At 36.6% G+C, this 57671-nt stretch carries 52 protein-coding genes and 7 pseudogenes (1 of these 59 cut by a window edge); 33 read left to right on the top strand and 26 right to left on the bottom strand.

Annotated elements, in window-relative coordinates; genetic code table 11:
• Positions 1 to 75: 75 nt before the first annotated feature.
• Positions 76 to 897, bottom strand: coding sequence for an ATP-dependent sacrificial sulfur transferase LarE (larE, locus tag K2F26_RS20160; protein ID WP_220609216.1), 822 nt, complete (start codon positions 895 to 897; stop codon positions 76 to 78).
• Between the two features lie 204 nt (positions 898 to 1101).
• Between larE and K2F26_RS20155 the strand changes: the two genes are divergently transcribed.
• The 5 genes from K2F26_RS20155 to K2F26_RS20135 all read left to right on the top strand — a co-directional run bounded on the left by K2F26_RS20155 (position 1102) and on the right by K2F26_RS20135 (position 6266).
• Positions 1102 to 2220 (top strand): serine/threonine-protein kinase, encoded by a 1119-nt coding sequence (locus tag K2F26_RS20155; RefSeq protein ID WP_220609215.1) that lies wholly within the window; start codon positions 1102 to 1104, stop codon positions 2218 to 2220.
• Between the two features lie 162 nt (positions 2221 to 2382).
• Positions 2383 to 2622, top strand: coding sequence for a hypothetical protein (locus tag K2F26_RS20150; RefSeq protein WP_246605632.1), 240 nt, complete (start codon positions 2383 to 2385; stop codon positions 2620 to 2622).
• Positions 2623 to 3242: 620 nt separating this feature from the next.
• Complete coding sequence (gene recJ / locus K2F26_RS20145; RefSeq protein ID WP_220609214.1) at positions 3243 to 5315, top strand: single-stranded-DNA-specific exonuclease RecJ; 2073 nt, start codon at positions 3243 to 3245, stop codon at positions 5313 to 5315.
• A 23-nt stretch (positions 5316 to 5338) separates the two neighbouring features.
• Positions 5339 to 5734 (top strand): papain fold toxin domain-containing protein, encoded by a 396-nt coding sequence (locus tag K2F26_RS20140; RefSeq protein WP_220609213.1) that lies wholly within the window; start codon positions 5339 to 5341, stop codon positions 5732 to 5734.
• A gap of 160 nt (positions 5735 to 5894) precedes the next feature.
• Positions 5895 to 6266 carry a hypothetical protein gene (locus K2F26_RS20135; protein WP_246605425.1) on the top strand — a complete coding sequence of 124 codons (372 nt, stop codon included), beginning with the start codon at positions 5895 to 5897 and terminating at the stop codon, positions 6264 to 6266.
• Positions 6267 to 6330: 64 nt separating this feature from the next.
• On the opposite strand, the gene psb30 is transcribed toward K2F26_RS20135, so the two are convergent.
• The gene (psb30, locus tag K2F26_RS20130; protein WP_009342523.1) at positions 6331 to 6450 is read right to left on the bottom strand and encodes a photosystem II reaction center protein Ycf12/Psb30; all 120 of its coding nucleotides are present in this window, start codon (positions 6448 to 6450) and stop codon (positions 6331 to 6333) included.
• 254 nt (positions 6451 to 6704) lie between these two features.
• Here psb30 and K2F26_RS20125 point away from each other — a divergent pair, with 254 nt between their 5' ends.
• The 3 genes from K2F26_RS20125 to K2F26_RS20115 all read left to right on the top strand — a co-directional run bounded on the left by K2F26_RS20125 (position 6705) and on the right by K2F26_RS20115 (position 7851).
• Positions 6705 to 7061: a YkgJ family cysteine cluster protein gene (locus K2F26_RS20125; RefSeq protein ID WP_220609212.1), complete on the top strand. Its 357-nt coding sequence runs from the start codon at positions 6705 to 6707 to the stop codon at positions 7059 to 7061.
• 113 nt (positions 7062 to 7174) lie between these two features.
• Positions 7175 to 7522 carry a TMEM165/GDT1 family protein gene (locus K2F26_RS20120; protein ID WP_437441061.1) on the top strand — a complete coding sequence of 116 codons (348 nt, stop codon included), beginning with the start codon at positions 7175 to 7177 and terminating at the stop codon, positions 7520 to 7522.
• Positions 7523 to 7563: 41 nt separating this feature from the next.
• Positions 7564 to 7851 carry a TMEM165/GDT1 family protein gene (locus K2F26_RS20115; RefSeq protein WP_096572675.1) on the top strand — a complete coding sequence of 96 codons (288 nt, stop codon included), beginning with the start codon at positions 7564 to 7566 and terminating at the stop codon, positions 7849 to 7851.
• Between the two features lie 873 nt (positions 7852 to 8724).
• Here K2F26_RS20115 and K2F26_RS20110 read toward each other — a convergent pair.
• Positions 8725 to 9213: a hypothetical protein gene (locus K2F26_RS20110; RefSeq protein WP_220609210.1), complete on the bottom strand. Its 489-nt coding sequence runs from the start codon at positions 9211 to 9213 to the stop codon at positions 8725 to 8727.
• A gap of 345 nt (positions 9214 to 9558) precedes the next feature.
• Positions 9559 to 9978, bottom strand: a pseudogene (locus tag K2F26_RS20105) (adenylate/guanylate cyclase domain-containing protein); the annotation flags it as partial.
• A gap of 255 nt (positions 9979 to 10233) precedes the next feature.
• Here K2F26_RS20105 and K2F26_RS20100 point away from each other — a divergent pair.
• Complete coding sequence (locus tag K2F26_RS20100) at positions 10234 to 11130, top strand: hypothetical protein (protein WP_220609209.1); 897 nt, start codon at positions 10234 to 10236, stop codon at positions 11128 to 11130.
• Between the two features lie 563 nt (positions 11131 to 11693).
• Here K2F26_RS20100 and K2F26_RS20095 read toward each other — a convergent pair.
• The gene (locus K2F26_RS20095) at positions 11694 to 12092 is read right to left on the bottom strand and encodes a DUF6335 family protein (RefSeq protein ID WP_220609208.1); all 399 of its coding nucleotides are present in this window, start codon (positions 12090 to 12092) and stop codon (positions 11694 to 11696) included.
• A gap of 387 nt (positions 12093 to 12479) precedes the next feature.
• On the opposite strand from K2F26_RS20095, the gene K2F26_RS20090 reads away from it, so the two are divergent.
• The 8 genes from K2F26_RS20090 (at position 12480) to K2F26_RS20055 (ending at position 18276) form a co-directional block, all read left to right on the top strand.
• Positions 12480 to 12881: a DUF2267 domain-containing protein gene (locus tag K2F26_RS20090; RefSeq protein ID WP_096572398.1), complete on the top strand. Its 402-nt coding sequence runs from the start codon at positions 12480 to 12482 to the stop codon at positions 12879 to 12881.
• A 234-nt stretch (positions 12882 to 13115) separates the two neighbouring features.
• Positions 13116 to 14210, top strand: coding sequence for a type 1 glutamine amidotransferase domain-containing protein (locus tag K2F26_RS20085; protein ID WP_220609207.1), 1095 nt, complete (start codon positions 13116 to 13118; stop codon positions 14208 to 14210).
• A gap of 41 nt (positions 14211 to 14251) precedes the next feature.
• On the top strand, positions 14252 to 14662 hold the full coding sequence (locus tag K2F26_RS20080) for a hypothetical protein (protein WP_220609206.1): 411 nt from the start codon (positions 14252 to 14254) through the stop codon (positions 14660 to 14662).
• A gap of 91 nt (positions 14663 to 14753) precedes the next feature.
• On the top strand, positions 14754 to 15095 hold the full coding sequence (locus K2F26_RS20075) for a cupin domain-containing protein (RefSeq protein ID WP_194058012.1): 342 nt from the start codon (positions 14754 to 14756) through the stop codon (positions 15093 to 15095).
• A gap of 157 nt (positions 15096 to 15252) precedes the next feature.
• On the top strand, positions 15253 to 15711 hold the full coding sequence (gene ureE, locus K2F26_RS20070) for an urease accessory protein UreE (RefSeq protein ID WP_194058010.1): 459 nt from the start codon (positions 15253 to 15255) through the stop codon (positions 15709 to 15711).
• Positions 15686 to 16375 carry an urease accessory protein UreF gene (locus tag K2F26_RS20065; RefSeq protein ID WP_220609205.1) on the top strand — a complete coding sequence of 230 codons (690 nt, stop codon included), beginning with the start codon at positions 15686 to 15688 and terminating at the stop codon, positions 16373 to 16375. The genes ureE and K2F26_RS20065 overlap by 26 nt, the downstream gene beginning before the upstream one ends.
• A 104-nt stretch (positions 16376 to 16479) precedes the next feature.
• Entirely contained in the window at positions 16480 to 17076 is a 597-nt protein-coding gene (gene ureG / locus K2F26_RS20060) for an urease accessory protein UreG (RefSeq protein ID WP_220611960.1), read from the top strand.
• A 237-nt stretch (positions 17077 to 17313) separates the two neighbouring features.
• The gene (locus K2F26_RS20055; RefSeq protein ID WP_220609204.1) at positions 17314 to 18276 is read left to right on the top strand and encodes an acetamidase/formamidase family protein; all 963 of its coding nucleotides are present in this window, start codon (positions 17314 to 17316) and stop codon (positions 18274 to 18276) included.
• A 31-nt stretch (positions 18277 to 18307) separates the two neighbouring features.
• On the opposite strand, the gene K2F26_RS20050 is transcribed toward K2F26_RS20055, so the two are convergent.
• Positions 18308 to 18916 (bottom strand): Uma2 family endonuclease, encoded by a 609-nt coding sequence (locus tag K2F26_RS20050; RefSeq protein ID WP_220609203.1) that lies wholly within the window; start codon positions 18914 to 18916, stop codon positions 18308 to 18310.
• Positions 18917 to 18964: 48 nt separating this feature from the next.
• Complete coding sequence (dnaG, locus tag K2F26_RS20045; RefSeq protein WP_220609202.1) at positions 18965 to 20875, bottom strand: DNA primase; 1911 nt, start codon at positions 20873 to 20875, stop codon at positions 18965 to 18967.
• A gap of 180 nt (positions 20876 to 21055) precedes the next feature.
• On the opposite strand from dnaG, the gene tftA reads away from it, so the two are divergent.
• From tftA to K2F26_RS20030, 3 genes are all read left to right on the top strand, one after another.
• Complete coding sequence (gene tftA / locus K2F26_RS20040; RefSeq protein ID WP_220609201.1) at positions 21056 to 22408, top strand: hormogonium tapered terminus morphoprotein TftA; 1353 nt, start codon at positions 21056 to 21058, stop codon at positions 22406 to 22408.
• Positions 22409 to 22767: 359 nt separating this feature from the next.
• Complete coding sequence (locus K2F26_RS20035) at positions 22768 to 22974, top strand: hypothetical protein (protein ID WP_220612026.1); 207 nt, start codon at positions 22768 to 22770, stop codon at positions 22972 to 22974.
• Positions 22975 to 23824: 850 nt separating this feature from the next.
• Complete coding sequence (locus tag K2F26_RS20030; protein ID WP_220609200.1) at positions 23825 to 25486, top strand: tyrosinase family protein; 1662 nt, start codon at positions 23825 to 23827, stop codon at positions 25484 to 25486.
• A gap of 30 nt (positions 25487 to 25516) precedes the next feature.
• On the opposite strand, the gene K2F26_RS20025 is transcribed toward K2F26_RS20030, so the two are convergent.
• On the bottom strand, positions 25517 to 25660 hold the full coding sequence (locus K2F26_RS20025; RefSeq protein ID WP_220609199.1) for a hypothetical protein: 144 nt from the start codon (positions 25658 to 25660) through the stop codon (positions 25517 to 25519).
• Between K2F26_RS20025 and K2F26_RS20020 the strand changes: the two genes are divergently transcribed.
• Positions 25648 to 26289, top strand: a complete 642-nt coding sequence (locus K2F26_RS20020; protein WP_220609198.1) for a DUF2182 domain-containing protein — start codon at positions 25648 to 25650, stop codon at positions 26287 to 26289. The genes K2F26_RS20025 and K2F26_RS20020 overlap by 13 nt on opposite strands.
• A gap of 1354 nt (positions 26290 to 27643) precedes the next feature.
• On the opposite strand, the gene minE is transcribed toward K2F26_RS20020, so the two are convergent.
• The 6 genes and pseudogenes from minE to K2F26_RS19990 form a co-directional block, all read right to left on the bottom strand.
• Entirely contained in the window at positions 27644 to 27949 is a 306-nt protein-coding gene (minE, locus tag K2F26_RS20015; RefSeq protein WP_190647498.1) for a cell division topological specificity factor MinE, read from the bottom strand.
• A 36-nt stretch (positions 27950 to 27985) separates the two neighbouring features.
• Positions 27986 to 28792 carry a septum site-determining protein MinD gene (gene minD / locus K2F26_RS20010; protein WP_096572383.1) on the bottom strand — a complete coding sequence of 269 codons (807 nt, stop codon included), beginning with the start codon at positions 28790 to 28792 and terminating at the stop codon, positions 27986 to 27988.
• Between the two features lie 215 nt (positions 28793 to 29007).
• Entirely contained in the window at positions 29008 to 30129 is a 1122-nt protein-coding gene (gene minC / locus K2F26_RS20005) for a septum site-determining protein MinC (RefSeq protein ID WP_220609197.1), read from the bottom strand.
• Positions 30130 to 30262: 133 nt separating this feature from the next.
• Entirely contained in the window at positions 30263 to 31585 is a 1323-nt protein-coding gene (locus tag K2F26_RS20000) for a four-carbon acid sugar kinase family protein (protein ID WP_220609196.1), read from the bottom strand.
• 266 nt (positions 31586 to 31851) lie between these two features.
• Positions 31852 to 32109: pseudogene (locus K2F26_RS19995) on the bottom strand (UPF0175 family protein).
• A 251-nt stretch (positions 32110 to 32360) separates the two neighbouring features.
• A complete protein-coding gene (locus tag K2F26_RS19990; RefSeq protein WP_220609195.1) occupies positions 32361 to 33650 on the bottom strand; it encodes a Glu/Leu/Phe/Val family dehydrogenase in 1290 nt (429 codons plus the stop codon).
• A gap of 197 nt (positions 33651 to 33847) precedes the next feature.
• On the opposite strand from K2F26_RS19990, the gene K2F26_RS19985 reads away from it, so the two are divergent.
• Positions 33848 to 35191, top strand: a complete 1344-nt coding sequence (locus tag K2F26_RS19985; protein ID WP_220609194.1) for a cytochrome P450 — start codon at positions 33848 to 33850, stop codon at positions 35189 to 35191.
• Between the two features lie 60 nt (positions 35192 to 35251).
• On the opposite strand, the gene K2F26_RS19980 is transcribed toward K2F26_RS19985, so the two are convergent.
• The 3 genes from K2F26_RS19980 to K2F26_RS19970 all read right to left on the bottom strand — a co-directional run bounded on the left by K2F26_RS19980 (position 35252) and on the right by K2F26_RS19970 (position 38757).
• Positions 35252 to 36739: a carotenoid oxygenase family protein gene (locus K2F26_RS19980; RefSeq protein ID WP_220609193.1), complete on the bottom strand. Its 1488-nt coding sequence runs from the start codon at positions 36737 to 36739 to the stop codon at positions 35252 to 35254.
• 271 nt (positions 36740 to 37010) lie between these two features.
• The gene (locus K2F26_RS19975; protein WP_220609192.1) at positions 37011 to 38372 is read right to left on the bottom strand and encodes a folate/biopterin family MFS transporter; all 1362 of its coding nucleotides are present in this window, start codon (positions 38370 to 38372) and stop codon (positions 37011 to 37013) included.
• 190 nt (positions 38373 to 38562) lie between these two features.
• Positions 38563 to 38757 carry a hypothetical protein gene (locus tag K2F26_RS19970; RefSeq protein ID WP_096572371.1) on the bottom strand — a complete coding sequence of 65 codons (195 nt, stop codon included), beginning with the start codon at positions 38755 to 38757 and terminating at the stop codon, positions 38563 to 38565.
• A gap of 659 nt (positions 38758 to 39416) precedes the next feature.
• Between K2F26_RS19970 and xth the strand changes: the two genes are divergently transcribed.
• Both xth and K2F26_RS19960 read left to right on the top strand, forming a co-directional pair.
• Positions 39417 to 40199 (top strand): exodeoxyribonuclease III, encoded by a 783-nt coding sequence (xth, locus tag K2F26_RS19965; RefSeq protein WP_220609191.1) that lies wholly within the window; start codon positions 39417 to 39419, stop codon positions 40197 to 40199.
• 65 nt (positions 40200 to 40264) lie between these two features.
• A complete protein-coding gene (locus K2F26_RS19960; protein ID WP_220609190.1) occupies positions 40265 to 40570 on the top strand; it encodes a sunset domain-containing protein in 306 nt (101 codons plus the stop codon).
• A gap of 102 nt (positions 40571 to 40672) precedes the next feature.
• On the opposite strand, the gene K2F26_RS19955 is transcribed toward K2F26_RS19960, so the two are convergent.
• Positions 40673 to 41167 carry a DUF29 domain-containing protein gene (locus K2F26_RS19955; protein ID WP_220609189.1) on the bottom strand — a complete coding sequence of 165 codons (495 nt, stop codon included), beginning with the start codon at positions 41165 to 41167 and terminating at the stop codon, positions 40673 to 40675.
• A gap of 139 nt (positions 41168 to 41306) precedes the next feature.
• Between K2F26_RS19955 and K2F26_RS19950 the strand changes: the two genes are divergently transcribed.
• The 3 genes and pseudogenes from K2F26_RS19950 to K2F26_RS19940 all read left to right on the top strand — a co-directional run.
• Positions 41307 to 42182: an SDR family oxidoreductase gene (locus K2F26_RS19950; RefSeq protein ID WP_220609188.1), complete on the top strand. Its 876-nt coding sequence runs from the start codon at positions 41307 to 41309 to the stop codon at positions 42180 to 42182.
• A gap of 148 nt (positions 42183 to 42330) precedes the next feature.
• Positions 42331 to 43827, top strand: coding sequence for a beta-barrel domain-containing protein (locus K2F26_RS19945; protein ID WP_220609187.1), 1497 nt, complete (start codon positions 42331 to 42333; stop codon positions 43825 to 43827).
• Positions 43828 to 44182: 355 nt separating this feature from the next.
• A pseudogene (locus K2F26_RS19940) lies at positions 44183 to 44383 on the top strand (DUF4277 domain-containing protein); the annotation flags it as partial.
• A gap of 9 nt (positions 44384 to 44392) precedes the next feature.
• Here K2F26_RS19940 and K2F26_RS19935 read toward each other — a convergent pair.
• From K2F26_RS19935 to K2F26_RS25500, 4 genes and pseudogenes are all read right to left on the bottom strand, one after another.
• Positions 44393 to 45536: pseudogene (locus K2F26_RS19935) on the bottom strand (IS4 family transposase).
• Between the two features lie 234 nt (positions 45537 to 45770).
• The gene (locus K2F26_RS19930) at positions 45771 to 47228 is read right to left on the bottom strand and encodes a S8 family peptidase (RefSeq protein ID WP_220609186.1); all 1458 of its coding nucleotides are present in this window, start codon (positions 47226 to 47228) and stop codon (positions 45771 to 45773) included.
• Between the two features lie 311 nt (positions 47229 to 47539).
• The gene (locus K2F26_RS19925) at positions 47540 to 49012 is read right to left on the bottom strand and encodes a pentapeptide repeat-containing protein (protein ID WP_220609185.1); all 1473 of its coding nucleotides are present in this window, start codon (positions 49010 to 49012) and stop codon (positions 47540 to 47542) included.
• A gap of 179 nt (positions 49013 to 49191) precedes the next feature.
• Positions 49192 to 49284, bottom strand: a pseudogene (locus K2F26_RS25500) (pentapeptide repeat-containing protein); the annotation flags it as partial.
• A gap of 99 nt (positions 49285 to 49383) precedes the next feature.
• Between K2F26_RS25500 and K2F26_RS19915 the strand changes: the two are divergent.
• The 5 genes and pseudogenes from K2F26_RS19915 to K2F26_RS19900 all read left to right on the top strand — a co-directional run.
• A complete protein-coding gene (locus tag K2F26_RS19915) occupies positions 49384 to 50544 on the top strand; it encodes an FAD-dependent oxidoreductase (RefSeq protein ID WP_220609183.1) in 1161 nt (386 codons plus the stop codon).
• A 70-nt stretch (positions 50545 to 50614) separates the two neighbouring features.
• A pseudogene (locus K2F26_RS25495) lies at positions 50615 to 50802 on the top strand (IS982 family transposase); the annotation flags it as partial.
• Positions 50803 to 51289: 487 nt separating this feature from the next.
• Positions 51290 to 51937 carry a histidine phosphatase family protein gene (locus tag K2F26_RS19910; protein WP_187038758.1) on the top strand — a complete coding sequence of 216 codons (648 nt, stop codon included), beginning with the start codon at positions 51290 to 51292 and terminating at the stop codon, positions 51935 to 51937.
• 152 nt (positions 51938 to 52089) lie between these two features.
• The gene (locus K2F26_RS19905; RefSeq protein ID WP_220609182.1) at positions 52090 to 53130 is read left to right on the top strand and encodes a glucokinase; all 1041 of its coding nucleotides are present in this window, start codon (positions 52090 to 52092) and stop codon (positions 53128 to 53130) included.
• Between the two features lie 77 nt (positions 53131 to 53207).
• A pseudogene (locus K2F26_RS19900) lies at positions 53208 to 53567 on the top strand (hypothetical protein); the annotation flags it as partial.
• A gap of 150 nt (positions 53568 to 53717) precedes the next feature.
• Here K2F26_RS19900 and K2F26_RS19895 read toward each other — a convergent pair.
• Entirely contained in the window at positions 53718 to 54239 is a 522-nt protein-coding gene (locus K2F26_RS19895; RefSeq protein WP_220609181.1) for a hypothetical protein, read from the bottom strand.
• 122 nt (positions 54240 to 54361) lie between these two features.
• Positions 54362 to 55741: an aminopeptidase P family protein gene (locus K2F26_RS19890; RefSeq protein WP_220609180.1), complete on the bottom strand. Its 1380-nt coding sequence runs from the start codon at positions 55739 to 55741 to the stop codon at positions 54362 to 54364.
• 194 nt (positions 55742 to 55935) lie between these two features.
• Between K2F26_RS19890 and menH the strand changes: the two genes are divergently transcribed.
• Positions 55936 to 56766: a 2-succinyl-6-hydroxy-2,4-cyclohexadiene-1-carboxylate synthase gene (menH, locus tag K2F26_RS19885; RefSeq protein WP_220609179.1), complete on the top strand. Its 831-nt coding sequence runs from the start codon at positions 55936 to 55938 to the stop codon at positions 56764 to 56766.
• A gap of 31 nt (positions 56767 to 56797) precedes the next feature.
• Here the strand turns inward: menH and K2F26_RS19880 are convergent, their stop codons facing one another.
• Together K2F26_RS19880 and K2F26_RS19875 are read right to left on the bottom strand one after the other, a co-directional pair.
• Positions 56798 to 57526, bottom strand: coding sequence for a glycoside hydrolase family 24 protein (locus tag K2F26_RS19880; protein WP_220609178.1), 729 nt, complete (start codon positions 57524 to 57526; stop codon positions 56798 to 56800).
• Between the two features lie 73 nt (positions 57527 to 57599).
• On the bottom strand, positions 57600 to 57671 hold the final stretch of the coding sequence (locus tag K2F26_RS19875) for an SDR family oxidoreductase (protein WP_220609177.1). It continues 594 nt past the right edge of the window; 72 of the gene's 666 nt are visible here — the last part of the coding sequence; its start codon lies beyond the right edge, outside the window — the gene reads right to left on this strand; the stop codon is at positions 57600 to 57602.

Below are 57671 nucleotides of genomic sequence, written 5' to 3'. Positions count from 1 at the left end.
TTGGTGATTGGTGATTGGTGATTGGTGATTGGTGACAGTAAGAAGAGAATAGTAAGAGTCAATCAATTGTTGATTTTATGTAGCTGGAATTTGTTGTAAAACTTGGTTTAATTTACCACTGCGATAACCTTCTAAATCTAAGGTGACGTAAATAAATCCTAGATTTTGAAATGTGCTGACAAGGGTAGGTAAATCTGTTTTTAAGACAAAATCTGCTATTTTTTCTGGTGGTAGTTCAATTCTGGCTGTGTCTCCTTCGGAACGTACCCGCAGGTTATCCCATCCTAAATTTCTGAGATAAATTTCTGCTCTACCAACTCGCTGTAATTTGGCGATGGTAATTTCTTCACCGTAGGGAAAGCGAGAGCTTAAACATGGTTGGGCAGGTTTATCCCACCAAGGTAAACTCAGTTGTTGGGAAAGTTGACGCACTTCGGCTTTGGTGACACCTATTTCTGCTAGGGGCGATCGCGCACCTCGTTCTTTTGCGGCTTGGATTCCAGGACGATAATCATGTAAATCATCGGCGTTGACTCCATCTACCACATAAGGATATCCTAACTCTAAAGCTAGGGGCTTGAGTGTGTCGTGCAATTCACTTTTGCAAAAATAGCAGCGGTTAACTGGGTTTGATGTGTAGTTGGGATTTTCCATTTCGTGGGTATGAACGATTTTATGCGCTATCCCAATAGTTGCTGCTTGTGCTGTTGCGTCTGCTAATTCTTCTGGTAGTAGGGAAGGAGAAACCGCTGTTACAGCTAAAGCGCGATCGCCTAATACATCATAAGCAATTTTCGCAACTAATGTACTATCAACTCCCCCAGAATAGGCTATTAATGCCTGTTCCATTTCCGCAAATAAGGCTTTTAACTGTTCTAGTTTTTCTGCTATTGTCATTTGGTTAAAATCCTATAACACCTGATCAATCCTATTATAGAAATAATGTCTGAATCAGGATTTACAGGATTTACAGATTTGCTGGATGGGATTTCCCAGATTTTAGGGTTTTTAACAATATTTCCAGTCAGAGACTGGAAGGAATAAAAGGAATAAATTGGTATATGCTTGTATAGAACTCAACGTATCTACCAAAACTCACCCATGTCTCAGATATGTTGTCTAAATCCAGATTGCCATAATCCTCCAGTTCCCAACACAACCAAATTTTGTCCTAACTGTGGTGTTCCTTTAATCATCCTGAGAAACCATTATCATCCCATTAAACCCTTGGGTGGTGGGGGTTTTGGGAAAACTTATCTAGCAGAAGATATTGACAAATTAAACGAAAAGTGCGTAATTAAGCAATTTGCACCCCAAACCCAAAATACCTACGCATTAAATAAAGCTAAGGAACTATTTGCAGAAGAAGCAAGGCGACTCAAAGACCTCAAACATCCCCAAATTCCTCAACTACAAGCATATTTTGATGAAAATGACTGTCTGTATTTAATTCAAGAATTTATTGATGGAGAGAATTTATTAATTGAGTTAGCAAACAAAGGAAATTTTAACGATAGAAAAATTCGCGAATTATTACTTGATCTATTACCAGTTCTCAAAATTGTTCATAGTCAAAATATCATTCATCGAGATATTAAACCAGAAAATATTATGCGTCGTCAGAGTGACGGTAAATTATTCTTGATTGATTTTGGTGCATCTAAACAACTCCAGGGAACAATGCGTCCAGGTACGGTAATTGGGAGTTTTGGTTATGCGTCTTTGGAACAAATGGAAGATAGACAAGTTTATCCTGCTAGTGATTTATTTAGTTTAGGTGCAAGTTGTTTTCATTTAATGAGTGGGATTCATCCTTGGAATTTATGGAAAACCCAAGGTTATAGTTGGGTGAAAGAATGGCCTAAGCATTTACAGCAATCTGTTAGTTTGGAGTTAGGGCAAATTCTAGATAAGTTATTACAACTAGAATATCAAGATCGTTATCAATCAGCTGACTCAGTTTTACTCGCTTTACAAAAACCACAAGTACCTTCTAGAGTACCTCCGCAAAACTCACAAACTCTACAAAACTCACAAACTCCCAAACCGAAACTGATACCACAATTACTAATTCTTTTAGGTGTGCTTTTAGGATCTGGTTGGCTGGGATATTGGTTGAAAATCCAACGAGAACCACTATCGACAATTACCCCATCAACTCCATCTGCAACCCCACAACCAACAACATCTCTATATGAGTCTCTCCCAGCGCCAGAGTGAGTATGATAATTTAATAAAAAATAATAATTGAAAACATTTATTTACAAGGATTCCATGAATACAAAATTACATATTTAATAAAAATTCATTTTGGTTTTATTGAATCCCTTTTTAAATAATGGATACAAGTGGGTATTAGTATTAAGTTTTCATATCTAGTCTATGAGAGCCAAATATAAAAATCAAATTTACATAATCATTTTAGGAGTCTATTATGTTCAAGAAAATGCTACAGCCCTTAATTTTTCTCTGTTGTTTTGGGATGATACAGGTAGGTCTTTAGATGCTAATATTTCTAAACCAAATTTTGGGACTTTGCGTTTAGAATTGCGTCCTAGTAATAAGTTTCCTGGTTATCGCTCTCTTTATATTCTCAATGATGGTCGGGTGAATGTGTTTTAATCTCTGAAAATTTACATTTCAGCATTGAGAAACTAGGCGAATTATATTCGCTTTTTTTATCTACATTTTGATAAAAAAATCTACATTTAAATACATAAATTTAGAAAAATTTACTTGGTCAACTCTTTACAAATATGCGTAAGTGTAGTTATTATATTTTTGTTGTCTGATAGCGAAGCGTGGCGTTAGCCATATCAGGATATCCAGGATGAAAGGATTGACAGGATGTAATTGTTTAATTTATGGTTTGATTTTCTGTCTTTTTGTCTGAATCAGGATATCCAGGATGAAAGGATGTACAGGATGTAATTTTTTGTTTATAAAAAAAGGATAAATATAGATTAAATAATGATATAATATCTTTAAATCTTGATGCTATGATGTAAACAGAAAATTCAACAATAACATCTTGAAAATCCTATAATCCTGGACATCCTGATTCAGACAAATAATGAAAATTCAACAATAACATCCTGAAAATCCTATAATCCTGGACATCGTGATTCAGACAAATAATGAAAATTCAACAATAACATCTTGAAAATCCTATAATCCTGGACATCCTGATTCAGACAAAAAATACCCAACTAAAATATATTATAAAATAATCTCAATCACCGATGACTAATAACCAAAATATTAAACGTTTACCTCATCAACGTTGGCAAATTGCTCCAGCAAATATAGAATTAGCTACAAAAGTAGCTAGTTTCACTAATATTTCCCCCATTATCAGTCAGTTGGTGATTAATCGGGGAATGGAAACACCAGAAGCAGCAGAAAAATTTATCAATCCTGAAAGTTTAAATTTACCTTCTCCTTTGGAAGATTTTCCCGATTTAGCGGTAAGTGTAGAATTATTAGAAAGTGCTATTAAAAATCAAGAAAAAATTGCTATCTGTGGTGACTATGACGCAGATGGGATGACTAGCACTGCTTTATTATTGCGAAGTCTCCGTGCTTTGGGTGCAAATGTTGATTATGCTATCCCTAGTCGGATGCACGAAGGTTATGGAATTAATAAACGCATTGTGGAAGAATTCAAGAGTGAAGGTGTAGGTTTAATTCTCACGGTAGATAATGGTATTGCAGCTTTTGAACCTATTGCTAGAGCGAGAGAATTAGGTTTAAAAGTTATTATCACAGATCATCATGATATTCCCAAAGAATTACCACCAGCTAATGCTATTCTCAACCCGAAATTAATAGATGAATCTTCTCCTTATCGGGGTGTTGCTGGTGTGGGTGTGGCTTATATTTTAGCTGTTTCTTTAGCTCAACAAATGGGAGAATTGAAAGGTTTAGTTCACCCCATGTTAGCTTTATTTACTTTGGGAACTATTGCTGATTTAGCTCCTTTAACTGGTGTAAATCGTCGTTGGGTAAAACGGGGTTTAAAGTTATTACCTAAGTCTACTTTACCAGGTGTACAAGCTTTAATTCAAGTTGCTGGAGTTCAACCCAGTGAAGGAGAAATAGAAAGTAATTCACAATCTGATCTAAAATCCAAAACCCAAAATCCAAAATCCTTAAAACCTGATGATATTGGTTTTCGTTTGGGACCAAGAATTAATGCTATTGGGAGAATTGGCAACCCGCAAACTGTGATAGAATTGTTAACTACTGATGATATGGGAATAGCTCTAGAAAGAGCGATGCAGTGTGAACAAATTAATTCTGAACGTCAAAAAATGTGTGAGGAAATTGAACAGGAAGCAATATCATTAGTGGAAGATTTGTATGTAGAAGATTTACCTAAAAACCGGGTTTTAGTAGTTATTAAAGAAAATTGGCATCATGGTGTAATTGGTATTGTTGCTTCTCGTTTGGTTGAGCGTTATGGCGTTCCGGTTTTTATTGGTACTTTTGAAGGTGAGGGTGTAATTCGTGGTTCTGCAAGGGGAATACCTGAATTTCATGTATTTAAGGCTTTAGAATACAGTGATGATTTATTAAGTAAATATGGAGGACATAAAGCCGCAGGGGGTTTTTCTTTACCATCTGATAATTTAGAAAGTTTTAGATTACGTTTATCTGATTTTGCTAATCAATGTTTAGAAATTCAACATCTGAAACCTTTACTAAAAATTGATGCTCAAGCAAATTTTAATCAAATCAATAGAGATTTATTTCAACAGTTAAATATTCTTCATCCTTGCGGAATTGAAAATCCTAGTCCTCTATTTTGGACTCCTAATGTTCAAGTTATTCAACAACAAATAGTTGGCAAAGGTCATATTAAATTAGTTTTGGGGCAAGTTATAGATAATCAAAGATATGAAATTCCAGCTATAGCTTGGCGGTGGGGTGATTATTTTCCTTTACCATCTAGAATTGATGTTGCTTACAAATTGGGTGAAAATAATTATAATGGTAATAATAATTTGCAATTAGAATTAGTGGGGGTAAAAATTCCGCAGCAGGTGGAAAATTTATTTACTGCATCAAAAATTTCTCAAACGACAAAGTTTGAATATAAACAACGTCAATATATCTGTGGTATTTATCAAAATGGTAATGGTGCAGAGTTGAGAATTAAAAATAGTGAAGGTAAGGTATTAGTTATGCAGCCTGAGAATAAAATAGGTCTCTTAGGTTTAAGTCGTGAAGATGCTAAACAGGTTGATTTATCTTTACCCCAATATGATGGTATTATTCAAGCTGCGATTCAGGCTTTGATAGTGGTGAGTTAGTGCTGATAAAATAGGGGGTGTGAGTGAGTAATTTATCTGAGGAGGAGGTTTATGAAAAAATTGGCGAAATTGCCTCACAATTTACCAACTTGCAATGTGACAAATGCGCTCAAGCAGTTATGCTATGGTTAAAATTAAATCGCATTGAGGGAAAAATTATTCAAATAAGGACTAAAAGACGAAATGACTTTTTTATAATTAGTGAACGTTGCAGCCCTAATGAATCTATCACAGATAATGGTATTCATTATGGAGTTGAAGTTTTAGGATTAGTGTTTGACAATCTTTCCAGTCACGGATTACCTCGTGATTTGTGGATCAAAGATTTTTCTTGCAGAAGTGGTGGATTTTATATAGAAGAGTTAGAGGATGTTTTAAAAGTCGCTGATGGTGTATCAAATATTTATAGATCCCCCTAAATCCCCCTTGAAAAGGGGGACTTTGACTTTAGTTCCCCCCTTTTTAAGGGGGGTTAGGGGGGATCAGAGGGGTGCCTAAAATCACGATCCAAAACTTTTCAAACACCCTCTTAGATGAGTTATAAAGATAGGATAACATGGAGATAAATGGGAGAATATTATGAGTAGCGTTTTTGAAGTTTTAGAAAAAGTGAGAACCAAACCAGGATTGTATATAGGTCGTCCTTCAGTTAGTGATCTATTTATGTTTTTAGTAGGTTATGAATATGCTCGCAGCGAGTTAGGAAATGCGCTATCAGCGGAAGATGATGATTTTTATGGAGAGTTTCAGCCTTGGTTGCAGAATAAACTAGGAGTTAAAACTGTTACTTCTTGGGCAAAAATAATTATGCTTTATTGTCAAGATGAAAAAGCAGGATTTGAATATTTTTTTAAATTACTGGATGAGTTTAAACAGAGAAATATAGACAAAGATAAATATCAAATTAAGGAAAAAGAAAAAGAAGGATTAGAAACTGTAGTACATGGGTAATTGATAATTGATAAATAGTCTAAATTTTTACCAATTACCAATTACCAATTACCCATTACCCAACTTAGAGATCGCCGTTGCGAAATGCGAGTACAAAAATTACTGCTGGTCCTGCAAGTACAATTAATGCTACACAGGTTAATTGAAACACAACTTCCCAATTAATATTGGCTAAAGCTTCCATTTTGCCTCCAAACGGTTTTAAAAAATTCAATAACTTAAATGCAAAGCCCGCATTAGATCATATCTGGATAGGGGCAGAAAGTTTTAAGTTACTTAACAAAATTATAGGAAAGTACATAAAAATGTAAACAGGGAATTGGGGATTGGGGACTGGGGACTGGGTTATTAATCTTCCCCTACCTCCCCACCTGCTCCTCCCTCTTCCCTACTGTCACCTGTCACCTGTCACCTGTCACCTACTACCAGAGGTATATTATGGCTACTTGGCAATGTGTAAAAAACTGTGGTGCGTGCTGTCATCTTGATCCTACAGAACGCCCAGACTTAGAAGAGTATCTTTCACCAGAGGAACTGGGACTTTATCTCAGTATGGTAGGTGAGGATGGTTGGTGTGTGAATTTTAACCACGAAACGCGAGAATGTACTATTTATGCTGATCGTCCGCGTTTTTGTCGAGTCCAGGTTGATACTTTTGAGGATATGTTTGGTATTGAAGCAGAAGAACTAAATGATTTTGCGATTGATTGTTGTCATCAGCAGATTGAAAGTATTTATGGCGATCGCAGTTTGGAAATGATCCGGTTTGATCAAGCTGTGGGTTTTATACTTTAATTTTCTGTTCACAAGTTGCCATTGATGACAACATTATGAGAAAATGAAAAGAATATGAAAACCACTTAGTGAAAAGATTAACACCCGTGAAACTTGACACTCAACCTGTAACCATTACTGAATCTGTCACCCAGTCATCAGCACCAGAAAATTCTGCTCAACCTACAAACAAAAAGCAGCAATCAGTATGGATGGTGTTGGGGACTACCTTCATTACCATATTTTTAGCGGAAATTGGTGATAAAACCCAATTATCAACATTATTGATGAGTGCCGAATCTCATGCACCTTGGTTAGTGTTTCTGGGTTCGGGAACTGCTTTAGTTACTACCAGTTTATTAGGTGTGCTGCTTGGCGGTTTTATTGCGAGTAAACTGAGTCCGAAAACTGTGGAAAAGTCAGCAGGGGTGATGTTGCTGTTGATTTCTGTAATGTTGTTTTGGGATGTGTTTGTTGGTTAGTAGTCATTAGTTATTAGTCATTAGTAGTTTGAGCAAATAAAATGGATTGGAATCTTTTAGGACTCAGCTTTATTACAGTTTTTCTCTCTGAGTTGGGAGATAAAAGTCAGTTAGCAGCGATCGCTCTTTCTGGTCAAGGTCAATCACGAAAAGCGATATTTTTCGGTACAGCAGGTGCTTTAGTATTAACCAGTTTACTGGGAGCATTAGCTGGGGGTGCAGTTGCAGAGTTATTCCCTACAAGAATTTTAAAGGCGATCGCTGCTGTGGGGTTTGCTATTCTGGCTATTCGTCTACTTTTACCTAGTAGTGAAACTGAATCTGATTAAATAGCAGGAGTCGGTAGGGGTTTAGCAGTGCTAAACCCTTTTTGTCGGAATTAGTATTTTCAGGATTTAAGGATTTTCAGGATGTTTTTGATTTATTTTCCTGCTTGTTGTAAAACTTGTTCATATAGGTTTGTATTTACCCCTAATTCTTGAAGAATAGCTTACTCACCTGCTTGAATTAAATCCGATGATAATTGTAAATTAATAGAACTCATAGATTATTCGCCTTTTTTCAGAATCAGGATACCCAGGATTAGAGGATTTACAGGATATTATTTGATTAACTGTTAATTATTCCTGAATCTAACAACTAATCATTAATCATATCATAAAAAACAATCTTCTACACCTCAAAATCATCAAAAGTCAAAATCTTGATCCTCGCAAATAACCCCATCCTGTACATCCTTAAATCCTGGACATCCTGATTCTGACAAAATTAAATACAGATGAACGCAGATTTCAGATCCCCGACTTCTACTTTAATTAATTGCTTTTAAAGAATTAGTTAAAGAATTAGTAGGTGCAGGTTCAGGAAGTTCAGGAAGTTATTTAAAATCTACTTTGAATAATTTTACTACTACTGATGAAGATATATCTGAAGAAGAAGCAGATAGACAATTAACAGAAATTGGTAATCAATGGTTAGAATTAATCAGGAAAATTATCAATTAGTAAAGAATAAAAAACCCGCCTTCGCAGGTTTTGTCTGTGTAGCTACGATTTACATTCGTTGAGTTATCATTTTCGCGACTTCCAAATAAAAAAATATTCAATTAATTATTGTGGGGTAGGCCGGACAGCCTGCCTTTAAACCCGGACGGGCTAGAAGCCCATCCCACAAGATTGGATAATTTATTTCCTAAAAGTCCCTTAAGCTTCTTTCCAACAGCGATTTAACAGCACCCCAGCGGCTAATACTTTCAAAACTTCCAGCATAAAATAACTACCATGCAGTAAATTCATGCTGTAGGGAACATCACCCGCACTGGCAAATAGACTAAAATTGCTACCCAAAGCGCACATTTGCGGAGTTAGAAAATAGGTATCCAGCAAAGCTATTGTTAACAGCAAGCAAGATAAAAATATACTGCCCAAATACCAATTAGATTTAGTCTTGCAAGTAACCAGTACAGAAGTCAAGACGACAGCAGCAGCTAGTAATTCTAAGCGGTTAAAATTCCAAAAAATTGCATATCCAGCAGTGGTAAAATTCGCTTCGTTCATCATGCCAGTAATGTAAAGACTAGGCATAATTACCCAATCTAATACTAGACTAGAACTTAGCCAAAAGCCCAAAGTCAACATTATGGCGGTTTGCCAAGTTGAGCGTTTTAATTCCAGGTTAGAAATAGTGTTCATAACAATAATTGCTTTGTTAAATCTATTTCTAGTTTCTAACTAAGAAAACCACTTTGACAACAAATATAAATTAACTGTTACAAACAAGACTATATGCAACATTTTTATAATTTTTTTTAATTGTTTTATTTTGTTTTTTTAAGTTTTATTACCCAATAATAAGAACAATTACAAAACCAAAACTTGGGCTAAATATCGTAAGTATTCAGCTATCAGCTTTCAGTAATCAGCTTTGAGATACTAGACAGTATTATTTCCTTCTACTGACTGGGAACTGGAGACTGGGGAGATAGGGAGAAAAACTAATTCTTTCTCCTGAACTACTGAATAGCTGACGGCTGACTTTTATTTTTCATTAAAAGTCCAAACACCATCATCCCAAGTTGTATCTGTGGGAGGTGTTTGTAACCAATGTTGACAACGACTCAGATATAACATTGAGGCTTTATCATTATTATCAGCAGTTAAAGCTGTGACAAATTCCATTTGAGCCAGTGAAAACTGACGTTGCAGATAATACTCTCTTCCTTTCTGATAATGTTTAATTAGTTCTTGTTTGGTGTCATTAATTGGATCAAAACGCATCCCAATCAACTCATAGATAGATACAGGCTCATTTCTGCCTTTAACACGAATTAAATCTAGTTCCCTAGCCCAAATATCACCACTACAGAAGTTATAGGTATTGTCGCTGATGATAATATCGCAACCATATTGTTTGCTAATACTTTCTAGTCGAGAACCAAGGTTAACACCATCACCAACTTCCTCAGCTTGCATATTTTCTGTGAGGGTGGTGTAGCCACGAAGAAGATAAAAAACTTTGTTTTGAGAACAAATTTGAAAATAACCATTTTGCTCAATTCAAAGGGGAATTGAAATTTGTCAGAAAATCGTAAATTTTCGGTTTTATTTATACATAAATCTTTAGTTAAAAAAAATAAACACCGTTGGTTATTTCGTAAGAAATAATTATAAAATTACTTTCCAACAGCAATAAACACTACTAGGTTATTTACCATGAAGAATTGGCAACAGCGATTTTTGCTAGGCTTATTATGTTGTGTTTTTTTATTATTCGGATGGCCACAGCGGGCTTTAGCTGCAAGCGATAGTACACAAATACTAAATGCACAATTAGCCCAAGCAGAATTACCTGTCAATGTTTATGAGTATCTATTGCAATATCAACCAGAAACTTATAATGTTTTGAGCAAGACATTAGCAGATGCAATTGAAGATGCAAAACAGCCGGCAGCAGATGAAGTAGTGAGTGATCTTTGGGCATTATCTCCCAGTAATCCGAGAATTAAATGGAGAGAGAATAATGGCAAAATTGAATATTTAATGTCAACGTGGAAATATGTAAGTAACCCCAGTGTAGATTGGCCAATAGGTGCAAAAAAACAACTGGCTTATCAAACATGGTTTACAGCAGTACCACAAGTTAAAGAATTTTGTCAACAATATCAAGCTGTAGATGCCAATATTCCTGATAATATTGAGCTTTCATTGAGGTTACAGCAATATTTGGGATTGATTTTAAATAAGTATTCCAGCAAAACACATTTTGTGGAAATGTGGGTGAAAGCTGAAGATTTAATTAGACCTTGTATTGATCAAGAAATTGACGATGCAAGTTGTAATCTTTTACCTTTACCAGTACCAGATACCAGTCCTGTAATTAAGACAATATACACCAATTCTTTCAGCAATGCGAAAAAAGAATATTATCCTTGGTCCGGTTTAGGTTATACCTATGATTGGGGAAATCCACAAAAACCTCATGTTGGTCCTAGTGAATTTATTATTAACCCCACATCTGAAAAACCTGTTGAGGTAGAAGTTGTTTCTGTAACCCCAACTAAGGAATATTGTCAACAACAGTATATTTCATCTAATCAGTCGTTGAATTAAATTCAACCTCAGGACTTTAGGTGAAAAATAAGGGTAAAAGGGTAAGGATTAATAATAAATAAATTTTACCCTTTACCCTTTACACAAACTATAGGATACTAGACTAAGAAAACTTATTTTATTGACATTGATTTATTTGTATATTTAACTGGGATTTTTAGGTAATTTCTCAATAATTTGTCATTTAATCTACATGGTAAACTTTGCCATGCAAAATATTTAACATTGAGTATAAATGTTTGGGTTTATATTAAAAAATAATCAATTACTGAAAACACGATAAAAAGTCAGAATCCTAATGAAATTAATACAAATTTAAACCACTCTTAGGACAGATGAGAATTAACTTAAATCGCTTTAAATTAGCAGACAAGAAGCAAAGGGCGTTACGATGGGTGCAGCTGCCCCAATCACCAAAATAAAAAACACAGAGTAACAAGCATAGTGTTTACTCTGTGTTTATCTGTTTATCAATTGATAATTGACAATTGACAATTGACAATTTTTTATTAAAGGTTTAAAACCTTACCTTTCCAGGGTAAAAAGCCAAAAATTCCGCTTTTTTATTCATAATCTTCAGAATACTTCAGATCTAGTTCCCAACGTGCATCATCACGATGTTCTAAAATATCGTTGGTGCGAAGAAAAGCATAATCATTCATTTCTAAACCTACTGCTGTTTCTAATTCCTCCGTTACATTTTTTTCAGGAGTAGCAACAGTACCACCCACAGCTTCATCTCCTACCGTATCTTGCCAATAACTATCAACTTCATCACCCGCAATAGGGTATTCAGCAGGAAATTCAGGACTGTTTTCTGTATACTCTTGTCTATTTTCCCACAGCGATCGCTCACCAATATTATATCCCGGTAAGTTTTTTACGCCTGTACCATAGGATTCAGTAATTCCCTGTGGCAAATCATCAGTTTTATTTTCCTGTTTTTTTCGTTTTTTTGTCATGATAATAGCCACTTGCTGCATTTTTAGTAATTATTCAGCTATCAGTAATCAGCTTTTTGCTGCAATAACAAAGATTCAGAAATTGTAATTTCAGAAACGTTATCTGCATCTGTTTATTTTCACTCTTTGTATTTCAATATTTCAGCTACATGGCTGATGGCTGAATGCTTAACGTTTTTATTATAACTTTTAACCAAATATATTTATCTAACTAAAGATTTATAACTTTAGTTATAAAAAATATATCCCTTGAGAACGAAGTGAAGCAATCTATGAAGTATTAATCTAGTAGGTGGTAAATCATTAGCAATTATAACTAGCAATTAGTTTAGTAATGTAATTGGTAAAAAATTATTTTCAGATTTAATAAATAGAGGAGATTAAAAAATGGAATATACAGAGTTTATTACCCATGTACAAAGTCTAGCTCAATCAAATTCCCGTGAAGAAGCAGAAGTTGCTACTCGTGCGACATTAGAAACAGTGAGAGAACTGATTCCTAAGGATGAAGCACAAGAATTAGCTGCACAAATACCACCAGAATTAGGTAAATATTTACGTGGTAGAGAAACAGAAGCTAGTCAATCTTTTCATCTGCAAGAGTTTATTGAGCGTGCTAGTCAGAAAGAAAATATAGAACCAACTACAGCAGCAATGCACGTGCGGGCAGTTTTTGCGGTTTTACAAAATGCGGTAACTCCAGAGAAATTCAAGAAATTTCATGCTTATTTTACCCATGATTATGAGGAATTATTTGCCACTTCATCAACCAGTGAAATGCCAGCATAACAGTTACAGCAGATTTAATTTATAAGAGGTACAAAACTTACAAAACACGATCATAAAACTCTTGTGGGGTGGGCATACTTCGACATAGTTCGACTGCGCTCACTAACCGCTCAGTACAAGTATTGCCCGCCAATAGTGTACCTCATTACACCAGAAAGTGCTGTAATTAGAGATCAAATAGATGAGAAAAGTTTAACAAGTTTAATTTGATAATTAACCAGGGAAAGAAAACCAATGATCAACAATAATCATCATTCTAGTCAGAAAAAAGTTGCTATTCTCGTTGAACAAGCAGTAGAAGATTTAGAATTTATAATTCCTTGTCACGCACTCAAACAAGCGGGAATGGATGTAGTAGTTTTGGGTTCAAGGATGAATGAAAAATATAAGGGTAAAAGGGGAAAACTGAGCGTACAAGCTGATGGAACAACAACAGAAGCTATAGTTGATGAATTTGCAGCAGTGGTTATTCCTGGGGGTATGGCTCCTGATAAAATGCGGCGTAATTGTCACACAGTTTGCTTTGTGCGGGAAGCCATGAAACAAGGTAAATTAATAGCCGCAATATGTCATGGACCACAGGTTTTAATTGAAGGTGATTTACTCAAAGGTAAACAAGTAACTGGGTTTACTGCTATTCGTAAAGACATCAGCAATGCAGGAGCAAATTATATAGATGAGCCTGTAGTTGTGGATGGTAATTTGATTACATCTCGTGAACCTGGAGACTTGGCAATTTTTACAACTGCACTTTTAAAACGTTTAGGTTATGGTGGTAAAGATGCTAATTTGCCTGATGAAAAAGACACAAGTGTAGAATGGTGGAAATTAGCTGATGCTTGGGGTGGTTCAACCAAGAATGAAATTGTTAAAGGTTTAAATATTGCTTTAGGTGGAGAACGTTATTCTTTAGAAGCTCTAGAAAAGTATCTAGAAAAAGAATCTGATCAGGAGGTAAAAAACCTGTTTCAAGAAATGATAATTAATAAGCAAAGTCACATTCAAAAACTGGAAACTTATCTGCATAGATTACATGAAAAACAGTCTTTTGGCGCTAATGTTGCTAATCAATATGCTAAGGTAAAATCTGCATTGACTGGTAGTGATGATATCTATCAAATTCGTTGTGCATTGGGTGATCTACAAACAGGTATTGGTGATGTTAGCCATTTGTCGGCAATGTATACTGACCCAGTAGCAACGGCAATTTTTAAAGAAATTCACAACGATTTAGGTAAATATGAACAGCGATTAGTTGAACTATATCGTTCACGAATTGCCGCTGGTATTAAGCCTCCTAAACCTACTTCTAGTGCTGCTGTTGTCTAAGGATTTAGTATTCAACAAAAACCCTATTTTCAAGGATAATTATGAATCGTCTTTTTAAGAGTTTTCAACGTCTAATTTTACGTCTGCTAGTAATTTCTTTTGTGGTATTTGCCTTTTTTGGCTTCCAAGCTTTTAGCTCTAGTAATGCCATGCTATTAGCACAAGCTGATACCGTGACAACTCCAGAAGGTACTTATTATAAAGGTACTCCAGATCAAGAAGCAATTAGAAATGAGCAGCCGCTAGAAAATACTCAAAGACAACTTCAAGAAACTGCTGATAATATTAGAGAAAAACTCAATCTTGATGAACCTATTCCTGAATCTACAAGACAGTTTTTAGAAGATGTACGCACAAATATTGACAAAAGTTTAGAGCCAATTACTGGTGATAAACCAGGTTATTATCAAGAGAATATACCACCAGAAAGAATATTGAGAGACAAGAGATAAAGCAAGATGTGATGAGTTAGGAGTCCTCACTCCTGTCTTCATTAAAGTTCAAAATACTTCAAATTTAATGCTGTTTGCGGTCTAAAATATTATGAGTGACACAAGTGTTAAAAAAGTAGATTCTGCCTATTCTCCCACAGGTAAACTTGGTCAAAAGTATCTGGCATCGGGAAAAACTGTTTCGATGCGACTATGGGAAAATGAAGAACCAGGTGAGGAAAAAGTACCAACTCAACGGGAATATGAAACTGTTGGTTATGTAATTGATGGACAAGCAGAATTAGATATTTCTGGGCAGACAATTTTACTAGAAAAAGGTAGTTCTTGGGTTGTACCAAAAGGTGCAATTCATTCTTATAGAATTCTGCAACCATTTACAGCGGTTGAAGCGACGAGTCCCCCGGCTCAAATTCATGCTAGGGATGAAAATTAAATATAAAAGATAAAAATATCAAAGGTGTAGGATGTAGATCCCCGACTTCTGTGAAAGGTTGGGGATTTATTTTTGCAGATTATTGATATTTTTGTTGTTTTGTTGTAATATCATTTTTGAAAATTTACCAAGATATCTATAATTTATTGTTTTCATCATGTTGAATTTAACTAAAGTTAAACCTCCTGATATTAATGCTATCGTTAATTTAACTCTTCCACTTACCGCTGAAGAACGCACCCGTAGCCGTCACAAATTTACATTAACAGATGGAAAGGAGGTTTTTTTGCGTTTACCGAGAGGTACCGTTTTACATAATGATGATCTTCTCACTGATGAAAATCAAAACAATTTCATCAGAATTATTGCTAAACCTGAACCTGTTTTGACTGTGGTTGCACACACACCTTTACTCTTATTAAGAGCAGCTTATCATTTGGGTAATCGTCATGTACCTGTGGAAATTACTCCTAATTATTTACGCTTATCTCCCGATTCAGTTTTACGCACAATGTTAGAAAAGTTGGGTTTAGAAATTAAGGAAGAAGTTGTACCTTTTCAACCAGAATTAGGCGCTTATGGAGGAGCTTATGGACACCATCACTCTCACTCATAGTCATTTTTTATCTATTTTACAGTTAGCTAGTCCGGCTTTACCTGTGGGAGCTTATAGCTATTCTGAAGGTTTAGAAATGTTGGTAGAAAATGGTACTATTAATAATAGTAATAGCTTAAAAAATTGGTTAGAAGCTGAGTTGAATTATGGGTCAATTCGCATAGATGGCGCTGTGATGATTAGAGGTTTAGAAGCTGCAAAAATGGGAAATTTAGCAGATTTAAAACGATGGAATTTGTGGTTATCTGCGGTGAGAGATACAGAAGAATTACGCGCTGGTAGTTGGCAAATGGGGCGATCGCTCATCCAATTATTAAGTAAACTTGCACCAGAAACTTTACCATTAGCTACCGCTGTGGGTTATCCTGTCAATTATGCGATCGCCTTTGGTATTGCTTGCGCTCATTGGCAAATTAACACTGATGCGGCATTATTAGCATATCTGCATAGTTGGGCAAATAATTTAATTACCGCTGGAGTCAAACTCATTCCCCTTGGTCAAACTGCTGGACAAGAATTATTATTAGAATTGCAAACATTATTAAATATTACAATGTCAGAAATTCTCACCTTAGAAGATGATAATCTAGTTTGTTGTAGTTGGGGTTTATCCTTAGCTAGTATGCAGCATGAAACTCAATATACAAGGTTATTTAGAAGTTAGGGGAGAGGTGACAGGTGACAGGTGACAGGTGACAGTTATCTGTTATCTCTATTCCCAATAACTAATGACTAATGACTAATAACTAATAACTAATGACTAATTCTATGAATGCTTTTCGAGTTGGGGTAGCAGGACCCGTAGGTTCTGGAAAAACAGCTTTAGTAGATGCTTTGTGTAAAGCACTGCGAGAAAAATATAAATTAGCGGTTGTTACCAATGATATTTACACTCAAGAAGATGCACAATTTTTAGTGCGTTCTCAAGCATTGGAGAGCGATCGGATTTTAGGAGTAGAAACAGGAGGTTGTCCCCATACTGCTATTCGTGAAGATGCTTCCATGAATTTAGCAGCAATTGAACAACTAGAAGAAAAATTTATAGATTTAGATTTAGTTTTTTTAGAAAGTGGTGGTGATAATTTAGCCGCTACCTTTAGTCCCGAATTAGTTGATTTAACAATATATGTCATAGACGTTGCTGCTGGGGATAAAATACCCCGCAAAGGTGGTCCAGGTATCACTAAATCAGATTTATTAGTCATTAATAAAACCGACCTTGCACCCTATGTTGGCGCAGATTTAAACGTGATGGAAAGAGATGCAAAAAAAATGCGTGGAGATAAACCCTTTATTTTCGCCAACTTAAAAACCAAAACCGGTTTAGCGGATGTGATTCAATTCATTACCACACAAATTTGCTAAACTTTGAAATTTTATATTTTTTTTACTTTTAGATCCCCGAATTCTTTAAGAAGTCGGGGATCTGAGTATGATAGGTATTTTTGTGCAACAAATTTATATTTGCTGCACTCTAGTCGTTTGTAAATAAACAATGCTATGATATCCGTCCAATTACCCATCATACAGAGTCGTTCCCTAGAACACGGATTCATTAATCGTAAGGGCGTATTATTGAACAGTTTATCAGCATCTGCAAAAATGACTCACCACATTTTAAAAGCTACGAAAGAAACTGTACATTTAGGTGGCTTTTCTCACCTCTTAAAACCAGCATTATTTGTTGATTCCCATGACACAATAGACATAGAAACATATACAGGTTATTACGTTTACGACAAAGCTCCTTCAGAATTTCTCACACCAGAATTTATTGATATCTGTGAAAATTTACCACCAGAACAAAAAATAGCACCAGGACCCCATTTACTCACCGGACCAATTTACATCAACAATGCACAACCAGGGGATGTTTTAGAAGTAAAATTAGAGTCAATATCACCCCGTTTACCTGTTGGTTTTAACGCTATTCGTGCAGGTTGGGGAGCATTACCACAGCAGTTTCCTGAAGCTGCATTAAGATTTATTCCCCTCGATTTAAAAAATAATTTTGCCGAATTTCCACCCGGTTCAAATATCAAAATTCCCCTCACACCTTTTTTTGGCATTTTAGGAGTTGCTACCCCAGAAAATAACCGTAATTCTATCCCACCAGGTGCTTATGGAGGCAATATTGACAACCGTCAATTACAAGCAGGTGCAAAATTATTTTTACCAATATATGTTCCTGGTGCATTATTTTCTCTTGGTGATGGACATTCTGCACAAGGAGATGGGGAAGTGAATGTAACTGCTATTGAAACATCTATGAATGGCAGAATTAAACTCATATTACGTAAAGATTTACAACTAACAACACCAATAGCAGAAACTCCTACAGATTTCATCACAATGGGTTTTGCAGAAACCTTAGATGATGCTTTAGAATTGGCGTTAAAAAATATGATTTATTTTCTAGAAAGTTTTGCCAATTTATCACCAGAAGATGCTTATGTTTTATGTAGTTTAGCAGTGAATTTTCATATTACTCAAGTGGTTAATAGTCCCCAAAAAGGAGTACATGGAATGTTATCTAAATCTATTTTACCCAAGCTTAGTTTATAGGTGAATATTCAATAATTGATAATTGATAATTTTACTCTATTTGTTCCAAAAAGTTAATTTTTTTATACAGTTGTTTTAAAGATAATTCAAGGTTAATTGATGCAAGTTTGAAAATAGCATCTTCTGTTTCATACTCTGTCAAAATCCATTGATTTTCATTATTTTTCACATATTGCATTACATAATATTTATATTGATCAATCAAAATATATTCTTTAAATTCGGGAATTGAACGATAATAAAGAAATTTATCACCCCGATCATAGTCTTTTGTAGATTTAGATAAGACTTCGGCAATTAATAAAGGATTGGTGACAATTGTGGTGTTTGTACTATAATAAATAGGTTCACCTTCTATCACCATAACATCAGGATAAGTAAATTCTCTATAACGTGGTATCCACAGTTTTACATCTCCAATATAAACTTCATAGTCTAAATCATCTAACGCTAAATTCAAACAGCTATAAAAGTTACCAGCCAGTTTATTATGATTTGTTGTTCCGCCAGTCATTGGTATAATTTCTCCATCTCTATATTCATTTTTGTACTCTGATTTTTCTTCCAGTTCTAAATATTCTTCTGGGGTATAGTAGGCTTTAACAGTTTTGATTTCTTGGATAGTTGTTTGTAGTTTCATAGGTTTATTTGTCTCAATGATAATTTCACGATTTCAAGATTTACACGATTAAAATAATTCGGAAATGGGAAATTGTCTTTGTTTATCTAATTCTTGTATCCGCATTTTATCAGCATATATAGCATCTGCATAAGATTTATATTTATCTGGTTCTGCTTGTGGATCAATTTTCTTCCACAGTTCCATAAAATGACGATAACGTTTTTCTCTTAACACTCGTTCCATACAAGCTAAGGTTGCTTGTACAACTTGGGGAGTTCTTAATATTTCTGTTTTGTTTTTCTCGTTTAAATGAAATACATGAGATACTATTTTTAAATCTTCTTCCAATTCTAAATACCGATTTTGTAATTTAGAAATTAAATCAAGTTCTTCTAAGGGAAATTCTAAACTTTTTTGCCACAAAAAGCGATGATGAGAAAGACTAAATTCTAAATTTCTTTCTTCTAATTCCTCAAATATTACTTGACGTTGTTCAGCACAATGTAAAAATATCCGCAATAATAACGCCTCCGCTTGTTCTAATAAACTGCGTTCAGTGGTTACTAGAGATAGCTTTGGCGTTTTTGACTCTGGTTTGCGTAAACGCAAAGGTGGAGTTTGCACACTAGCAGGTGCAATTTGAGTTAGTAGGTTCTCAACTCTTAGGGGTATAAGTCTAGTTTCACCTAAGCTCAGTATTTCTGCACAGTAGGAAATATAATAATTAAGTGTATCACTATTAACGATTTTCTGCAAGAGTTTAACCATTTCTTTGGTAACGATTTGAAAATCGGTAGCTTGTTTTAAATCTCTATCTTTAATAATTTCCTCAATTTGCCAATTTAACCACAGTGGTGCATTTGCTAATAGTTGCTGATAATCTGCTGCTGTATGACTATGCAAATATTCATCTGCATCTTTACCGTCGGGAATGTTGAGAATTTTTAACTGTACTTCGCCTTTATATGCTAAAGTAGCAATTTCACCAATTGCTCTTTCTGCGGCATTAATTCCAGCTTTATCTGCATCAAAATTAAGTATTAATTGTTTTGAATCGGTGTAACGCAATAATAGCCGCACTTGTTCTATACTTAATGCTGTACCCAGGGATGCAACGACGTTATTTATTCCTGCTGCATGAAGGGCGATCGCATCAAAATATCCCTCTACTACTACCCCTTGATCTGATTTAGAAATACCATCTTTAGCTTGATCTAAAGCAAATAAAGTTTTACCTTTACTAAATAATTCTGTTTCTGGGGAATTTAAATATTTTGGTTGTTCTTCTGTTAAAGTTCTGCCACCAAAAGCAATTACTCTTCCTTGAACATCCCGAATAGGAATCATTAACCTATCTCGAAATACATCATAATAACTTCCCCCTTCTTTTCTCGGTTTAATTAAACCGGCTTTTTCTACCAACTGCACAGGATAATTTTTATTATCCACCAAATAACGATATAAAGTTTCCCAACCAGGGGGAGCATAACCTAAACCAAATTGTTGAATTGTTTCTATTTTAAATTGCCGATTTTCCTGTAAATATTGCATCGCTTTTTGACCCAAATTTTGCCTTAAAGCGTGTTGATAAAATTGGGCTGTAGATGCTAAAATTTCATATAATTGCTCACGTAAAGATAACTGACGTTGTAATTCTTGTCTTTGTTCAGGTGCTAAAGTTTTAACAGGGACTTGATAACGTTTTGCTAAATCTAAAACGACTTCTGCAAAATGTCGTTTATTCAAATCCATGACAAACTTAATGGCATTACCCGCAGCTTGACAACCAAAGCAATAATACATCTGCTTAGTTGGGCTGACTGTAAAACTGGGGGTTTTTTCATCATGAAAAGGACATAAACCAACAAAATCTTTGCCCCGTCTACGTAAAACTACATAATCTGAGACAACATCAACAATATCAGCCCGGTGTTTAACTTCTTCTATTGTATCTGGATGTAAACGGGGGATTTGCATTTTTGGGTGATTGGTGATTGGTGATTGGTGATTGGTGATTGGGGAGAAATATTTACCTTCTGCCTCCTGCCTCCTGCCTCCTGACTCCTGACTCCTACCTTATTATAATTCTTGATCCCAAACCCAAAATAATCGCTAAAATTGCATAGTGCTGGAGCTTAACAACGGGAATAATCAAAAATGGGACGTATTTTTATTTCGGCCGCGCATGGAGGTAGGGAAGCAAGCGGTATTGATCCTGGTGCGATCGCAGGTGGTACAACTGAAGCCAGAGAAATGATTCTGTTACGGGATTTAATTGTAACAGAACTGCGGGCGCGTACTGTGGAAGTTTTAGCTGTTCCTGATGATTTAAGTGCTGCCCAAACTATCACCTGGATTAACTCTCGCGCTCGTTCCACTGATGTGGCTGTAGAAATTCAAGCTGATGCGGCTAGTAGTCCTACAGTTAGAGGTGCTAGTGTTTACCACATTGCCAACAACAATCAACGCAAACAAAATGCAGAAACGTTACTCATGGGATTGTTGCGCCGTGTACCTCAATTACCTAATCGCGGTGTTAGACCAGATACAGACAGTGGCTTAGGTAGTTTGCAGTTTTGTCGCCGCACTACTCTACCGGCTTTAGTCATGCAAGTAGGGTTTCTCAGCAGTCCCGAAGATCGCAATTTATTACAAACTCGTCGTCGTGATTTTGCATTAGGAATTGTTGACGGATTAATAGCTTGGAGTCGAGGAGTTGATCCAAATCCGGGAACTCCTGTAGAACCAAATTATCCACCAATTAATATTAACATCAATGGGCAAAATTATCCAGAACAAGGGGTATTAATTAATGGTAATTCCTATATTCCCATTGACTTAGTAGATCGGTTACGGATTGATTTATCAAGATCGTCTAATATTAACCGTGTCACCTATCGCCGTGTAGTTTATATCAAAGCTATCGAACTGCGAGACTTTAATATTTCTATAAGCTGGGATAGTGCAACTAAAACTCTTAAACTCCGTTCAATTTTAACTATTTGTCCTGCCCACATTGAGCAAATTATTTCTAATGGAAATACCACAGAAGTACAGCTACAAATATTTTTGCGGAATAACAATGAAAACGCTCTGGTGCAGTTTCCTGACATTCCTAAACTTTATCGAGAAGAAGCGATCATTGAAGGCGTAAATCATGATCTTGCCTTTTGTCAAATGTGTTTAGAAACCGGCTTTTTACGTTTTGGAGGAGACATTAAACCTCAACAAAATAACTTTGCTGGTTTAGGAGCAATAGGTGGTGGTTCAGAAGCAGCATCTTTTCCTAGTGCCAGAATAGGAGTGAGAGCGCATATTCAACATTTAAAAGCCTACGCTAGTTTAGAACCTTTAGTACAACAAGAAGTAGATCCTCGCTTTAGATTTGTGACTAGGGGTGTCGCTCCTTCTGTTGATCAACTATCAGGAAGATGGTCCGCAGATTTAGATTACGGAACTAAAATTAAAGCCTTGTTTAAAAGACTTTATGAATCAGCAGGATTGATTTAATTAGTAGAAGGCAGGAGGCAGGAGGCAGGAGGGAAGAGGTTTCTTTCTGCTAATACCCAGATCCCTCGCTTCTTGAAGAAGTCGGGGATCTATTGAAAAAAAGATTTTTATCAATAAAGGGTGGTCTATTCTCAATATTATTGAGAATGAAGTCAATAATTTAACGAATTTTCGTTATTTCAGCCAGGGGGGTTGACAGTGTTCTGAGTTTTTGCTATTGTAATGGTATATCTAGAAATCTATCCGCGCCATAGCCATATATAACAGGTTTTGAGTTGTCTGTTTGAAAAGATCCCCGACTTCTGAAATAGTTGATTTTGATACATGATAGGTAAAAAAGAAGTCGGGGATCTGAATGTTTGATTTTGTCTGAATCAGGTGGTTATCGAGCAAAGTCGAAAATCAGTAACTTAGCTGATATATTGTATGTTGATACTGGTGCAAGTACACCTAATTTGCGATTGCACCTGGGTTGTGTTGAACCACTAGGAGGGGAAGTCATGGAAATTAAACTGAGTGGTGCAACAGAACATACTATTAGATTACAGATTCAGGAAACCAATTAGGTAATTGGTGATTGGGGAACAGGTGATTGGGAACCAGAGGATGATAACTGGTTTCAAATTACGAATTACCACATCTAAATTAGCTGTAATTATACTTAAAATAAAGTATTAATATTTACTGATTTGATGCTATGGAAATTAAACCAAAGGCAGCCACCAAATGGAAGCATAGCAAGTATAATTTATATCGCAAATATGTAATTATTATTTAAGTGATTTTGTCACTGATATACAATTGAAAACAAGTAAGTCGGCTTGAAAAAACCGAGGTATGTTACAAAATGTACAATCCCTCAAAGTCTTTTCACTCTTGCCTTGTCTCAACGATAAATTTCCACGCCTACCTACTTACAATGAGTGAAAAATTGGCTAAATTTACTAAAATTAACAATATTCAATATTGACATTACGTCAAATGTGCTTATTATTATAGTCATGACCTATGCAACTGGCACATTCGTAGGGTGCATCAGATATCAAAAATCTGTTTATTTACATGATTTATGCCGTCTAGCACATCTTACAAAAGTTTCTATGGTGTAATACTTGCATAAGTCATAATAGATAAAAATAGTGTGCTTGTTACATCGAGCTAAGGTTCTAATAGTACGGGATAACACTGGCTATTTTTAGCTAGTTCTTTCCTATTAGTGAATGCACGAAATTGTCTGAATATTCACCAATCATTGAATAAGAACAATGATTTTATCGCGTCTGACTAAGGCGCGAAATTCTACTGAGGGATAGGCGCTCCCATGCTCTTATTTTTCATTGAGGTAGAGGGTGAAGTCTAGTTTTGTCTAAGTTTGAGATAGCAGTTCACAATTCAACAAACACCAAAAGGATTTTTATGGTTTTTACTCGCAGAAATGTATGGGCAAAGAATGGAGATTTCGATGATCCCGTGTTGTACTGGTACGCTAGGGGTGTTAGAGTCCTCAGAGCCAAGCCAATTTCAGATCCCACAAGCTGGGATTTTTTAGCTGCTATTCATGGTTTTGATCCCGTATTATGGCACATTGAAGGCTTCCTGACCTTGGGTGAAAAGTTACCACCTTATTGGGTACAAAGCCTTTACTGGAAACAATGCCAGCACGGAAGCTGGTACTTCTTACCTTGGCATCGTGGCTATTTGCTGTCATTTGAAGCAATAGTGCGTGAAGCTATTAAACAGGAAATGATAGCAGACGAAAAGAAAGGTATCAAAGTTAATTATCATTGGACAGATTGGGCTTTACCTTACTGGAACCCCGCAGATCCAAAAGATGATTATCGTGCAATGAAAATACCACCAGCATTTACCAATGAGTATATGCCGGATGAGTCTGAAAATCCTCTATATATCAAACAACGGTACGGACCTCTGGCAACACTGCCACAAAAAATTGCTCAAGGATCACAAGACGCAAAGAACCAGTATGCGTCGACTAAACTATCGCTAAGTCTAAAACAGACATTGACTCAACCCAGTTTTATGGGAACATCTGTATCTTCAACTGGTTTTGGGGGAGTAAAAACCACTTTTAGCCACGAGGCTACAACCTTTGGTCAAGCAGAAAGCAGTCCACATAACAACGTTCATGGTCTTGTTGGTGGCCGGGAAAAAGTTAAAATGGGCAAAGATAACAAACCGCTGAAAGATGAAAATGGGGACGATGTAATTGAGCGACGTGGTGGACTGATGGGTAACCCAGTCACTGCCGGTCTTGACCCTCTATTTTGGTTGCACCATGCCAATATTGACCGCCTGTGGGAAGTTTGGACCAACCGTAATCCGAAGCATAAGAACCCATATTTGCAGGAGCCACTACCAAAGACACCAGAAAACGAAGCGGACAACCAAATAATAGAAGTTTTCAACAGAACACAAAAAGAGTGGCTCGACGGTCCGAATGAACGTGGCTTTATGGTACCTTTGACATCTGGACAGGTCTGGGAGTTCAGACCAAAGGATGTTGTCAAGACCGCCGAACTGAAAATAGATTACCAGTATGATCTCAGTTATCAATATGATGACATTTCAGATCCCCTAAAAGGTATCGCTACTAACCCTGTCGGAAAGCTTCCAGAAAACCTTGGTAGTACTAAGACCGCCACAAGCTTACAAGGAGCAAATAGAACTTCGATAGAGATTCAAATGGATAAACCAGTAAAATACTCCCCAGAGTATAGGTTTTTCCTGTCTCTAAATAATATCACCAGCAACAAGGATGGTAGGATCATTAACGTGTTTGTTAGTCTTCCTAAAGGTGCTCCAGGTTATGATTATCCTGATCTGTATGCGGGTAGTATCGCCTTTTTTGGTGTGAGCCAAGCATCCGCAGGTGGGGGACTAGGAGTTACCGAAGTTTTTGAAATTACCGAGATCCTTGCTAAAACTGGATTTGGCGGATGGGATGGAACTAAGAACCTTAAAGTTACTTTCATCCCACTAACTGAGGACTATCCAGCCGATGATATAAGAGTGGAGCAAGTATGTCTGTCTCGTGAGTCGTTTAAACTCGAGCAATGAGAATCACATTAAGTAGATACATATCATTTATTAGTGAGCCTCCTCTACCGACGCTGGTGAAAGTTTCCCTGATTGCTTGGGGGGTGATGTTGCTACCAGGAGAACTTCATCAGGTAATGTCAGGACGGATGATTGCTGTCTCAGTTCACGGGCATGGCCAGATGATTCACTCACTAGATGGTATCCTCTCCTTCCACTCCCTGACAATGATGGTATTGTATTGGCTGGTGATGTTGGTTGCTATGATGTCTCCTGCCTTAGCCCAACCAATCCGTCACCTTTGGTTACGTAGCTTAACCCGGCGGCGTTGGATTGCCATTGTTTTGTTTCTTTTTGGCTATATCAGTATCTGGACTCTGGCAGGTCTGATATTAATGCCTGTTGCAGCTTTGCTGAGGTTTTTTGTGGGCGAGGGATGGTTTGGCGCTTCTGGTGTTGCCTTGCTATTAGCCATTTTTTGGCAGTCTAGCCCGTGGAAGCAGTCCTGCTTGAACCACTGCCACTGGACTCCTGGCCTTTCACCTTTTGGACTGGCTGCTAATTTAGATTGTTGGCGCTATGGGATGGTTAATGGCCTTTGGTGTGTAGGAAATTGTTGGGCTTTAATGCTCTTACCTCTAACTGTCCTACAAACACACCTGATGATTATGGCTGTGGTAACTTTAATACTAATGTTTGACCGCTACCGTCCCGTTCGTCCTATCAAATGGCGGATTCCCTTTGAGGAGGAAATCCTGTACAAGCTGTCACAACTTATTTGTGAGTATCAACTATGGCGTAGAAAGAAATTGACGATTGATTAACTCATTCTGTAGTTAATGCAAAAATGTAGAGATGTTATATAGAACGTCTCTAGAATAGACCTCTGGTAACATAAGATGTAGGGACAATTCATGAATTATCCCTACCAGGGTTTTCAGGTGACGCATATTTAATTTTCGGAGATGTCTAATAGACATCTCCAGAAATTACATAGGGCTTGCTGAATAAATATAAAACCTAGATAAATCAAAGGTTTGAGGCTGAACAAAAGGAAATAAAGTGCAAGATTTTTCAAGGGTATACCTGAAAAACTGTGCATTTTGGGGATCGCAAACCCAAAAATTTGGGGATGACAGATAGCTGAAACTGTTCCCTGTTCCCTGTTAAGAGTTCCCTGTTAAGAGTTCCCTGTCTTCACGACAAGACTTTTTCAGCAACCCCTACATAAGTGGTTTCCAGAATTTATCTGGCTTTTGGCTTTATTCAGCAAACCTTAATCACGAATTATATACTTCTTCCATTTTCTTAGCTGTTCTGTAGTCTGGTGTCGGGTGTCCAAGCTTGCATATTGTCTGAATCAGGATAACCAGGATTGAAGGATTTTCAGGATGTGATTGATAAATTGGTGGTGGGGATTTTTTCAATGTGAGTGAAAATAACGATGTTGAATATTTAAAAGTTTACTATATCTGGCTTCACATATTCCCACTAATAACATGAGTGTACAATAATTATTTCGACTTGTCAAGACTAAATTTGTGAGAATCAGGATAACCATGATTAAAGGATGTACAGGATGTAAGTGATAAATTAGTAGTAGGGATTTTTGATAAAGTGCGATTGCGCGGAGCGCAGTGCCGGAGGCGATCGCCAAAAAACCTCTTTCCTCTGTTTTTTCTGCGCCTCTGCGGTTCGTTAAAAAATATAACTAAGAACATAAACTTAACATCCGCGTTTATATGCGTTTATCTGCGTTTAATTGTCTGAATCAGGATAACCAGGATTGAAGGATTTTCAGGATGTGATTGATAAATTGGTAGTGGGGATTTTTTGAATGTGAGTGAAAATAACGATGTTGAATATTTAAAAGTTTACTATATCTGGCTCCACAAATTCCCACTCATAACATAAGTGTACAACAAATTTTGCGACTTGTCAAGTCTTGAAACTAAAAAAGTGAAAAATCATGATTCTGACAACAGGTAGGTTACAGTGCAAATTTAGTGACACTCCTAACTCACCCTACAGATCAAACCCAATACTGTTCGGTTAAGCATTTTTGTAGGTTGGGTTGAGGAACGAAACCCAACATTTACAAGGGTTTGTTGGGTTTCCCCACGGTAAGCCCAACCTACGTTATTTCGTTGTTTTGGGCTTAACCGAAAAGTATTGAGATCAAACCTCAATAGATGTCTCTGTTTCTTCTGCTTCAGGAGTGCTTTCCTTAACACGACGAATAGGTAAATTTGCGATTAATGCGGTTGTGCGTTGGTTGCTTTCTAAAGAAAACTCCAAACCATCTGTTTCAATTTCTACATAGCGACAGACAATTGCTAGGATTTCCTGACGCATTTTTTCCAAGGTTTGGGCATCTAAGTCTGCTCGGTCGTGGGCTATAACTACTTGCAGACGACGTTTAACTTCGGTGCGACTGGTGTTTGGTGTGCGAACAAAAAGTTTTTCTAAAAGTTCAAGAATCATTGCTGGCTAGGTGATAAGGCGGGAACTGAAAAAAAATTAAACAATCTTTGTCCGTAACAACTTGCGTAACCGGGAAAATAAGTTGTCGTTGGGGGAGTCAAGATCAAGAAATTCGACAGTTTCCCCTTCCAATCTACGAGCAATGTTTTCAAAGGCTGAGGCAGCCAAAGAAGGAGCTTCTGATAATACTAAAGGTTCGCCTCGGTTGGTAGAGACTATTACACGCTCGTCATCAGGGACTACCCCGATTAAGGGAATGGCGAGAAGTTCCTGAACATCCTGTACAGACATCATATCATTTGCCCGTACCATTGCCGGTCTAATCCGGTTGATGATTAAATGAATCTTTTTCACACCTTGGGCTTCTAATAATCCTACTACCCGGTCAGCATCACGAACTGCGGAAATTTCGGGGGTGGTGACAATGAGTGCTTCTTTAGCTGGGGCGATCGCATTTTTAAACCCCATTTCAATCCCTGCGGGACTATCTATAACTACATATTGGTATTTTTGCGCTAGTGCATTTACTAGCAATTTCATCTGGTCCGGTGTCACCGCGTCTTTGGTGCGATTTTGGGCTGCTGGTAGTAGTACCAGATTCGGTTGTCGTTTATCTTTGACTAAAGCTTGATCTAAACGACACTCTCTAGCTAATACTTCTACTGCTGTGTAGACAATGCGGTTTTCTAGTCCTAGCAACAAATCTAAATTTCTCAGACCAAAATCCGCATCAACTAAGGCCACTTGTCGCCCGATTTTGGCTAAAGCCATGCCCAAATTTGCGGAAACCGTGGTTTTACCCACTCCTCCTTTACCGGAGGTAATTACAATAATACGACTCATAACAGCAATGCGCTCGATTAGGGTTGGTGGAAATAATACTAAATATTTAGAGAATATTTAGAAATAGTTATAGCAGTAGACGGGGCGCTGATAACATCAATATATGATGAAACTTCCAGCATTATCAGATTGTACTCCTGACTCCTGTACGGGCGAAGCATTCGGGCGATAAATTATCAATTTTTGTCCAAGGTTGTTTTCCGAATGCTTCGCCCCTACGACTCCTGACTCCTGCCATAGAGACTTTGATTAATTTTGCTTAACTGACTGCGAGAAAAATCAGTAGCTTTGGCAATACGGATGCCTTCGGGTGTGATATGTGCCACTTCTGGGAAAAAATGTGTTAGTGATTTTTCAGGCGCTCTAGCTACTGCATCGGCGATTCGCAGTTGGGTTGGTTCCATTTGCAAAGCCATAATTAGACAATCACGATTTCCCCCAGCGCCGGCATGAGCTACCCCCCGCAAACGCCCCCAAACGAGAATATCACCATCTGCAACCACAATACCACCAGGGTTGATATCTCCCAAAATAATCACAGTGCCGGGATGGCGAATTTCTCCACCTGATCTTACTGTCATTTCTAGATAGAGCGCATCTGCTAGAGGTTTAGGACCTGGTTGAGCGTCAGCAGTGAAGGATGGTTGTAGTTGGATTTGTTCGACAGAATAACCTAATGTACAAGCGGCGATCGCTGTTTGTCTGCGACTTGTGGCGACTGATTTTAACTCTAGTTGCAGTTCCTTTAAAGTTTCTGCCAGTTCTTGCAGTTGTCTTGAGTCTAATAAGCGGTCTTTTGCTACTAAATGTACTATAGTATTAGGTATGCGTAGGCGATCGCTACCATTAAGCCGCTGTCTCATTTGTTGCCAAATCTCGGACGCACTGAAATCAGAAGCTGGTACTTGAGATTCTGTTGGCAAAATTAATAATAGTCTTCCTTCCTCAGTTTTTAACTGAACTTGAATATTATTGTTGTTATTATTTCCTGTTGATACTAACTCATCGCTGTTCAGATCAATCAATTCTAAATTGGTTGTTTCTGTTTTCTTATCTTCAGATTTATCTTCAGATTTATCTTCAGATTTATCTTCAGAATTAGAGTCTACCTTCCCATCTGCATTAGCTTGTAAATAGGCAAGAACTGAATTTAGCTCTCCCGTGGGAATGATAGAATCACTATCTTTAACATCTACATTACTATCTGCCTCTTTATCAACAGGTTTGGCTTTTTTTTCCTTTCTATGATTATTCATCGAGATTGATTCTGCATCGGTAAGTGCAGAATTTGACTCCATTTCCAAATCTTTTGGTGATTTCTTAGAATCAGAATTCATTCGTAATTGATTGGTGATTGGTGATTGGTGATTCTATTTTGGATTTTGGATTTTGGATTATATTTCATGAATTAATCTAAAATCTAAAATCTAAAATTCTCCTGACTCCTGACTCCTGATAACTGATAACTGATTACTGATTAGTCAATCTTTGATAAATTGTAGCCAAGGCATCAGCATTACCGACATTACCGGGAAATAAAACCACAGGTAAATTAGGAAACTGAGGATGATCAGATGGTGTAATTACCATTGAACAACCGGCTAAAATTTGACCTAATAAACGAGCAGAAGTTAAATTTAAACCTGTACTCAAGACATCATTAGAAGTTATACCCCCCTTGCTGATTAAAAATCCTATATCAGCTGGTAAACCCTTTACAATATCCATTAGTAAAGCCGAAACTCTTGCCCCAAAGTCTAACCTAGTTTTGACATCTTTAAAAGTCAATTCCTGACGGCTAGTATAAACTACTGGTGTTTTACCAGCGTTATGTACTTCCCGGATTTGTTCTAGAATCTCGGTTAGCAGTTTAGCAGATTCATTGACTCCATCATCTAGTAATCTTCCCACATTAACTTCTATCCCTACCGTTCCCGCAACTGTTAACAGTGATTCTAACTGTTGAGTTGTCTTTTTCACATGAGAACCAACAATAACTGCACCTGGTTTACCACCACGCACATATTCTGCCATATTTTCAGCAGCTATGGGTTGGGGGGGTAAAGCAGCTAAAGCTGTTAATATACTAGCAGCGGAACGGAATAAAAAGCGTTTACCTTGACTTGCGGCTGTTAATATATCTACCGCAAAGGTGTTAAGATCCGCTTGAATTTCTCCATCAACTACCCCACACTGGTTATCATGCAGTTGCAATAATCTTTCTAAGCATCCTTTACGGATATCATCAAGTAAAAATCTGGTGACAGTAGCTTCCTTGATGCGTCCTTTGGTTTTTTCTTCTACATACTTGGGTAAGTAGCTGTAATTGTAACTAAATACAGAATCACGAGCAAATTCTGTTTCATGTACGGGGGTGGGTACACCATCAATTATTAAATAATGGATGCTGTCACGGGTAATTCTACCACCTTCAAAAAATGCCGGTACAAGAAAATGAGCATCAAAAGGTCCGAGTTCTTCGGCAATGACATCGGTTTCTATGGGATAATGACCGCGTAAAGTAGAGTCAGAACGACTAACTACGAGAAAATCCTCGATGTTTTCTGCTTCTAAGGCGATTTTCAGGTTATGACAAACTTCTCTGGTGACATTTGCTGCATCTTCTGGGGTAAGCGATCGCGTATTGGTTAAAATAAAGAAAATGGGAGCATCATCTTTTAAACCTAAACGCAAGGTTTCCACATCCCAGCGCATCAGCAATAAGCAACTGTGAACGGTTTGAGAACCGGTAGGATCATCATCTAAAACGATTATTTTGGGTTGGTTATTCATGGAGTATGTTAATGGTGGTAAATATTCTACATTTAAAATATGATGACATTTTTTTGAGATTTTTCAATTATTTTTGCATATCTAAATTTAACTGCAATCATTGATTTAAGATCAGCATTGAGCCGTCAGCTATCAGCAGTCAGCAAAAACCTGAAACTATCAATAATAGGCTGTAAATTGCTCTTATTAAATCTCGTGTAATTGGACAAACCTGGAGCATCTTTGTTATTAACTCAGTCTCTCTCTAGATAATAGCTGATTACTGATTACTGATTATTTTCTATATCTGATAATAATTCTTCTTCACTAAAATAAATTAAATACACTCCATAATCATTTAATTTGTGAATAAAATTCACTCTTTATACTCCTAATAATGCAGCAGCCATACCAGAAGAAAGGCGGTTCATTTCATATAATTTTACAGCCATTGCCCATTTTGCTTCTTGTTCAAATTGTTCTCTAGTTTTACCAACAGCATCAGGTAAAGTTTCAGGATAGTTAATTTTAAGTTGCAAAGACATTTTTTATAGGAAAGCTACATAATTAATTGTACAATATAGCAATCCTAAATGATTATAGAACGATTAGATCATAGTTACTATTGGCGTAAATCGAACTAGATTAAGACTTTGAGTATCCTAACCTTACCAAATCATTTGTACTATTTGTTCATAACTCAAATCGGATTGCTATATATATTAGGTTATGAAGACTCTGTAATAGCATTCCCAGTCTGAGACTGGGAACGAGTTAACAAGTTACAACCCTATAACTAAGGATACAAACCCCTATCGGTCAAAGCTTGCGCCACTCTACCCACGCCAAGGGTATAAGCAGCCAACCGTAAATTTACCCTGCGAGTCTGTGCTTGTTGCATCACTTGACGGTAAGCATTTACCATCAAATGTTCCATTTCCCGGTTTACCCTCTCCTCATCCCAGAACAAATAAGAAAGACCTTGCACCCATTCCAAATAACTAACTACTACCCCCCCAGCATTGGCTAAAATATCCGGTAAAACGGTTACTCCACGGTCTTCCAAAACTCGGTTAGCTTCCAAAGTCACAGGTCCATTAGCTGCTTCAGCAATCATTTGCGCTTGAATCTGATGCACATTTTCTTCCGTAATTTGATTTTCTAAAGCAGCAGGAATTAATACATCACAAGGTAAAGTGAGTAAATCTGCGTTACTAATGGGTATAGCTTGGGGAAAACCTACCACACTGCGACGATTTTCCGCAGCATAAGCTTTTAAAGCTGGAATATCAAGCCCAGTTTCCGCATATACACCCCCAGCACCACTGGAAACCGCAATAATTTTCGCCCCGGCTTGGTATAACAATTCAGCCGCAGCACCCCCCACATTACCGAAACCTTGAATAGCAATTTTTACATCTGCCAGGGATTTACCTTGATCTGCCAAGGCTTCCCGGACAATAATCATTACACCCCGCCCCGTAGCCATTTCCCGACCCAGAGAACCACCCACAGAAAGCGGTTTACCAGTAACAACACCGGGTACAGCATGACCCATATTTACAGAATAAGTATCCATCATCCAGGCCATTTCCCGCGCAGATGTACCCATGTCTGGGGCTGGTATATCTACTGATGGTCCGATATCTTTAATTAACTCACTGATATAACGGCGACTAATTCTTTCTAATTCTCCCACACTGTATTTTTTCGGATCTATGGGAATACCACCTTTAGCACCACCGTAGGGAATACCTAACAACGCACATTTCCAAGTCATCAACATCGCTAAAGCGGAAACTTCCCGTAAAGTCACCGCCGGATGGTAGCGAATACCACCTTTATATGGTCCTAAAATATCCGAATGTTGTACCCGATGTCCGGCTAAAACCCGCACTTCCCCATTATCCATTTTGACGGGTATGGAAACTGTGACGACTTTCCGGGGATGGCTGAGAATTTCTAATAAACCAGGATCTAATTTTAACTCTTTACCTGCCCATTCTAAATAACTACAAGCTTGATCAAACGGGCAAATATGGGCTGGGGAATGATTTTCCCACACTGGGCGCGAGGTTGTAACCATAACATTTACTCCTCATCACGGTACTTTGGTGAACCGGATATGTAAGGTTAGCTTACCCTGTTTTTTTGAAAAAATATGAATTTTGTAGTTTTCGTTACAATTTTTTAGTTTTATTTCTGCATGGTGGCAACTTGGCCAGAATTAACAAATATATTACAATTGTTTAAGTTTTATTAAATAAATAAGTTAAACACAACATGAAAACCCAAGACAACAAATTACAAAATCAATTACCTTTACCACCTGGAAACTTTGGTTTACCTATCATTGGTGAAACAATTAGTTTTTTAACAGATAAAAACTTTGCCAATAAACGACAAAAGAAATACGGCAACGTTTTTAAAACTAATATCTTTGGTTCTCCTACAATTATGATGATAGGAGCAGATGCAAACCGCTTTGTATTTAGTGGTGAAAATCAAAATTTTACAATTCAATGGCCTAAGACTGTTTCAGAATTGCTTGGTCCTGCATCTTTAGCAACACAAACTGGAAGCATTCATCAAACCAGACGTAAATTATTAGCTCAAGCATTTCAACCCAGAGCTTTAGCTAGTTATGTACCAGGAATGGTGGAAATTACTAATAGCTATTTACAAAAATGGGTAAATTTAGGTCAATTAACCTGGTATCCTGAAATCAGACAATATACTTTTGATGTAGCTTGTAAATTATTAGTAGGAACAGATACTACTAATGATGCTCATTTTGCGGAATTATTTGAAGAATGGTGTCAAGGTTTATTTACTCTTCCTATTCGTTTACCTTGGACTAAATTTAGTAAAGCTTTAAAAAGTAGAGAATTGTTATTAGCAAAAATTGAGAAGATTATTTTACAACGTCAAAAGCAACCAAGTTTAGAAAATTCAGAAACAGATGCTTTGGATTTGTTGTTAAATGCTAAAGATGAAGATGGTAATAGTTTGAGTGTAAATGAACTCAAAGATCAAATTTTGACATTATTATTTGCTGGACATGAAACTTTAACTTCGGCAATGTCTTCTTTTTGTTTGTTGTTAGCACAAAACCCGGACATTTTAGCAGCAGCAAGAAAAGAACAACAACAAATAAATGTTACAGGTGCGCTCACATCTGAACATTTAAAACAAATGACTTATTTAGACCAAATACTCAAGGAAGTTTTGCGAGTTATTCCTCCTGTTGGTGGTGGTTTTCGTTCTGTAACTAAAACTTGTGAATTTAATGGATATAGTATTCCTCAAGGTTGGAGTATACTATATCAAATAGGGAAAACCCATCAGGACGAAACTATCTATAAAGATGCCCAAAGTTTTGACCCTCAAAGGTTTGGTGTAGAGAGAAATGAGGATAAATCTAAACCCTTTAGTTATGTTACCTTTGGTGGGGGAATGAGAGAATGTATAGGTAAAGAATTTGCTAAGTTGGAAATGAAAATATTTGCTGCGTTGCTGTTGCGTGGTTATGAATGGGAACTTGTACCAGGACAAAATTTAGATTTAAAAATGACACCCACACCTCAACCCAGTGATGGTTTAAAGGTGGTTTTCCGTTCTATTTAAGTTGATTTAATTTTTAGTAATTTGTTGGGTTGCGCTATCGCTTAACCCAACCTACATTAATTAAATGAATATTTCTGGTGTAAAACTCCCATGTAAACTGTATGGAATATGATGTTTAAGGTGTAATTTTGCGATCGCACCTTTTGAAAAATCCTGAGCATCTAAAATCACTACATCTGAACGATGATGTTCAGCATCATAAACTAAAGCTATTACCCAACCTTCATCTTCTTGTTGAGAATTAGGACGAGGAATAAAAATTGGTTCACCCATAAAACCCCGTGGTGCTGCACTCCAAATTTCTCGCTTTTCTGTTTGTAAATCTACTTTCATGATTGCTTGTAAGGGTGCATTTCCTGTGGGGTTATGTGCCGCAGCAATATATAAATAACGATAGGGTTTTCCTACATTATTGGGGTGAATAGAAGGAAATTCACAAGCACGTTTATCTATTAACTGACTTTGTACTTTGTGATCTGATAACTTAATATCTAAGTTAATATCAAATCGCCAAATTTGTCCTGGTGCATTAGTGTCAAAGTTGGTTTTTAGATAATCAGTATTTGGTTCTACTTCTGGTAATGATTCATAGCAAATTGAATCAATGATAATTTCAGTTTCCACTTCAAAAGCATTGACATGATGGAAAATAAAACCTGCTTGAGTTTCTAAAGTTCTGACTTCTTCTTTTTCAGCTTTACTATCTTTGCGGGGAATAATAATGATTTTTGTGGGTTGATTTTTTTGGACTTTAATACATTGTCCAGCACTGGCCATTCCTAAAGCGAAAGGTATGGGGTTAAAATTAACGGGGTTTTGAAAGAAGATACAGTAATTTTCGGTAATTACAAAATCATGAATAAAGCAAAAACCAGGAACACTATGATTTTGTTTGCTGATAATTTCGCCGTTGGTATTGAGTTCAAAAATTGTAATTGTGGTTGATAGTCCTGGTTTAATAGCAAAATTAACTAATTTACCATTGGGATCTATGCGGGGATGGGCGCTAAAAGCTTCACCTTGGGATAATACACCATTGAAATATTCGTTTCCTAATGTTTCTAAAGTTTGCGGGTGCAATAAATAAGGTTCTGCTGCTTCCCATAATGCTAATAGTTTTTTACCCCAATAGATAACATTAGTATTAGCAATATGTTTGATTTTAAAATCAAAGGCGTTAGCTAACCAACCTCCTGGTTTTTGTGTACCAAATACGCCACGATAAAGAATTTTACCAGCTTTTTTTTCTGCTAAATAACCTTCTGTTTCTACAAATCTATTACGAAAATGAGCGCGTCCGTTGGTAAATGTGATTTTACTGATCATCCCGTCACCATCAAAGGGATGATGCAATCTTTGTCCGTTGATATCTAATAAACCGGGTCCATTTCTCAATAGTGTTCCTTGTAGTTCTGCGGGTATTACCCCTTCTATTTCATCAATCCAATAATCATATTCTTGTTTTAGTGATTCATATCCTTTTTGCCAATCTTCACGAGTATAGGATTTTGGTAAAGTTTGGTTTTGTTGATTTTTTAATGTTTGCATATTTGAGAAAATGATTTCTTGGATTTTTTGTAATGTGTTGGGAAGTTTAAATCCTATGGTTAGGGCTGTATGGTTAGGGCGGGTAAGACTTGTACTGAGCCTGTCGAAGTATGCCCACCACACAAGATTTTTATTGTCAGGATTCAGGATACAGAAGACTGATTAAATAAGTCTTTGAGTATCATATCATAATTGATGTTTTACAAAATTATTGAATTTGCTATTTACTGATTTGGCTATGATTCTAATTCCTGAATCCTGAAATATGGACTTAATTATTAACTGAATTAGCTGTCAAGGTGTGGATTTCTGGTTCTTGTTCGCTGGGTAAGAATTGAATAAATAGCAGCGGTAAAAGGGCAATCAAATTAGTGATAATCACTAATAACCAGAGGGTATCAAAGTTATTTTCGGTAATGCCTAACCAGTGCATGATTAAAGCCCCAAACTCTCTGGAAATAGCTCCTCCTAAATTGAAGATTGACATTAAGAGGGCAAATAATGTAGCTTCGATTCCCAAGGGACAAATTCTTGCTGCTAATACCATCACTGGCATGAATGCGATTTGTCCCATGACGGCAAGAATTAAGCTATCACCTAAACTGAACCATTGATCATCTATTCCTAATGTTCTATTTGTGTGTGTGACTAACAGTAACATCGTCATTCTTAATAGTGTGGAAATGACGATACTCCAACCACAAATTACCCGAAATGGTACGGATTTTAAGAACCTTTGGAACATCCAAATACCAATTAATGAGGCTAAACTTGTAACTAAATGTACTCGGCCTAAAAATTCAGGTTGAAAGTGTAATTCGTTGGTGAAAAAGTAGAAAAAAGCTGCTTCTCCGCTAGGGGTAGATTGCCAGAGAAAGATAAATGCTGTGGGTAGCCAAATTGCTTTTTGTGTAAAGGCTTTGCCTACTTGTTTGAGTTGAGTTGGGATGCTAAGTGGTTGATTCTGGTCATGCTGTGGGGTATATTTGTTAATTGGGGTTTCTGCAATTAACCAAGCTACCACGGAAATAATTAGCGGAAAAAATGCCGTGACTAAAAATACTGTGCGTGTGCTGAAATATTCTAAGAGTAAGCCGCTAAAGTAAGCTGTAATTAATCCGCCCAGAGCGGTAGCACCCCAACACAGAGATTGTAGAGAACCTGCTTTGGCTTGACTTTCTACTCTGGCACGTTCAACAACGAGGGAGTCAACTATGACATCACTGAAGGCAACGGAAAGAGAAGATAGAGCGATCGCAATTGTTGCCGCCCAGCTACTATTAACTATTGTTCCCAAACTTACCCAAGCGGATGCGCCTAGTATCCCAGATAACACCAAATATGGACGGCGACGGTAGCCAAATATGGGCAAACCATCGGAAATAAAGCCAAATAATGGCTTAATCATCCAAGGTAGAGCAACTATTCCCAACAGTGCTGATACCTCAACTGGACTCAGTTGTAATTCATCTTTGAGGAAAAAGCTAACGGCTAGACGCGATAACCCTAATATGCCTTGAACAAAGTAGACTGCTAGAATCGCAATTAGTTCTGGTTTAGGTTCATTACCTAAGAGAATTTTTTTGCCTACTGAGTCTTTGACTTTGGGCAAGTCAGATGAGTGAATCAGCATTTGATGAATATTCTTTAAGTTTTATCTACTTTTATATCATATCGACATTAACTGGAAGTTATCCGCTGTTCTAGCAACAAAGTCAAACCAAAGCGCAAGCGCCATCTCTAGCTTGACGCTTGCTCTCAACAAATATGGTATTCACTTGTCTATTTCCACTCTGTAGATATTCAGAACCAGCCGCAGGAGATTACTCTACTGAGTTAACAGCAGACGGAGTAACTACTCCTGTGTTACGGGTTTCCAAATGATTTGATAAGCGACTGATGGTTAACAGTGGTACTTCTTGTCGGCACGACAGGCAAAACCAATATAGTTCACCATGACGGACATGACGTAGAATTGATCCACCGCAGCATGGGCAAGTGTTGGCTCTATTACTCATACCAATGTCCTCCTAAAAAAGTTTGTTGTTGTAATCAAGCAAAAAAATTTTGATTAAACCTAAATGGGGGTTGCTGTGAAAGTTCCAACCTCTCCGCTTGGTGACAGAATTTGCATATTTTGGGATATTTTCTGGTGAAAATTGAGCTAATATGCTATATCTTGCGATTCTTGGTTTGGTCTACAAAGAGTGTCAACATCATATATATTGATTTATTGATTTGACATCACCTGCTACCAATCCTGAAATTATTTTATGAGGTAAAAGCATTTCTACTTACTTTTCTTCCATTTAAGTTAACTTTTCTGACTGACTATTAGAAAAGCGTATTCTCGGTTAACTGTATTATCAACTCACTCACCAATGTAATATCACAGTCGTAGCAAGTGCTAACAATTAACGTCTTTATTAATTTACAAGCAAGGATTTTATATTTTCATCTATCTGGGGGATCATAATCATTTATAATGTTCTGTAGCCTAACTTACAATTTTGCCTATTTTGTATTTGCAAATACGCATTTACAACAGGGATCAATTACTTATACCTTATTTTTAAGTGAATGGGAGGTTGAACAAAAAAATTCACAATCAAAAATGGTTACAAAAAATTTACACATTTTATATTTCTTAATCTAGTAAATTACGGATAAGTAACTTATGAAAATCGCTACTTGGAATGTCAATTCAATTCGGACTCGTTTAGAACAGGTGATTAACTGGTTAAGTGAAAATCCCGTTGATGTCTTGTGTTTACAGGAAACGAAAGTTATAGATCAAGGTTTTCCCCTCAATTCCTTTGAAAACTTAGGTTATCATCCTTATATTTACGGACAGAAAGCATATAACGGAGTGGCGCTAATTAGCAGTCAACCTTTGGAAGATGTGAGTATGGGTTTCTGTTCAGTTTTGAAAGACTTAGATCCTACATGGGATGAACAAAAGCGGGTAATTAGTGGTGTAATTGATGGTGTAAGAATTGTCAATCTTTACGTTCCTAATGGTTCATCAGTAGGAAGTGAAAAATATGAATATAAACTGCGGTGGTTAAAAGTATTGGGGAAATATTTGCAGCAATTACTATTATCAAATCCGGCTATTTCTATGTGTGGTGATTTTAATATTGCGTTGGAAGATATTGATATTAATGACAAAGTAAAAATAGAAAATCATATTATGGCTTCTGATGCAGAACGCCAAGCTTTAAAAGATGTGCTTGATTTAGGTTTTGCGGATGCTTTCAGAAAGTTTAATCAAGAGGGGGGAAATTATAGTTGGTGGGATTATCGGACTGCGGCTTTTAAGAGAAATTTAGGTTGGAGAATAGACCATCATTATTTAACACCTGTGATTTATGAACGCGCTCAAAGTTGCATTATTGATGTTGCACCCAGGAAGTTAGAAAAACCTAGTGATCATACGCCGGTGGTGGTAGAGTTTTAGTTGGGTGAGGAATGTGTAAATTTAACTTATAATAACTAAGTTGGGAGTTTTTGTTTAAGGATAATATGGGTAGAAGTAAGGCAAAAAAACAGAGTTTACTGAAAAATATTATCGGTCTTCCTGTTGTTGTTGCTGTTATTATTTTGGCAACTGAATTTGGAGGTAGCCGTTCGCCATCTCTGATCACATCTCTCACCAAACCAGGATGCAAAATTAAAGGTAATATTTCCATTAATACCGGGAGAAAATTTTATCATGTTCCTGGTGCAGAGGACTATGATTCAACAGTAATTGATCCAACAAAGGGAGAAAAATGGTTTTGTACAGAGTCAGAAGCTGTAGCAAATGGTTGGCGTAAAGCGCCAAAGTAAAATGTTTCAATATGTTCATTTGAGAGGGCGATCGCACTTTGTCAAGCTAAAAAATAGAAAGCGATCGCCTATGATTTACACCTATCATTTGATTTATTATTCTCACTCATTGACTAACTCACTTGCTTCACCAGGATAAAAACCATCATCTAAAATTTCCTGTAAACTATAAGGACAATTAGAGGGAAAATTGCTACGAGGTAAATCAGTTTCTTTAACAGCTAATTCCACACCTTTCAAATAAGCTTTACCAAGTGCCTCCTCAAGATAGGATTTTAAACTCGGATTTTCCTCAAGTAATTCAATAGTATCTAAGCGTTGAATGCGAAGGGTTGCTAACCAACTACGACTGCGGCGTTGTGGTTGAAACTGCCATTTTAATAAATGTCCTATTAAAATACTTAAACGATTTCGCAGTTCTTGACGTTGCTGTTTTCCCAAAGATTCAACTTCCTCAATTAAATTTTGCCAATCAATTTTATGCCATTGATGGTTGCGGAGTAAATCAGCTTGTTCCTGTGTCCAAGCATAAAAGTCACTAACATAGAGACTGGATACAGGTATTTTCAGCTTTGGGTTTGTTTCTGGTATTTGCATCAGTTTTACTAAATCCCAACTAATCCCAACATTATTATTTTAAACAAAAATTGTAAAATTTCGGATTTTAGGAATTTGCTGATTTTAAAATAGTGATTAAACTTAACTACATAAAGCCCCATACTCAAATCCAAAGGTTATGATTCTAGTAACTGGAGCAACGGGAGATATTGGCCGCCGCGTGGTGCGGTTATTACGTCAACAACAGAAATCTGTACGGTGTTTTGTTCGTCTTACATCCCATTACAGCGAGTTAGAACACCGGGGTTCTGATATATTTATTGGTGATCTACGAGAAGAAAAGGATATCAAAAAAGCCTGTCAAGGTGTGAAATATATCATTAGCGCCCACGGTTCAGGAAATGATGCTTTATCTTTAGATTATCGCGCTAATATTGAACTAATTGATCAGGCAAAAATTCAGGGTGTTGAGCATTTTGTCTTGATATCCGTTTTAGGTGCGGAAAGAGGATATGAAGACGCTCCCGTTTTCAAAGCTAAACGCGCAGTAGAAAAATATTTGCAAAGTAGTGGCTTAAATTACACTATTTTACGCCCATCTGGATTAGCATCAAACCTGCTACCTTTAGCGGAACGGTTTAGAGAAATTGGTTTATATTTGCTCATCGGTGATCCCAAAAATCGCACATCTATTATTAGCACCGATGACTTAGCCAAAATAGTGGTAGATTCTTTAACTGTTACTGAGGCTCGTAATCAAATTTTACCAGTAGGAGGACCAGAAATTTTATTGCGTGAGGACATTCCGAAAATTTTTAGTCGCATCTTTAACAAAGAACCAATTATCATTAATGTTTCTTTATTTGCGGTTGATGGTTTACGGGGAGTATGGGGTTTATTTGACTCTTCAGCACAAACAGGTTTAGGAACTTTTCGCACTTTATTAGCTAATGAATTTTACTGTACATCAGAAGAAAATGCCAATTTAGAAAGAATTTATAACTTTCAATTGGAAACTGTGGAAAACTTTTTGCGGCGTTATTTAGCAATTTAATTTTGGTGATTGGTGACTGGGGAAGAAAATTTTAGATTTTAGATTTTAGATTGGAATTGACAAAAACAATCCAAAATCCAAAATCCAAAATCCAAAATTGTATTACCAATTACCAATTACCTATTACCCATTACCTATTACCAAATATATGAAATACTCTCTATCCGCAAATCCTGTTCAAGCACGTCAAACAAAAGAAAATTTTGCGAAACCCGAAGAACAATTATCCTATGAATTGGGTAAAGCTGTACAGGAATTACCACCACTTTATACAAGATTATTAGCAGGAACTATTAGTGTTATTGTATTTGGTACTATTTCCTGGGCGCATTTTTCACAAATAGATGAAGTAGCAACAGCACCGGGAGAATTAATTGCTTCTACTCAAGTGAGACCGGTGACATCTTTGGGTAATGGATCTATTGTAGCGGTAAAAGTGAAGGAAGGCGATCGCGTAACTAAAGATCAAATATTAATTGAACGTGATCCCAATTTTAAACAAACCGATGTTAACAGATTAGCGAAATCTAGTAAATTAATTGAAGAAGATTTACAAAGATTACAAGCTGAAAGAACTGGGGGAAATATTGCGGGGACAAAATTACAAGATGAGTTATTAAATTCTCGTTTATTAGATTATAAAGCTAGACAAGCAGCAGCAGAAGCAGAAGCAGAACGCCAACTTTCAATTATCAAACAAGCGAAAATTCGTTTAACTCGTTTAGAAGAAAATTTAGCTAATGCTAAAACCGGTGTGAGTAATGCTCAAACTAATTTAGTCAATGCCGAAAATATCCGTGCTAAACTAGAAGAAAGTTTAAAAATTGCCCAACAACGAGAAGAAAATTTGAGAACTTTATTAAATCCTGGTGCTGTTCCTAGAGTTGATTATTTAGAAGCCCAGGAAAGATTAAATCGAGCAAATACTGATATTATTAGAGCTACCAATGAAGTAACTAATGCCAAAAATAGAGTCACAGAAACACAGGATAAAGTAGCATCTTTAGGAAAAGATATTGCTGCTCAAAAACAAGAAATTAATCAAGCTGAACAAGCTTATCAAGCGGCAAAAAATCAAGGTTTAAGATTAGCATCAGAAAGAAAAAGTGAAATTTTAACGCAAATAAATCGGCGAAAAGAAGAATTAGCCAATGTTGCAGGACAATTAGAACAAGCGAAACAAGAAAAAGACGGAGAAACAATTAAAGCACCGGTAGCGGGAACAATTTATAAAGTTAAAGCTACAAAAGGACCTGTACAGTCTGGGGAAGAATTACTGTCAATTTTACCAGAAGGGGAAGAAATGCTGTTAGAAGTAAAGGTGCTTAACCGGGATATTGGTTTTATTCGTGAGGGAATGACAGCAAAGGTGAAATTAGCAACTTTTCCCTTTCAAGAATTTGGTGTAGTTGATGGGGAAGTTTTACAAATTAGTCCGAATGCGGTAGTTGATGAAAAATTAGGATTAGTTTTTCCAACACGAATTAAGTTAAGTCAGCATTCTATGAATGTGCGGGGTAAAGAGGTGGAATTTACGCCAGGGATGGTTGCAAATGCGGAGATTGTGACGCGGAAGAAGTCAATTTTAACCTTTATTGTTGAGCCAATTACCCGCAGATTTAGTGAGGCTTTTTCTGTGAGGTAAAGAAATTATCTTACAGCAGTTTTCATGTATTTGAAACACAATTATTAGACCTAACCCCCAGCCCCTTCCCTGCAAGGGAAGGGGAGTAAATCAAAGCCTCTCTCCTCTTAGGGGAGAGGTTTGGAGAGGGGTCAAATTATTTTCGTTGAACTCACGTTAAATCCCACATTCCGCACCCTCAACTGTCACAGATCAAAAAAGCCATTAAAGTAGTACATAATAACTAAAACCGATTCAAAGATTAAGAGAGTTAATGAGAATTAATAGTATTAAAAGGGACATGGTGTGAGAAAGTGAAGCTTGGTAACAAAAACAAAAGAAAAAAATGAATTGATAACCAAATAAGAAATAATTGATGACAACAGAAATAGTAGAGGAAACTGTTGTGAAATTAAAACCTCAAGAAATAGAAATTCAGAACATAGATCATCTAGGGATAGTAGCAGGAATCATAGATTCAATCGGAATAGTAGAAATAATAAATGAAATAATAGGAGTCGAAAAAGGAGAGAAAGTAAGTCCGGGTCAAGTAGTAAAAGCCATGCTGAAGGGGGGACAAAATCAACTAAAAGACTGACTGTATCAGGTTCATAGCTCTTAGACCTCGTTGATAATACTTGCGCTTATTAGGATTAAGTCTCATTAATTGGGCTACCAAAGATTGACAATTATCCATAAAACTGACCCAAGTATAACCATATAGACCAATATAAAAACTGCTATTTCGTCTGGTACTACGGCTCTTTTCTTTAACTCTTCCGACATATTATTGTACACCCTTGCGTTTAATCTGTTGTCCTTGAATTGTCGCTGATGTGTAGGCAATAGCTATTAACAAAATTAGTGAAATCAACCGTTCTCCCGTGACTTTTGTATCTTCTAAATTATAACCTCCTGTTTTAAAATCTCTAAACATTTCCTCAATATCAAAGCGTTGTTTATAAGCTGTAATGGCTGCTCCTAACTCTGGTAAATCTATGAGAATGAACCATCCTTCTTTTGGTGCTATACCCTTGAGCTTCCGTTTCCATTTACAGGCTAAATTAAAATATCCAAAACCTTTAAGTTTCGTGACTTTCACTCCTGGTAAAAATAATGATAAACAAGAGTGCTAACCCCAAATCTTTCAACTCTAACCAAATCTCCGATTCTTTTTTGACAAATTCATTTTTTCTTAACCTTAAACAAAAGCTTAAACCTTGCTGCTTCAAGCAGTTCGCTAATTTGAACGAACAAAATTCTCTATCTCCCAACACACATATTTTATATTTTTTTACTATCGCTAAAATCTCGGTCAACGCTTCTGTTTGTTGTTTGAGATTACTATTTCCTTTTTGCTTCAATAATTCCAAATATATCGGTATTGCTCGTTTCTCCCATACTATGCTTATCATTAATAAATTTATACATGACCATTTAGTCCGGTCTATTACTAGATATATTGTTTCTTTCTCTTCAAAGTATGTCTCTAACAAAACTTCAACTATTGGCAACCATATTTTCTTTATTGTTAATTTTGGTGATGATAAAAATATTTGTATTTTTTTGCGTCTGCTTTCAAATTTTATGGGTATCGGTAGCGCATTCGCTAAACTTTCTAGACTCACTTGTTTAATTGATTGTAAAATCTGGATGAGGATTTTTAACAACAAGTATTCTGCTAGACTTAATTGACTTCTGAGATGGTTTTGATAGAATGTTGGTATCATTTTCATTAGATAGGTATTATTGACAATAATTGACCTATCTTTTTCTACCATAAATCGTCACATTCTTTACATAGCCTTGCTTTCAGCTTTGTTTGTCCCCCCTTCAGTCTAATTACAGCAGATTTGGGTTACATGAGGTACACACCCCTCCACTTACCAAGGGGAGGGTGCGCGATAGCGCGGGTGGAGTAATTATTGGGGTTTAGACTAATGTGAGGAGTACAATAGGTAACACTAAACATAGTCTAAACTCCAAATATCCATATTTTCTAGATTCATATCATAGTCCCGTAATTCCCATCTATCTTTGCTCTCACTGTAGTAATTAAGGGTTTCTAAATTGGGAGTTTTGGCATTAAAATCACCAAATTCTAAACCTAAATCTTCATTACTAATAGATACAACAACCGACGGTAATTGAGATGATTCTGATTGAAAAGGTAAGGGAAAACTACCACCAATATTGCCAATATCAGTCGGAAATTGAGAACCGATATCAATCATATCAAAAGGTAAAAAAGAATCTAAAGGTGGAAAGAAAGAAGGCATAGAAGGCGAAGGATTTGTAGGTTGAGGTTGTTGGGGATTTGTACCATTTTCCGCCGTACTGATGATAATTTCCCGCACTTGACTTTCTGTTAAATTCGGGTTAGCACTCAGCATCAAAGCTACTACACCAGCAACGTGGGGAGCGGCCATAGAAGTACCGCTATAACTAGCATATTTATTATCAGGAATTGTAGAATAAACATCCTTACCTGGAGCAGTTACATATTTAATTTCTTGAGAACCAGAACGATTAGAAAAATCAGTCAGTTGATTATTTTTATCCACCGCCCCCACAGCAATACCTGACTTATCAGCATAACGTGCAGGATAAGATGGTGTAGCATCGCCACTATTACCTGCGGCCATCACCACAATTACACCTTTACTGCTCGCATATTCAATAGCTGATTTGAGAGTATTATTACCAGAATTTCCTCCTAAACTGAGGTTAATAACATTAGCACCATTATCTACAGCGTAACGGATACCATTAGCGATATTTGCATAAGAACCTGAGCCATTTTCATCTAAAACTTTAACTGCCATAATTTGCGAATTATAGGCAATTCCAGTTACACCAATACCGTTATTTTCGGCGGCAATAGTTCCCGAAACATGAGTTCCGTGTCCATTATTATCTAAAACATTATTGTTGTTACTATTAAAATTCCAACCTAAAAAATCATCAACATAACCATTACCATCATCGTCTATTCCATTACCAGCAATTTCTTTGGTATTAGTCCAAATATTATTTTTTAAATCTTCGTGATTATAGTCAACTCCTGTATCTAAAACTGCAACAATTACACCTTTTCCTGTATGTCCATTTTGCCAAGCTGTGGGAGCATTTACCATGTCTGCACCCCAATTATTTCCACCCAATTTTGGAGCATCTGGATAGGGAGTTACACCAGTTGCTTTACTCACTGCTTTTCCTGCATTGACTAAACCATAACCATTTTGAGAGTTATAGCTGTTTGCAGTCACATGAGACTGAATATTTTTATCTTTTGGTAAGCTACTACGATTACTCCAATTTAAACTATTGTCAATGGGAGTTTGAAAAGCATCACCTGAGTAAACAGGTGTAATGTTGATTTCCTGACGGGAGGAAAAATAGTTACTATTATTCAATGTCATCAGACTTTTATCCTTAAAATAATAATCTTTTTTTCGCAGTCTGAATCTTTCAAACTTTGTCAGATAAAAGTTTGAAACAACGTTAAAACTTACAGTTATTCCCCTTAGTTAAAAAATACTATGAATCCTCTCAGATAAAAAGCTAATTTGATTACGAAGTTATTATTTTAAAATTAAACTTTGCTCACAAAATCTAAGTCATAATTTAATAACTTAATGCTAGAAAAATGTGAGGAATTAATAACAATAAATAGAATAATAATAAACAGGTAGAATGCACCGAAAGTAGCAAAAAAGACAGTTTTAGAGTATTAAACAGATTCTCGCCAATTAGCTGGTGTTTCGATATAATCAGGAAGGCGAGTAGTGCGATCGCCCACTGCGTTAATTATCTGTTCAGATTTCAGGTTTTTAGCACCAGTTAAAGTTGCCCCAATCAGTTTAACATCATCAAGTTGAGCGCCTAATAAATTAGCACCGATGAGGTTAGCTTCAGAAAGATCAGCTTCATCAAGTATTGCTTGAGAAAGATTAGCGCCCATCAAATTAGCATGATTTAAATCGGCTTCTGTTAAACTAGCTGCACTAAGGTTAGCAAAATAAATATCTGTTTGCTGTAATTTTGCAGCATTCAAATTTGCACCTTGTAAATTTGCACCATTAAGATTTGCACCTTGTAAATTTGCCGCAATTAACCCTGCTAAACGTAAATTAGTTTTCCCTAATTTCGCACCTTGCAAATTAGCTAAAAATAACTTAGCACCTGATAAATTAGCAGCCTTGAGATTAGCTTGTTGCAAATTAGCTTTATACAAGTTGGCAGATTGCAAATTAACTGAACGCAAACTTGCACCAAACAAATTAGCGGAACTCAAGTTTACTCCATATAAATTGGCAAGATTCAGATTAGAACGACTCAAATTAGCTCCCCGTAAACTAGCTTTAAATAAGTTAGCTTGATAAAGAATCGAACCGATAATTTTAGCACCATCCAAAACCGCCTCACTTAAATCAGCATTTCGCAAATCTGCACCACACAAATCAGATCCTCGTAAGTCTACCCCTTGCAGTTTAGCTCCTGATAAATCAACTCGTCTGATGTCAGTATTACGTAAATCTAATTTTTGATTTTCTCGATCATGTTGAAAATTGCGTCTCCCAATCACAGTTAAAGCTGCTTGAATATCAGTACGCAGTTTCCAAGATTCTAATGGTAGAGAATAATTTGCTTGCTGTTGTCGGCGTATCCGATCACGATTGTTTCCGAAATCAATAGTCATGAAATCTTCTGGTTTTTGTACTTTCCTCTCTAGTTGTATGGGTGCATTTTCGCGGACAAACGCAGTCAGAATTTGCATAATTGTCCAATGTTCTTGGGGAAAATCTTGGGCAATTCTTTCTAAAGCATAAATAGCTCCTGTGCGTGTTTCTACCTTGTCATGTCCTAACTGGGAAATACTGCCAATAAAACGTTCTGCAATTAGTCTTTCTTGAAGAAGTTTGGTATTTTCAAGACTAATTGCTAGATTTTTCTCAGATGTAATTGCATTTTTTTCTATTGCTTGAGTTCTTTTGGCTGCATAATAAACATTAACTATGACAGCTACACCCAGAAAAACTATAGCAATAGTAGTTAATGCTTGATTTTTTTGAGATATTTGCTGTTGAAGTGATAACTTGTCAATATTAGTAGATGCGAAGACAATCAGTATCAATGACAGAAGTACAATAACGATGATAGTGATCAACCAATGCAATGTTGCATCTGTCTTTTTAGCAGACATACTAGAAAGATGCTTCACAATAATGAGTTATTACGGAGATGATAGAAGAAAACAGTATAGCATTTAGCCGCAATTTTAGATATGTAAAATTTTATTTCACACAAAAAAAGGTAAAGATTTTTTCCTTACCCTTTCCTTTTTACCCCTTAAAACAGAAGTTTTCGCGTATATATGGTCTATTAAATAGTAAACTTCGCTTCCCGTAGGTTTGCTCCCTCCAGGATAGCATCACTCAAAATTGCATCTTTTAAACTCGCTAAATATAAATTAGCTCGGCGTTTTACTTCTGACTCCTGACTCCTGACTCCTGACTCCTGACTCCTGCTGTATATTGATATTGAATCCCTGATGAAATTTATTTCAGTTTCCAGATGCAGCAAAATTCCCAACCAAGCCTAAAAAACCTAAAAAACCTAGTGTTAATAGGTGGTGGCCATAGTCATGCCATTGTTTTAAAACTTTTTGGTAATCAACCTGTGGCTGGAGTAAATTTGACGTTAATTACTCCAGATCAATATACACCATACTCTGGGATGTTACCCGGACATATTGCCGGATTTTACAATTATTTTCAATGCCATATTGACTTGCGAAATTTAAGCAACTTTGCTAATGCTCAGTTATATCTTGATCAAGTCGTAGGTTTGGATTTAGAAAATAATCAGGTTTTTTGTGCTAACGGATCTGTGGTAAATTTTGATATTCTCTCTCTTGATATTGGCAGCACTCCCGCTAAATTGTCTGTATCAGGTGCGGCAGAATATACAATTGCTGCTAAACCAGTTAAACAACTTTTAGAACATTGGTATAAATTACAAAAAATGGTTTCTGAAAATCCTCAAAAACCGCTAAGTATTAGTGTTGTAGGTGGTGGTTCTGGAGGTGTAGAATTAGCGTTATCAATGTTGGCAGGTTTACAGAAATTAGGAATAGAAAATTTAACAATACATCTATGGCAACGCACTGGGGAATTAATGCCAAATCATCACCCAACAGTGAGACGGATTATGGAGGATGTTCTAATTAATAAAGGTGTAAAATTACATTTAGGTGAAAATGTTTGTGAACTTGCACCTAAAAGAGATAATCAATTAGAAATTACATCAGAATCTGGGTTCAGATTAAAATGTAATCAAGTATTTTGGGTAACACAAGCCTCAGCAGCAAATTGGGTGAAAGATTCGGAAATTGCTACAGATAAAAAAGGGTTTATTTTAGTAAATGATAATTTGCAATCTATTAGTCATCCTCAGATTTTTGCGACTGGTGATATTGCCACAATGATTAATTATCATTTACCAAAAGCAGGTGTATTTGCGGTGCGTCAAGGTAAACCACTGTATGAAAATTTGCGAAGATTGATTTTGGGTAAATCACTAAAACCCTATAAACCACAAAAAGAGTATTTAAGTTTAATTGGTACTGGTGACGGGCGTGCCTTAGCTACGAGAGGAAATTTCACCTTACCACCTCATCCATTATTGTGGTACTGGAAAGACTGTATTGATCGGCAGTTTATGGCACAATTTTAAGCATTCAGCTATCAGTAATCAGTAATCAGCTACTTAAACTATAATTTTGTTAATCAATGAAAAACCAGTTATGGAATTAGAACAATTATTTTGTGAAATAGATGATTTCTGTTTAACATTTGAAAAAAAGCCAACTCAGGAATGATAACAGATAAATCACAGAAAAGGAAAAGAACAAGTTGCTTATGTTTGAGTGAAATCATGACTATTATTGTTCATTTTCATCAATCTAGTTATCGTAACTTTCAAAACTATTATACAAGCGTGGTATGGGTGGTAATTCTGTGCATTTTTAGAGGTAGTTAACAGCTGGGATGAAGAGGATAAATATTATGAATCAATCACTTTACCTAGTACCACAACAGCAGAATTAATAAAGAGTTCTGTAGGATTTATTTAGCAACCACCAAAGATTTCTGAAATTAGAATTTTCCTTATATGCTTATTTTTCTGCCAACCAAGAAAAAAATCAACAGAGAGAAAAGATAGGTGAGCTAGTTATTATATATAATGAAAACATGGAATTTATTGATGAAAACTGGATTTTAGAAATAGATTCTCCTCTGCTTCAGAAGAGATAAATTACTGGTTGATATTATAAAAATCACTTCTTTCTTCTCTTCCTTCTTCTCTTCGTGTCTCCGTGGTTCATTAAAAAAAGCATAATCATCTTCAAGATGACAAAATATAACACTTATGCCCTAATATTTAAATTGCACCTGTATATACCTGTAAAATTTGCCCCATGAGTCAAATTATTTGGATCGCCAGACACGCCAACCGCCTTGATTTTGTAAACCCTGACTGGTTTCTCACAGCCGAAAAACGCTATGATCCACCATTATCAGATGATGGCATGATCCAAGCACAACAACTAGCAAAAAGACTCAAAGGCGAAAAAATCAAACATATTTTTGCCTCACCCTTTTTGCGAACAGTGCAAACCGCCAACGCAGTCGCCGAAGCATTAGAATTAGAGATTAGACTAGAAACAGGCTTGAGTGAGTGGTTAAATCCCGCATGGATGACAGAAGAACCAGAAAGACTCTCAACCCCAGAATTAAAAGCATTATTCCCTAGAATAGACACAGGCTACACGCCCCAGATAGCAGCAAAATACCCCGAAACCCATGAACAAGTCAGACACCGTTCTGCACAAACCGCTAGATGTTTAGCAGCAGAATTTTGGCCAGATGATATTCTGTTAGTAGCACATGGGGCTTCTGTGTTAGGTGCGGCGATGGGATTTGTGGGGGATATAGCTAAAGCAGAAGTTAAAGCTACTTTATGTTCTTTAGTAAAAGTGGTGCGTCAAGAATCACAATGGTTACTAGAACTAAAAGGAGATACTTCTCATTTAACTACAGTAGAGGAAGTAGTAAGATTTGTATAAGACAGGAGTCAGGAGTCAGAAGTCAGGAGTCAGAATATTTGATTTCGCTTAATCATCTGAAGTAAACCTGAAAAATATCAATGCTGTTTACTGATAGGTAAATAATTACAGTACAAGTCACAAACCAACAAACAAACTAACTGATAAATTTTATGACATTACTATTAGCGGGAGATATCGGTGGCACGAAAACAATTTTACGCCTGGTGGAGTCTTCAAACTCATTAGGTTTAAAAACATTGTATGAGGAAAGTTACCGCAGTGGTGATTTTCCTGATTTAGTACCAATTGTACAAAAATTTTTAGCCGCAGCAAATACATCAACAGGCAATATATCTACACCAGAAAAAGCCTGTTTTGCGATCGCCGGACCCGTAGTAAAAAACACCGCTAAACTCACTAACTTAGCTTGGTTTTTAGACACGGAAAGATTAGCACAACAATTAAATATTCCGGCAATTTCCCTAATTAATGACTTTGCTGCTGTTGGTTATGGTATTTTTGGTTTAACCACACAAGATTTAGTCACCTTACAAGTTGGTAAATATCAACCCGATGCACCGATGGCAGTTATTGGTGCAGGAACAGGTTTAGGACAAGGTTTTTTAATCAAACAAGGAAACCAATATCAAGTTTTTCCCTCCGAAGGTGGCCACGCAGATTTTGCCCCCCGCAATGAATTAGAATTTCAACTGTTGAAATATTTATTAGCTAAACATGATATTCAACGCGCATCTGTAGAAAGAGTAGTTTCCGGTTTAGGAATCACTTCCATTTACCAATTTTTAAGAGATAGACAAATAGACACAGAAAACCCAGAAATAGCCCAAATAGTCAGAACCTGGGAACAAGAAACCGGAAAAGCAGAAAAAACCGTTGATCCTGGTGCTGCTATTGGTAGTGCAGCTTTAGAAAAAAGCGATCGCCTATCAGAACAAACCATACAAATGTTCGTCGAAGCTTACGGTGCAGAAGCCGGTAACTTAGCCTTAAAACTTTTACCCTACGGAGGATTATACATTGCTGGCGGTATCGCTCCAAAAATTCTACCTTTGATGCAAAATGGCAGTTTTATGTTAAATTTCACCCAAAAAGGCAGAATGCGTTCCCTCCTCGAAGAAATACCTGTTCACATCATTCTTAATCAACAAGTAGGATTAATAGGTGCGGCTTTATCTGCTTCTAGGTTATAACTAGCAGGTAAGCTATCAGTAATCAGTAATCAGTAATCAATTTTTCCTATTTCTAACTAATAGCTGATAGCTGATAGCTGATAGCTGCCCAACCACCAGAACAGGAAGTTGCATATTTAGTCACTTACAATGAATTTCCTTACAGCTATGCTAAGATGAGCAATCCACAACAAATATTGAATCAAGCAAAAGAAAATACCTTAAAAGCAACACAAAGCAATTTAATTAGTGAACGTAATATTCGCAGTTCAAACGGTCATCCGGGTAAGGAAATTCAATATATAGATTCGGCTGGTAAAGTAACTACAAATCGAATGTTTGTAGCTGAAGGCAGATTATATCAAGTAATGGCGATAGTTTCTAGAAAACAGCGTTCCACATTAGAAAAAACTGTTACCGGATATTTAAATTCTTTTCAGTTAGTTTTGAGAAGATGAGACAATTTTAGATTTTAGATTGTTGATTTTGGATTATAAAAAAGACAAAATTACTCAATGTCTAAAAATTTCTATTTCTTGTGGTGCGGGCATCTTGCCCGCTAATGAATCTAGGACGGGCAGGATGCCCATCCCACAACATCAAATAATTTATCTTTTAGTATTCCCTGTTGTAGTCGAAGTTGGAGTATTTACCGCTTTTAATTTTGCCTTTTCTTGTTGATATAAACTGACAACTTTTTTCACATAATCACCAGTAAAACCTTTATCACAACCTGTATAAAGTCCCGTCATCCACCAACAAGCAGCACCAGTAACAGCAGCATTTTCATTATTATTCCTAGCTTTAAATTGGTTGGTTAACTCCCGTTTAATAATACAAGAAACCACTTGACGGGTAAGTTTTGGATCATTCTCAAATTGAGATGTTGTTAACTCTTTTTTTAAACAAAATCTTGACCAACCTTTTAAAGTTTGGGGTTTAATTTGCCAGTCAGTGTGATATCCGGGAGTAGGCTTTTTCTTCTGGGGTGCAGCTAGTCGCAACGCTTCTACCATTGCTGCAACTTGAGTATCAGCAACAGGTGATTTTTCTGCTTGGGCTGCTAATGGTAACATTCCTACACTAAAAATCACACCAGCAACTAAGGATCTCATTAATTTGTTATTCATGGCTATCCACTCTTATGAAACAAAAATCAATCGTTAAGAAACCAGGTTTCTACATAAGTCCTAATGATAATTTATTTCTGTCACCTCTTGCCTTTTGCCTTTTTACTGTCACCTGTCACCTGTCACCTGTCACCTAATACTAAATTTTCTATTTCCTCTGCTTTATTGGGTAATGCTGCTGTTAAAACCTCACTACCAGATTCAGTAACTAAAACATCATCCTCAATCCTAATTCCCCGCACATCTGCAAACTGTTCTAACCGTTCCCAGTTAACTAAATATTGATATTGATCACGAACTTTGGGATCATTTAAAATACCTGGAACTTGATAAAATCCTGGTTCAATTGTTACCAACATTCCCGGTTTTAAAGGACGATTTAAACGTAGATAACTTAACCCAAAGCGATCGCTTCTTTTTCTTCCTTCCTCATACCCTGCCAAATCTCCCAAATCTTCCATATCATGCACATCTAAACCTAATAAATGTCCAATACCGTGGGGGAAAAACAACGCATGAAGATCCATTTTTACCAAATCTTCTGGTTTACCTCTTAAAATTCCCAAATCTACCAAACCTTCAGCAATAATACCAGCAGCTAACAGATGAATATCCCCATATTCCACACCAGGGGCAATTTTTTCAATACAAGCATCATGGGCAGCTAACACAATATCATAAATATCCCTTTGGGTAGAAGAAAACTTCCCAGAAACAGGCCAAGTACGAGTAATATCAGCCGCCCAACCAGTTTCCGTTTCCGCACCCACATCAGCTAACAGTAAATCACCTGGTTGCAAAGAGTGATGATAATGTCCATTATGTAAAACTTCCCCATGTACAGTTACAATACTTGTGTAAGCAGTTGTCATATTATAACCCATAATTACCGCTTCCATTGCAGCGCGGACTTCTGCTTCTAATTTTGCTTTCCTAGTTGCAGCCATTCCCGCTTGATGTGCTTCCACACTCACAGCCGCCGCCTTACGTAATTCTACCAATGCGGCTTCATCGTGGATAATACGTAAAGAAATAATCGCTTTAGCTAATTGTAAATCTATTCCTTCCGGTACTTGTCGAGGTAATATCCATCTATCTAATAATTGTGATTGCTTTGTCCAAGTAGTTGCATCTTGCACAGCAAGAGTGGCCACATTTTCTAAATAATCTTTTAATTCTGTCAGCGGCCTAGCGTCATCTGCACCGATTTTAGCCGCTATTTCTTCACGGGTGGGCGTTTCTCCATGCCACAGGGCGCTACTAGGGTGAGGGTCATCTATAAATAATTGTAGATTGCCCCTTTCTAGGCGAATAGCAGCATTTTCCAGAGGAAAACCCGCAAAATAAAGAAAATGACTGTTAGCGCGGAAAGGAAAGAGATTAGCGGCAAAGTTACGAGGACTGCTACCACCAGACCACAGAACAGCAGGAAAATCAATTAATGCTGCTAATTTTTGGCGACGGTGGCGCAAGGTTTCAGAAAGGCAACTCTGAGTGTACATAGACTATCAGTATATGGTAGTAACTGCTTGCGATTGCGATTGGGTGAAAAAATTGGACATTTTCCAACTGATTAATTTTAACAAATAAAATTTATAAATTCATTGTATATATCAGGATAAATTCCATTTATTTTTAGTTAATTTAAAAGGCTATATTATTATAGATAACATGATCAAAATATTTACTAAAATCAATGCAAACTCAACAAATAACCCCATTGAATAAAAACTATCATTTGCACTATTCCTTTAATAAAAACTCTCGTAAACCAGTAATTCTGTTTTTACACGGGTTTATGGGAAATATTTATGAATTTGATGAAGCAATTCAACTATTAGGTGATGATTTTTCTTATCTTACCCTGGATTTGCCAGGACATGGTAAAACAAAAGTTTTATGCGGTGATGAATGTTATAAAATAGAAAATACCGCCCAAGCTATCATCAACTTATTAGATGAATTAGAAATAGCACAATGTTTTTTAGTTGGTTATTCAATGGGAGGAAGATTAGGATTATATCTCACTTTACATTTTCCAGAAAGATTTATCAAAGTTGTATTAGAATCTGCTTCTCCTGGTTTACCAACAGATGCAGAAAGATTATCCCGGATTAAAAGTGATTATCAAATTACCCGAAAATTAATTAGGATGATTGATAAATCGGAATTTCAGTTTTTTTTGTACAATTGGTATAATCAGCCAATTTTTGGTAATATCAAAAATCATCCAGCATATTACAAGATGATAGAAAGTAGGTTAGAAAATAATCCTTTAGCACTTGCCAAATCTTTGCAATTTATGGGTAATGGATACCAACCTTCTTTGTGGACAAAAATAGAAGCCAATCAAATTCCGTTACTTTTATTAGTAGGTGAATATGATGAAAAATTCGTCCATATTAATACAGCAATGTATTACAGAAATCCATTAGTAACTCAACTGCAAGTCATTCAAAAAGCTGGACATAATATTCACTTAGAAAATACACGGGATTTTGTGGATCATGTCGGAAAATTTTTGTGAGAAAACTAAACTACAATTTTAAAATCTCAAATTACCTGATTTGTTGTGAATCTGGCAAAGAATTTGATGGTGGTGCTGGTAATGCTTGAGGATTATTCACTGTTCGTTGATTAGCTAGTGCTAATTCTTCTTGTAAAACCTTTTGATAAACTTGAGGTAAAAAACGAGTATTAGAATTAGTTTCTATCCCATATCCTAAACTTGTCCAAGTGGGAGAAAGTCGGCGTAAAACATCATTTAATTTGCCATTACGTAACTGTTGAGAAATATCAATTCCCCAAACTTTAGAATCATTCAACCAACGATAAACAACTATATCTTGATATTCAGCGTCAAAACTATAACTATGCCAAAATCTCAACCCTGGGGGATGAGGATGATAACGGGGTGCAATGTCATACCAAGTAGTATTAATAATTTGATATCTACCCGCAGCAGTAGAACAATTTCCTTTATTTGGACCATTGACAATGGTTACGCATATCTGTGGATGACGACTCAAATCATTCACCTGTTTACCACCATATAACACAGAATAAGGACGTTGAGTATTAGACTCACTAAAAGAAATCGTCCGCATCAAAGCACGGATGTAAGGATCTCCGTCTTTCATCACCAAAGGCGGATTTTTTCGCTCAAATCTCGGATCTGTTGTTGATTGCAAATCGCCAAAAATGTACCATTGAAAAAGATACACAAAAGCCAGAAGTGACGCAATCGGACCAATTAATTTTTCTACACCTTTGAGTTTAATAGTCATTGGTTATAGCAGGGAACAGGGAATAGGGAACAGGGAATAGTTATTTTACCAATCACCAATTACCAATTACCAATTACCCATTACCTATTCCTTGAAATAATTCCTGGAAGCTTTTAGGGGTAACTTCAGGTTTAGCGACAATCTC

Origin of the sequence: Sphaerospermopsis torques-reginae ITEP-024 (assembly GCF_019598945.1) — a bacterium.
Lineage (GTDB): Bacteria > Cyanobacteriota > Cyanobacteriia > Cyanobacteriales > Nostocaceae > Sphaerospermopsis.
The sequence above is the reverse complement of the archived record's forward strand: the minus strand, read 5'-3'. Positions and strand labels throughout refer to the sequence as shown.

Bases quoted from the DNA above. Each gene is read 5' to 3' on its own strand.
- K2F26_RS20065 (WP_220609205.1), top strand. From the start codon at position 15,686: ATGGACACCATCACTCTCACTCATAGTCATTTTTTATCTATTTTACAG.
- K2F26_RS19960 (WP_220609190.1), top strand. From the start codon at position 40,265: ATGGGTAGAAGTAAGGCAAAAAAACAGAGTTTACTGAAAAATATTATC.
- K2F26_RS20110 (WP_220609210.1), bottom strand. From the start codon at position 9,213: ATGAACACTATTTCTAACCTGGAATTAAAACGCTCAACTTGGCAAACC.
- K2F26_RS19895 (WP_220609181.1), bottom strand. From the start codon at position 54,239: ATGAATAACAAATTAATGAGATCCTTAGTTGCTGGTGTGATTTTTAGT.
- K2F26_RS20100 (WP_220609209.1), top strand. From the start codon at position 10,234: ATGAAGAATTGGCAACAGCGATTTTTGCTAGGCTTATTATGTTGTGTT.
- K2F26_RS20050 (WP_220609203.1), bottom strand. From the start codon at position 18,916: ATGAAACTACAAACAACTATCCAAGAAATCAAAACTGTTAAAGCCTAC.
- K2F26_RS20090 (WP_096572398.1), top strand. From the start codon at position 12,480: ATGGAATATACAGAGTTTATTACCCATGTACAAAGTCTAGCTCAATCA.
- K2F26_RS20000 (WP_220609196.1), bottom strand. From the start codon at position 31,585: ATGAATAACCAACCCAAAATAATCGTTTTAGATGATGATCCTACCGGT.
- K2F26_RS20030 (WP_220609200.1), top strand. From the start codon at position 23,825: ATGGTTTTTACTCGCAGAAATGTATGGGCAAAGAATGGAGATTTCGAT.
- ureG (WP_220611960.1), top strand. From the start codon at position 16,480: ATGAATGCTTTTCGAGTTGGGGTAGCAGGACCCGTAGGTTCTGGAAAA.
- K2F26_RS19910 (WP_187038758.1), top strand. From the start codon at position 51,290: ATGAGTCAAATTATTTGGATCGCCAGACACGCCAACCGCCTTGATTTT.
- K2F26_RS20125 (WP_220609212.1), top strand. From the start codon at position 6,705: ATGGCTACTTGGCAATGTGTAAAAAACTGTGGTGCGTGCTGTCATCTT.
- ureE (WP_194058010.1), top strand. From the start codon at position 15,253: ATGTTGAATTTAACTAAAGTTAAACCTCCTGATATTAATGCTATCGTT.
- K2F26_RS19980 (WP_220609193.1), bottom strand. From the start codon at position 36,739: ATGCAAACATTAAAAAATCAACAAAACCAAACTTTACCAAAATCCTAT.
- K2F26_RS20075 (WP_194058012.1), top strand. From the start codon at position 14,754: ATGAGTGACACAAGTGTTAAAAAAGTAGATTCTGCCTATTCTCCCACA.
- psb30 (WP_009342523.1), bottom strand. From the start codon at position 6,450: ATGGAAGCTTTAGCCAATATTAATTGGGAAGTTGTGTTTCAATTAACC.
- K2F26_RS20135 (WP_246605425.1), top strand. From the start codon at position 5,895: ATGAGTAGCGTTTTTGAAGTTTTAGAAAAAGTGAGAACCAAACCAGGA.
- K2F26_RS19925 (WP_220609185.1), bottom strand. From the start codon at position 49,012: ATGTCTGCTAAAAAGACAGATGCAACATTGCATTGGTTGATCACTATC.
- K2F26_RS20080 (WP_220609206.1), top strand. From the start codon at position 14,252: ATGAATCGTCTTTTTAAGAGTTTTCAACGTCTAATTTTACGTCTGCTA.
- larE (WP_220609216.1), bottom strand. From the start codon at position 897: ATGACAATAGCAGAAAAACTAGAACAGTTAAAAGCCTTATTTGCGGAA.
- K2F26_RS19955 (WP_220609189.1), bottom strand. From the start codon at position 41,167: ATGCAAATACCAGAAACAAACCCAAAGCTGAAAATACCTGTATCCAGT.
- K2F26_RS19930 (WP_220609186.1), bottom strand. From the start codon at position 47,228: ATGACATTGAATAATAGTAACTATTTTTCCTCCCGTCAGGAAATCAAC.
- tftA (WP_220609201.1), top strand. From the start codon at position 21,056: ATGGGACGTATTTTTATTTCGGCCGCGCATGGAGGTAGGGAAGCAAGC.
- K2F26_RS19975 (WP_220609192.1), bottom strand. From the start codon at position 38,372: ATGCTGATTCACTCATCTGACTTGCCCAAAGTCAAAGACTCAGTAGGC.
- K2F26_RS19990 (WP_220609195.1), bottom strand. From the start codon at position 33,650: ATGGTTACAACCTCGCGCCCAGTGTGGGAAAATCATTCCCCAGCCCAT.
- K2F26_RS19890 (WP_220609180.1), bottom strand. From the start codon at position 55,741: ATGTACACTCAGAGTTGCCTTTCTGAAACCTTGCGCCACCGTCGCCAA.
- K2F26_RS20155 (WP_220609215.1), top strand. From the start codon at position 1,102: ATGTCTCAGATATGTTGTCTAAATCCAGATTGCCATAATCCTCCAGTT.
- minC (WP_220609197.1), bottom strand. From the start codon at position 30,129: ATGAATTCTGATTCTAAGAAATCACCAAAAGATTTGGAAATGGAGTCA.
- K2F26_RS19905 (WP_220609182.1), top strand. From the start codon at position 52,090: ATGACATTACTATTAGCGGGAGATATCGGTGGCACGAAAACAATTTTA.
- K2F26_RS19915 (WP_220609183.1), top strand. From the start codon at position 49,384: ATGCAGCAAAATTCCCAACCAAGCCTAAAAAACCTAAAAAACCTAGTG.
- K2F26_RS19950 (WP_220609188.1), top strand. From the start codon at position 41,307: ATGATTCTAGTAACTGGAGCAACGGGAGATATTGGCCGCCGCGTGGTG.
- K2F26_RS19880 (WP_220609178.1), bottom strand. From the start codon at position 57,526: ATGACTATTAAACTCAAAGGTGTAGAAAAATTAATTGGTCCGATTGCG.
- K2F26_RS20020 (WP_220609198.1), top strand. From the start codon at position 25,648: ATGATTCACTCACTAGATGGTATCCTCTCCTTCCACTCCCTGACAATG.
- K2F26_RS20085 (WP_220609207.1), top strand. From the start codon at position 13,116: ATGATCAACAATAATCATCATTCTAGTCAGAAAAAAGTTGCTATTCTC.
- K2F26_RS19970 (WP_096572371.1), bottom strand. From the start codon at position 38,757: ATGAGTAATAGAGCCAACACTTGCCCATGCTGCGGTGGATCAATTCTA.
- K2F26_RS20115 (WP_096572675.1), top strand. From the start codon at position 7,564: ATGGATTGGAATCTTTTAGGACTCAGCTTTATTACAGTTTTTCTCTCT.
- minE (WP_190647498.1), bottom strand. From the start codon at position 27,949: ATGATTCTTGAACTTTTAGAAAAACTTTTTGTTCGCACACCAAACACC.
- xth (WP_220609191.1), top strand. From the start codon at position 39,417: ATGAAAATCGCTACTTGGAATGTCAATTCAATTCGGACTCGTTTAGAA.
- recJ (WP_220609214.1), top strand. From the start codon at position 3,243: ATGACTAATAACCAAAATATTAAACGTTTACCTCATCAACGTTGGCAA.
- K2F26_RS20095 (WP_220609208.1), bottom strand. From the start codon at position 12,092: ATGACAAAAAAACGAAAAAAACAGGAAAATAAAACTGATGATTTGCCA.
- minD (WP_096572383.1), bottom strand. From the start codon at position 28,792: ATGAGTCGTATTATTGTAATTACCTCCGGTAAAGGAGGAGTGGGTAAA.
- K2F26_RS20055 (WP_220609204.1), top strand. From the start codon at position 17,314: ATGACTCACCACATTTTAAAAGCTACGAAAGAAACTGTACATTTAGGT.
- K2F26_RS20150 (WP_246605632.1), top strand. From the start codon at position 2,383: ATGAGAGCCAAATATAAAAATCAAATTTACATAATCATTTTAGGAGTC.
- dnaG (WP_220609202.1), bottom strand. From the start codon at position 20,875: ATGCAAATCCCCCGTTTACATCCAGATACAATAGAAGAAGTTAAACAC.
- K2F26_RS19985 (WP_220609194.1), top strand. From the start codon at position 33,848: ATGAAAACCCAAGACAACAAATTACAAAATCAATTACCTTTACCACCT.
- K2F26_RS19945 (WP_220609187.1), top strand. From the start codon at position 42,331: ATGAAATACTCTCTATCCGCAAATCCTGTTCAAGCACGTCAAACAAAA.
- menH (WP_220609179.1), top strand. From the start codon at position 55,936: ATGCAAACTCAACAAATAACCCCATTGAATAAAAACTATCATTTGCAC.